General features: G+C 71.0%; 53 protein-coding genes (1 of these 53 cut by a window edge). 19 read left to right on the top strand and 34 right to left on the bottom strand.

Translation table 11 applies throughout. The annotated features are described in order from the left end of the window. Positions 1-107: 107 nt before the first annotated feature. The gene (locus ACFWBD_RS32900) at positions 108-671 is read left to right on the top strand and encodes a GNAT family N-acetyltransferase (protein ID WP_385674953.1); all 564 of its coding nucleotides are present in this window, start codon (positions 108-110) and stop codon (positions 669-671) included. Here the strand turns inward: ACFWBD_RS32900 and ACFWBD_RS32905 are convergent. From ACFWBD_RS32905 to ACFWBD_RS32945, 9 genes are all read right to left on the bottom strand, one after another. Beyond that, positions 660-2,240, bottom strand: a complete 1,581-nt coding sequence (locus ACFWBD_RS32905) for a type IV secretory system conjugative DNA transfer family protein (protein WP_385674956.1) — start codon at positions 2,238-2,240, stop codon at positions 660-662. The genes ACFWBD_RS32900 and ACFWBD_RS32905 overlap by 12 nt on opposite strands. A gap of 19 nt (positions 2,241-2,259) precedes the next feature. Then, positions 2,260-3,690, bottom strand: a complete 1,431-nt coding sequence (locus tag ACFWBD_RS32910) for an ATP-binding protein (RefSeq protein ID WP_351766832.1) — start codon at positions 3,688-3,690, stop codon at positions 2,260-2,262. A gap of 14 nt (positions 3,691-3,704) precedes the next feature. Further along, positions 3,705-5,264: an SCO6880 family protein gene (locus tag ACFWBD_RS32915; RefSeq protein WP_385674959.1), complete on the bottom strand. Its 1,560-nt coding sequence runs from the start codon at positions 5,262-5,264 to the stop codon at positions 3,705-3,707. Further along, positions 5,261-6,595: a hypothetical protein gene (locus tag ACFWBD_RS32920; protein ID WP_385674962.1), complete on the bottom strand. Its 1,335-nt coding sequence runs from the start codon at positions 6,593-6,595 to the stop codon at positions 5,261-5,263. The genes ACFWBD_RS32915 and ACFWBD_RS32920 overlap by 4 nt, the downstream gene beginning before the upstream one ends. Further along, positions 6,585-7,439, bottom strand: coding sequence for a hypothetical protein (locus tag ACFWBD_RS32925; RefSeq protein ID WP_385674965.1), 855 nt, complete (start codon positions 7,437-7,439; stop codon positions 6,585-6,587). The genes ACFWBD_RS32920 and ACFWBD_RS32925 overlap by 11 nt, the downstream gene beginning before the upstream one ends. A 201-nt stretch (positions 7,440-7,640) precedes the next feature. After that, positions 7,641-7,949, bottom strand: a complete 309-nt coding sequence (locus ACFWBD_RS32930; RefSeq protein ID WP_003991275.1) for a hypothetical protein — start codon at positions 7,947-7,949, stop codon at positions 7,641-7,643. A gap of 429 nt (positions 7,950-8,378) precedes the next feature. Further along, positions 8,379-9,719 carry a peptidase S8 gene (locus tag ACFWBD_RS32935; protein ID WP_385674968.1) on the bottom strand — a complete coding sequence of 447 codons (1,341 nt, stop codon included), beginning with the start codon at positions 9,717-9,719 and terminating at the stop codon, positions 8,379-8,381. Between the two features lie 484 nt (positions 9,720-10,203). Next, on the bottom strand, positions 10,204-11,481 hold the full coding sequence (locus tag ACFWBD_RS32940) for a SpoIIE family protein phosphatase (protein WP_385675099.1): 1,278 nt from the start codon (positions 11,479-11,481) through the stop codon (positions 10,204-10,206). Further along, positions 11,481-12,305: an alpha/beta fold hydrolase gene (locus tag ACFWBD_RS32945; protein ID WP_385674971.1), complete on the bottom strand. Its 825-nt coding sequence runs from the start codon at positions 12,303-12,305 to the stop codon at positions 11,481-11,483. Before ACFWBD_RS32945 ends, ACFWBD_RS32940 begins: the two co-directional genes overlap by 1 nt. A gap of 224 nt (positions 12,306-12,529) precedes the next feature. Here ACFWBD_RS32945 and ACFWBD_RS32950 point away from each other — a divergent pair, with 224 nt between their 5' ends. Further along, complete coding sequence (locus ACFWBD_RS32950; protein WP_385674974.1) at positions 12,530-13,753, top strand: phosphatidylserine/phosphatidylglycerophosphate/cardiolipin synthase family protein; 1,224 nt, start codon at positions 12,530-12,532, stop codon at positions 13,751-13,753. Between the two features lie 119 nt (positions 13,754-13,872). Then, on the top strand, positions 13,873-14,043 hold the full coding sequence (locus tag ACFWBD_RS32955; RefSeq protein ID WP_028807375.1) for a hypothetical protein: 171 nt from the start codon (positions 13,873-13,875) through the stop codon (positions 14,041-14,043). Between the two features lie 65 nt (positions 14,044-14,108). On the opposite strand, the gene ACFWBD_RS32960 is transcribed toward ACFWBD_RS32955, so the two are convergent. Next, complete coding sequence (locus ACFWBD_RS32960; RefSeq protein ID WP_385674977.1) at positions 14,109-14,363, bottom strand: DUF397 domain-containing protein; 255 nt, start codon at positions 14,361-14,363, stop codon at positions 14,109-14,111. Positions 14,364-14,479: 116 nt separating this feature from the next. Here ACFWBD_RS32960 and ACFWBD_RS32965 point away from each other — a divergent pair, with 116 nt between their 5' ends. Then, the gene (locus ACFWBD_RS32965) at positions 14,480-15,226 is read left to right on the top strand and encodes a trypsin-like peptidase domain-containing protein (protein ID WP_385674981.1); all 747 of its coding nucleotides are present in this window, start codon (positions 14,480-14,482) and stop codon (positions 15,224-15,226) included. Positions 15,227-15,230: 4 nt separating this feature from the next. On the opposite strand, the gene ACFWBD_RS32970 is transcribed toward ACFWBD_RS32965, so the two are convergent. Further along, complete coding sequence (locus ACFWBD_RS32970; protein WP_385675102.1) at positions 15,231-15,926, bottom strand: carbonic anhydrase; 696 nt, start codon at positions 15,924-15,926, stop codon at positions 15,231-15,233. 306 nt (positions 15,927-16,232) lie between these two features. Here ACFWBD_RS32970 and ACFWBD_RS32975 point away from each other — a divergent pair, with 306 nt between their 5' ends. Together ACFWBD_RS32975 and ACFWBD_RS32980 are read left to right on the top strand one after the other, a co-directional pair. Continuing rightward, the gene (locus tag ACFWBD_RS32975; protein WP_385674984.1) at positions 16,233-17,240 is read left to right on the top strand and encodes an NlpC/P60 family protein; all 1,008 of its coding nucleotides are present in this window, start codon (positions 16,233-16,235) and stop codon (positions 17,238-17,240) included. Between the two features lie 168 nt (positions 17,241-17,408). Next, a complete protein-coding gene (locus ACFWBD_RS32980) occupies positions 17,409-18,119 on the top strand; it encodes a phosphatase PAP2 family protein (protein ID WP_385674987.1) in 711 nt (236 codons plus the stop codon). An 83-nt stretch (positions 18,120-18,202) separates the two neighbouring features. On the opposite strand, the gene ACFWBD_RS32985 is transcribed toward ACFWBD_RS32980, so the two are convergent. Together ACFWBD_RS32985 and ACFWBD_RS32990 are read right to left on the bottom strand one after the other, a co-directional pair. Beyond that, complete coding sequence (locus ACFWBD_RS32985; protein ID WP_385674990.1) at positions 18,203-19,759, bottom strand: FAD-binding oxidoreductase; 1,557 nt, start codon at positions 19,757-19,759, stop codon at positions 18,203-18,205. Between the two features lie 169 nt (positions 19,760-19,928). Further along, entirely contained in the window at positions 19,929-20,099 is a 171-nt protein-coding gene (locus tag ACFWBD_RS32990; protein ID WP_385674993.1) for a hypothetical protein, read from the bottom strand. Positions 20,100-20,241: 142 nt separating this feature from the next. On the opposite strand from ACFWBD_RS32990, the gene ACFWBD_RS32995 reads away from it, so the two are divergent. Further along, positions 20,242-21,078, top strand: coding sequence for a hypothetical protein (locus tag ACFWBD_RS32995; RefSeq protein ID WP_385674996.1), 837 nt, complete (start codon positions 20,242-20,244; stop codon positions 21,076-21,078). Between the two features lie 130 nt (positions 21,079-21,208). After that, entirely contained in the window at positions 21,209-21,409 is a 201-nt protein-coding gene (locus tag ACFWBD_RS33000; RefSeq protein ID WP_385674998.1) for a hypothetical protein, read from the top strand. On the opposite strand, the gene ACFWBD_RS33005 is transcribed toward ACFWBD_RS33000, so the two are convergent. Beyond that, positions 21,410-21,757, bottom strand: a complete 348-nt coding sequence (locus ACFWBD_RS33005) for a metal-sensitive transcriptional regulator (protein WP_385675001.1) — start codon at positions 21,755-21,757, stop codon at positions 21,410-21,412. Positions 21,758-21,990: 233 nt separating this feature from the next. On the opposite strand from ACFWBD_RS33005, the gene ACFWBD_RS33010 reads away from it, so the two are divergent. Both ACFWBD_RS33010 and ACFWBD_RS33015 read left to right on the top strand, forming a co-directional pair. Beyond that, positions 21,991-22,611 carry a DUF47 domain-containing protein gene (locus tag ACFWBD_RS33010; protein WP_385675004.1) on the top strand — a complete coding sequence of 207 codons (621 nt, stop codon included), beginning with the start codon at positions 21,991-21,993 and terminating at the stop codon, positions 22,609-22,611. 7 nt (positions 22,612-22,618) lie between these two features. Next, the gene (locus ACFWBD_RS33015; RefSeq protein ID WP_351766805.1) at positions 22,619-23,617 is read left to right on the top strand and encodes an inorganic phosphate transporter; all 999 of its coding nucleotides are present in this window, start codon (positions 22,619-22,621) and stop codon (positions 23,615-23,617) included. Positions 23,618-23,879: 262 nt separating this feature from the next. On the opposite strand, the gene pstB is transcribed toward ACFWBD_RS33015, so the two are convergent. The 11 genes from pstB to ACFWBD_RS33070 all read right to left on the bottom strand — a co-directional run bounded on the left by pstB (position 23,880) and on the right by ACFWBD_RS33070 (position 36,005). Then, complete coding sequence (pstB, locus tag ACFWBD_RS33020) at positions 23,880-24,656, bottom strand: phosphate ABC transporter ATP-binding protein PstB (RefSeq protein ID WP_351766803.1); 777 nt, start codon at positions 24,654-24,656, stop codon at positions 23,880-23,882. Between the two features lie 67 nt (positions 24,657-24,723). After that, positions 24,724-25,788, bottom strand: coding sequence for a phosphate ABC transporter permease PstA (pstA, locus tag ACFWBD_RS33025; RefSeq protein WP_385675008.1), 1,065 nt, complete (start codon positions 25,786-25,788; stop codon positions 24,724-24,726). Then, on the bottom strand, positions 25,785-26,804 hold the full coding sequence (gene pstC, locus ACFWBD_RS33030) for a phosphate ABC transporter permease subunit PstC (RefSeq protein WP_385675011.1): 1,020 nt from the start codon (positions 26,802-26,804) through the stop codon (positions 25,785-25,787). Before pstC ends, pstA begins: the two co-directional genes overlap by 4 nt. Positions 26,805-26,946: 142 nt before the next feature. Next, on the bottom strand, positions 26,947-28,074 hold the full coding sequence (gene pstS / locus ACFWBD_RS33035) for a phosphate ABC transporter substrate-binding protein PstS (RefSeq protein ID WP_385675014.1): 1,128 nt from the start codon (positions 28,072-28,074) through the stop codon (positions 26,947-26,949). Positions 28,075-28,329: 255 nt separating this feature from the next. After that, positions 28,330-28,761 (bottom strand): NUDIX hydrolase, encoded by a 432-nt coding sequence (locus ACFWBD_RS33040; RefSeq protein WP_385675017.1) that lies wholly within the window; start codon positions 28,759-28,761, stop codon positions 28,330-28,332. A 22-nt stretch (positions 28,762-28,783) separates the two neighbouring features. Next, a complete protein-coding gene (locus tag ACFWBD_RS33045) occupies positions 28,784-29,887 on the bottom strand; it encodes a CHAD domain-containing protein (RefSeq protein WP_385675020.1) in 1,104 nt (367 codons plus the stop codon). Continuing rightward, positions 29,868-32,225 carry an RNA degradosome polyphosphate kinase gene (locus ACFWBD_RS33050; RefSeq protein ID WP_385675023.1) on the bottom strand — a complete coding sequence of 786 codons (2,358 nt, stop codon included), beginning with the start codon at positions 32,223-32,225 and terminating at the stop codon, positions 29,868-29,870. Before ACFWBD_RS33050 ends, ACFWBD_RS33045 begins: the two co-directional genes overlap by 20 nt. A gap of 234 nt (positions 32,226-32,459) precedes the next feature. Beyond that, positions 32,460-33,482, bottom strand: a complete 1,023-nt coding sequence (locus tag ACFWBD_RS33055) for a hypothetical protein (protein ID WP_385675026.1) — start codon at positions 33,480-33,482, stop codon at positions 32,460-32,462. Further along, complete coding sequence (locus tag ACFWBD_RS33060; protein ID WP_385675029.1) at positions 33,479-34,507, bottom strand: ABC transporter permease; 1,029 nt, start codon at positions 34,505-34,507, stop codon at positions 33,479-33,481. Before ACFWBD_RS33060 ends, ACFWBD_RS33055 begins: the two co-directional genes overlap by 4 nt. Beyond that, positions 34,504-35,469: an ABC transporter ATP-binding protein gene (locus ACFWBD_RS33065; protein ID WP_385675032.1), complete on the bottom strand. Its 966-nt coding sequence runs from the start codon at positions 35,467-35,469 to the stop codon at positions 34,504-34,506. Before ACFWBD_RS33065 ends, ACFWBD_RS33060 begins: the two co-directional genes overlap by 4 nt. Beyond that, entirely contained in the window at positions 35,466-36,005 is a 540-nt protein-coding gene (locus ACFWBD_RS33070) for a GntR family transcriptional regulator (RefSeq protein WP_385675035.1), read from the bottom strand. The genes ACFWBD_RS33065 and ACFWBD_RS33070 overlap by 4 nt, the downstream gene beginning before the upstream one ends. 120 nt (positions 36,006-36,125) lie before the next feature. Between ACFWBD_RS33070 and ACFWBD_RS33075 the strand changes: the two genes are divergently transcribed. The 5 genes from ACFWBD_RS33075 (at position 36,126) to ACFWBD_RS33095 (ending at position 40,896) form a co-directional block, all read left to right on the top strand. Next, positions 36,126-36,677, top strand: a complete 552-nt coding sequence (locus ACFWBD_RS33075) for an RNA polymerase sigma factor (protein ID WP_385675038.1) — start codon at positions 36,126-36,128, stop codon at positions 36,675-36,677. Between the two features lie 67 nt (positions 36,678-36,744). After that, on the top strand, positions 36,745-37,587 hold the full coding sequence (locus ACFWBD_RS33080; RefSeq protein ID WP_385675041.1) for a zf-HC2 domain-containing protein: 843 nt from the start codon (positions 36,745-36,747) through the stop codon (positions 37,585-37,587). A 179-nt stretch (positions 37,588-37,766) separates the two neighbouring features. Further along, a complete protein-coding gene (locus ACFWBD_RS33085; protein WP_385675044.1) occupies positions 37,767-38,645 on the top strand; it encodes an ABC transporter ATP-binding protein in 879 nt (292 codons plus the stop codon). Further along, a complete protein-coding gene (locus ACFWBD_RS33090) occupies positions 38,642-40,195 on the top strand; it encodes an ABC transporter permease (protein WP_385675047.1) in 1,554 nt (517 codons plus the stop codon). Before ACFWBD_RS33085 ends, ACFWBD_RS33090 begins: the two co-directional genes overlap by 4 nt. Next, positions 40,183-40,896 (top strand): ABC transporter, encoded by a 714-nt coding sequence (locus ACFWBD_RS33095; protein WP_385675050.1) that lies wholly within the window; start codon positions 40,183-40,185, stop codon positions 40,894-40,896. Before ACFWBD_RS33090 ends, ACFWBD_RS33095 begins: the two co-directional genes overlap by 13 nt. A 471-nt stretch (positions 40,897-41,367) precedes the next feature. Here the strand turns inward: ACFWBD_RS33095 and mshD are convergent, their stop codons facing one another. Further along, the gene (gene mshD, locus ACFWBD_RS33100) at positions 41,368-42,294 is read right to left on the bottom strand and encodes a mycothiol synthase (RefSeq protein WP_385675053.1); all 927 of its coding nucleotides are present in this window, start codon (positions 42,292-42,294) and stop codon (positions 41,368-41,370) included. Between the two features lie 249 nt (positions 42,295-42,543). Between mshD and ACFWBD_RS33105 the strand changes: the two genes are divergently transcribed. The 4 genes from ACFWBD_RS33105 to ACFWBD_RS33120 all read left to right on the top strand — a co-directional run bounded on the left by ACFWBD_RS33105 (position 42,544) and on the right by ACFWBD_RS33120 (position 46,836). Beyond that, positions 42,544-44,346 carry a bifunctional metallophosphatase/5'-nucleotidase gene (locus tag ACFWBD_RS33105; RefSeq protein ID WP_385675056.1) on the top strand — a complete coding sequence of 601 codons (1,803 nt, stop codon included), beginning with the start codon at positions 42,544-42,546 and terminating at the stop codon, positions 44,344-44,346. Between the two features lie 230 nt (positions 44,347-44,576). Further along, positions 44,577-44,711 (top strand): hypothetical protein, encoded by a 135-nt coding sequence (locus ACFWBD_RS33110; RefSeq protein WP_385675059.1) that lies wholly within the window; start codon positions 44,577-44,579, stop codon positions 44,709-44,711. Between the two features lie 91 nt (positions 44,712-44,802). Beyond that, on the top strand, positions 44,803-44,937 hold the full coding sequence (locus tag ACFWBD_RS33115) for a hypothetical protein (protein ID WP_199920330.1): 135 nt from the start codon (positions 44,803-44,805) through the stop codon (positions 44,935-44,937). A 105-nt stretch (positions 44,938-45,042) separates the two neighbouring features. Next, the gene (locus ACFWBD_RS33120; protein ID WP_385675062.1) at positions 45,043-46,836 is read left to right on the top strand and encodes an ABC transporter ATP-binding protein; all 1,794 of its coding nucleotides are present in this window, start codon (positions 45,043-45,045) and stop codon (positions 46,834-46,836) included. Positions 46,837-46,944: 108 nt separating this feature from the next. Here ACFWBD_RS33120 and ACFWBD_RS33125 read toward each other — a convergent pair whose 3' ends face one another. The 8 genes from ACFWBD_RS33125 to ACFWBD_RS33160 all read right to left on the bottom strand — a co-directional run. Continuing rightward, positions 46,945-47,739 (bottom strand): response regulator transcription factor, encoded by a 795-nt coding sequence (locus tag ACFWBD_RS33125; RefSeq protein ID WP_385675065.1) that lies wholly within the window; start codon positions 47,737-47,739, stop codon positions 46,945-46,947. 47 nt (positions 47,740-47,786) lie between these two features. Further along, complete coding sequence (locus ACFWBD_RS33130) at positions 47,787-49,886, bottom strand: pectinesterase family protein (protein WP_385675069.1); 2,100 nt, start codon at positions 49,884-49,886, stop codon at positions 47,787-47,789. Between the two features lie 112 nt (positions 49,887-49,998). Further along, positions 49,999-51,489 (bottom strand): ATP-binding protein, encoded by a 1,491-nt coding sequence (locus tag ACFWBD_RS33135; RefSeq protein ID WP_385675072.1) that lies wholly within the window; start codon positions 51,487-51,489, stop codon positions 49,999-50,001. Beyond that, complete coding sequence (locus tag ACFWBD_RS33140) at positions 51,486-52,223, bottom strand: response regulator transcription factor (protein ID WP_020130372.1); 738 nt, start codon at positions 52,221-52,223, stop codon at positions 51,486-51,488. Before ACFWBD_RS33140 ends, ACFWBD_RS33135 begins: the two co-directional genes overlap by 4 nt. Positions 52,224-52,341: 118 nt before the next feature. Beyond that, positions 52,342-52,551 (bottom strand): hypothetical protein, encoded by a 210-nt coding sequence (locus ACFWBD_RS33145; protein WP_385675075.1) that lies wholly within the window; start codon positions 52,549-52,551, stop codon positions 52,342-52,344. Positions 52,552-52,580: 29 nt separating this feature from the next. Next, positions 52,581-53,843: a S1C family serine protease gene (locus ACFWBD_RS33150; protein WP_385675078.1), complete on the bottom strand. Its 1,263-nt coding sequence runs from the start codon at positions 53,841-53,843 to the stop codon at positions 52,581-52,583. Positions 53,844-54,041: 198 nt separating this feature from the next. After that, positions 54,042-55,064 (bottom strand): LacI family DNA-binding transcriptional regulator, encoded by a 1,023-nt coding sequence (locus ACFWBD_RS33155; RefSeq protein ID WP_385675081.1) that lies wholly within the window; start codon positions 55,062-55,064, stop codon positions 54,042-54,044. 105 nt (positions 55,065-55,169) lie between these two features. After that, positions 55,170-55,462, bottom strand: partial view of a winged-helix domain-containing protein gene (locus ACFWBD_RS33160; protein ID WP_385675084.1) — the end only. Its footprint extends 496 nt past the window's final position; 293 of the gene's 789 nt are visible here — the last part of the coding sequence; the start codon falls outside the window, past its right edge; the stop codon is at positions 55,170-55,172.

The following is a 55,462-nucleotide window of genomic DNA, read 5'->3' on the forward strand; positions in this document are numbered from 1 at the left end:
GGTACTGCAGGGGGGACCCTGTGGGAGAGTAGGACACCGCCGAACAAATATTACGGGAAACCCCCGCACCTTATGGTGCGGGGGTTTTCTGCGTTACGGTGCTTTGCATGTACACGTATATGGTCCGGGCCGTACGGGCCGAAGAATGGGCCTCGGTGAAGGCTCTGCGGTTGCTCGCGCTCAGGGATCCGGCGGCGCCCATCGCCTTTCTTGAGACGTACGAGGTGGCTGCGGCGCGGCCCGACGCTTTCTGGCAGGAGCGGGCGGCCGGGGCGGCCGAGGGTTCTGCCGGCGTGCGGCAGTTCGTCGCCGAGGCGGAGGACGGGCAGTGGGCGGGGACGGTCACCATGCTCGTGGAGGAGGCGGGGACCGTCGACTGGGCCGGTTGCCCCGTGGAACGGCGGCAGGGGCACGTCGTCGGGGTCTATGTGCGGGACGAATGGCGTGGTGGCGGGATGACTCGCGCGCTCCTCGACACCGCCGTGGACTGGGCCTGGGGGCTGGGGCTCGAGCGGGTGCGGCTCATCGTCCACGAGAAGAATCTGCGGGCGCAGGGGGCGTACCGCAAAGCGGGGTTCCTGCCGAGCAGGCGGACCGTGCCGTCGGGGCAGGGCACCGGGGAGGCCGAGTTCGAGTTCGTCCTCGATCGTGCCGGGGCGTCAGACCGGTAGGTCGTGGTGCGGCCAGCGGGCCTTGGCCTGTTCGCGGGAACGGAGCAGGGCCAGGGTCGGCAGACCGCGGTCGGTGCCGGTGGCCAGGAGGTCCGGGAGCTGGGGGATGGGGGCCACGGCCGCCACATCGTCGAGGACCAGGGACATTGGTGGGTCGAGGCGACCGGAGGATGACCGTTCGGCCATGCGCCGGCCGCGCTCGACCACGCTGGAGACGAGGGCCGTCAGGAGCGGCATCGCGCCGGGACTGGTCCTGGGGTCCTCGATTGATTCACCGAGCACATAGAGACTTCCCCCTTCGTCCACGAAGGAATCCAAGGCGAGGGAGTCAGTTCGGTTGGGAGTGCACGCCTCGCGGATGTTGACCGTGGAGAGGGAGGAGAGGGCACGGGACGTCAGTTCCTGGGCGATGTCCCGGCGTTCGGGGTGGGCGGTGAGGGCGGCCTCGAGTTCGCCTGCCGCCCCCGGGGCGGCCTTGGGGTTGGTCCGGAGGGTGCGGACGGCTTCCTGGATTCCGGTGCCCTGGGACCAGCGGTGGACGTGGCGGATGGTGCGGCCGTCGATGGCCGCGGCGTGCAGGTAGCTGCGCAGGAGGGTTTCTGCGGTGTCGCTGACCGCCTGGTCGAGCCGTGAGGCGGGCCGGACGGGGGCGAGGAGCGCCGCCGCCCGAGAGGCGGCGGTCTGTCTGTCCTCGCAGCCCGTGGATGGGGACCAGTGGAGGCGGGCCGGGGTGTCGCAGAGGTGGCCGGGGTCGTAGAGGTGGACCGGGCCCAGTTTGGCTCGGGCGTCCTTGGTCTCCTGCCAGAGGGTGGGGCTGGAGGTGAGGATGAGGGCGGGGCCCTCGGCGTCGCGGATGGCCTGGGCCGCGGTCGCGTAGCGGGTTTCCGGCGGGACGTAGTGCGCCGCACCCTCGAAGCGGATGGCTTCCCAGCCGGCCGCCCGTTCACCTGGAGCGGCCGGAGACAGGACAGCGGGTACCGAGGGCTGCTGCGGCTGCTGCGACTGAGGGGACGGCGAGAGCGAGGCGTGTTGCGCGGCCGGCGTCGGCTGAAGGGTCTGCGTCGGCGCCGCAGCCGGCGATTCGACGTCCGTCCTGGGCCCGGTCTCGATCCGCTGGGTCGGCACCTCGTGGTGCGTCGGCGGCGTCACGGTCTCCTGAGCGGGCGTCGGTGACAGGCCCGCGCGTTTTCTCGCCCGTACCGCCCTCCAGCGGGCGAGTGTCCCCATCACGAACACCGTGAGGACGAGGAGGATCATCACCTGGCCGATGAACAGGCCCCAGAACAGTCCGTAGCCCGAGAAGTCCGCGGCCTCCGCTTCCGGCCAGGCGCCGGGGATGTCGTGGGGCTTCGCGATGAGGTGCCGCATGGCCAGCGGGGTGCGGGTGAAGGTGACGGCCGAGGGCCAGGCGCCGTGGGAGAAGAAGGCTGCCAGGCCGGTCGCCGTCCAGACCAGCAGGGTCATGCCGAGCAGGAACGCGAGTATGCCGACCAGCAGGCCGTCGGGGATGCCTCCCTGGCCGTGGCCGTGGCCGTGGCTGTCGCGGCGCTGCTCGTCTCCCGGTCTCATGGCGACCCCTTCTCCCGCGCTACGCCACCGTCGACTCGGACGAGCCGTCCAGGTCGGCCAGGTGCTGTTCCATGAAGGCCGCCGCTCGTCGTTCCTGTTCCAGTTCGGCGGCGAGCAGTGCGTCGTCGTCGGACATGGTGCGGTCGGTGGAGGACTCCGTCATCGCCCGGTCGGTGAAGACCAGTGGCCGTTCCGTCTCGGTGATCAGGTGTTTCACCACCTGCACATTGCCGTTGACGTCCCAGACCGCGATGCCCGGAGTGAGGGTGGGGATGATCTCCACCGCCCACCGTGGCAGGCCGATGACCCGGCCCGTCGCCCTCGCCTCGTCCGCCTTCTGGGCGTAGATCGTCCGTGTCGACGCCATCTTCAGGATGGCCGCGGCTTCCTTCGCCGCCGCTCCGTCCACGACGTCGGACAGGTGGTGGACGACCGCCACGAACGACAGGCCGAGGCGACGGCCGAACTTCAGCAGTCGCTGGAACAGCTGCGCCACGAAGGGGCTGTTGATGATGTGCCAGGCCTCCTCGACCAGGAAGATGCGCTTCTTCCGGTCGGGGCGGATCCAGGTGTGTTCCAGCCAGACCCCGACGATCGCCATCAGGATCGGCATGGCGATCGAGTTGCGGTCGATGTGGGACAGATCGAACACGATCAGCGGAGCGTCCAGGTCGATGCCCACTGTCGTGGGGCCGTCGAACATGCCCCTGAGGTCACCGTCGACCAGGCGGTCCAGGACCAGTGCCACGTCCAGGCCCCAGGCCCGTACGTCGTCTATGGCGACGTTCATCGCCTCCGCCGACTCCGGCTCGGGGTGGCGCAGCTGTTCGACGATGTCGGTCAGCACCGGCTGGCGTTCCACGATCGTCTCGTTGACGTAGGCGTGGGCGACCTTGAGCGCGAAACCGGAGCGCTCGTCCAGGCCGTGGCCCATCGCCACCTCGATGATGGTGCGCAGCAGCGCGAGCTGGCCGGTCGTGGTGATCGACGGGTCCAGCGGGTTGAGGCGGATGCCGTGGTCCAGGGCGGCCGTCGGGTCCAGGCGGATAGGAGTTATTCCCAGCGCCTGCGCGATGAGGTTCCATTCGCCGACGCCGTCCTCGCCCTGTGCGTCCAGGACGACGACCTGGCGGTCGCGGAAGCGCAGCTGCCGCAGGACGTAGGTCTTCTCCAGCGCCGACTTGCCGTTTCCGGACTCGCCCAGGACCAGCCAGTGCGGGGCGGGGAGCTGCTGGCCGTACAGCTGGAAGGGGTCGTAGATGTAGCCCTTTCCGGAGTAGACCTCGCGGCCGATGATGACGCCGGAGTCGCCGAGACCGGGAGCGGCCGTGGGCAGGTACACCGCCTGGGCCTGGCCCGTGGAGGTGCGTACCGGCAGCCGGGTCGTCTCGACCTTGCCGAAGAGGAAGGAGGTGAAGGCGTCCGTGAGGATGGACAGCGGATCCCGCATCAGCTCATCAGCCCCTACCTTCGGATTCCGGTGGCGAACGGGAGGGTGTTCACGAACGCCCGGTGATGCTCTCGGTCGCACCATTCGAGCTTGAGGTACGACTTGCCGGCCGACGCCCTGATCGTGCGTTTGTCGCGGGCGAGGGCCTCGGGATTGCGGGAGGAGACGGTGATGTAGCCGACCAGGTTCACGCCGGCCGCGCCGGACGCCAGGTCCTCGCCGCGCTGGTCGAGGCGGGAGTGGGCCGCCACGTCGCGTGGGTCGACGGTGCGGTTCATCTTGGCGGCGCGGCTAGCCTCGGCGTCGTCGTTCGTCTTCTCCGTCAGCATGCGTTCGATGGCGACCTCGGTGGGTTCGAGGTCCATGGTCACGGCGACGGTGCGGATGACGTCCGGGGTGTGGACGAGGAGCGGTGCCAGGAAGTTGACGCCCACCGGGGTCATCGGCCACTCCTTCACCCAGGCCGTGGCATGGCACCAGGGGGCACGGGTGGACGACTCGCGGGTCTTGGCCTGGAGGTACGTGGGCTCCATGGCGTCCAGTTCGGCCGGCCAGGCGTTGCGCTTCGTCATCGCCTGGATGTGGTCGATGGGGTGGTCCGGGTCGTACATGGAGTGGACGAGGGAGGACAGCCGGCCCTGGCCCAGGGGCTGGCGGACACGGATGTCCGCCTCCTGGAGGCGGGAGCAGATGTCCGTCAGCTCGCGGGCCATGACCACCGCGAGGCCCGCGTCCCGGTCCAGCTTGCGGCCCGACCGGGGGCGGGCGGCGCGGGCCATGGCGTGGGCCTCGGCGGCCAGTTCGCGGGTGTAGTGCATACAGGCGACGAGGTAGGCGCGGTGCTGCTCGCTGCTCGTGGACACCATGGACTGGAGCTGGTCGTAGGAGCGGGCCAGCCAGTCGGGGGACCTCTCGTCCCCGCGGACGGCGACGTCCTTGGCGTGCGCGTCGGGGTCGGCGGGGAGGGTGCGGGCGAGCATCTGAAGCCGGGTGACGAAGCCGTCGCCGTTGGCCACGTGCTTGAGGAGGGTGCCGAAGCGGTCGACCAGGGCCTCCTGGTCCTCGCTGTCGCGCAGGCCGACGCCCGGGCCCTCGATCTCGATGGCGGCCGTCACGGTACGGCGGTCGGCGTGCAGGAGAACGGCGATCTCGTCGGGGCCGAAGGGGGCGGCCAGCCAGCTGATGCGGCCGATCCCCGGGGGCGGGCCGATCTCGATCTCCTGGCCGTCGAGGCGGGTGCCCGCCTCCATGACCGTCGAGCGGTAGGCCGTGCCCCGGCGGAGGGTGCGCTTGTAACTGCGGTTGATCTCGAACCACTTGTAGAACGTGCGGCGCTTGTACGGCACGTAGACGGCGGCCAGCGCGATCATCGGGAAGCCGCTCAGCAGCACGATCCGCAGGGCGAGGACGGGGACGAGGAGGCCGCACATCATGCCGAGGAACGCGCCGACGACGATGAGCGCGATCTCGCCGGTCTCGCGGTTGCGGCCGACGATCGCGTTCGGCCGGGCGCGGCCGATCAGATATGTCCGGCGGGGCGTGATCGCGTGGGACACGTGGGAATCAGCCGTCAACGCCCTTCACCTCCCGTGCGGTTGTTGCTGCTGTTGCGGGTGTTGCTCGCGTGCGGGGTGTTGACCGGGCTGCTCGCGCGGGGGGCGGGTGCGGCGGAGGGAACAGATCCGCCGCCCCCGTTCGAGGTGCGCGAACTGTGCGCGGCGACTCCGCCGGAGGCGGGGTTGGAGGGGCGGGCGCCGGAGGATCCGGACTGGCCGCCGCCGTTGTTGTCCGCACGGGTGCTGTGCGTCTTGATGCCCTGGGCGACGAGGGTCGCCGGGGAGCTGATGACGGCCGCCGCCTTGCCCTCGGCGCCCTGCATGATGCGGTTGTTGCGGGAGCCCGCGATCTCGTCGCCGAAGCCGGGGACGAAGCGGTAGATCATCGCGCTGGCGAAGATGGCGAGCAGGATGATGGAGAGGCCGGAGACGACGGCGGAGAAGGCGTTCGGGCCGTCGGCGGAGGACAGCGCGCCGGCCAGGCCGAGCACTATCACGATGACCGGTTTGACCAGGATGACGGCGATCATGATGCCGGCCCAGCGGCGGACGTGACTCCACAGGTTCTTGTCGACCAGGCCCGCGTAGACGACCGTGCCGAGCAGGGCGCCCACGTAGAGGAGGGCGGCCCGGATGACGAGCTCCAGCCACAGCACTCCGGCCGCGAGGATCGACACCAGGGACACCACGATCAGCATGATCGGGCCGCCGCCGATGTCCTCGCCCTTGGAGAGGGCCGCGGAGAAGGTGCCGAAGAACGTGTCGGTCTGGTTGCCGGTGGTCTTCGCGAGGACGTCGGTGATGCCGTCCGTGGCGGAGACGACGGTGTAGAGGATGAGAGGGGTGAAGGCGGAGGCCAGGACGGTCAGCCAGAGGAAGCCGACGGCTTCGCCGATGGCGGTGGTGAGGGGAACTCCGCGCACCGCCCTCTTGGCGACGGCCAGCAGCCACAGCAGGAGGGTCAGGACGGTCGAGGCGGCGAAGACGACGGCGTACTGCTTGAGGAACCGCTCGTTGGTGAAGTCGACGTTCGCGGTGTCCTTGACGGCCTCGCTGAGCTTGTCGACGGTCCAGGACGCGGCGTCGGCACAGCCCTTGGCGAGGGAGGAGAGGGGGTCGAGGGTGTCGGAGACGCCGGGGTTGGTGGTGGAGGAGGGGTTCTCGCCCTTTTCGCAGTAGTCCCTGGCGGGGCCCCGGATGAGTTCGCTGCACGCACTTTCACTCGACGAGGCGGAGGGGGACGGGCTGGGCGTCGGCGCGGCGAAAGCACGGGTGGCCGTCAGCACCGCGGTCGTCTGAACGGCGGCCAGGGCGGCCGTCACCTTGAGGGAGAGGTGCTTAGCGCGCATAGGTGAACCCTCCGAACTCCTCAACGGCCTTCGTCATGTCGTCGGCGGTGGAGGCCTGCTGATCGCGCCCGACCGGGACGGGCCCGTCCTTCTGCTGGAAGTCGGTGACCTTCCAGTCGTTGTTGGTCCATCGGAGCTGGTAGGTGGTGGTGAACCAGCTCTCGGAGACGGGGTTGGTCGAGGCTTCGCCCGACAGGCCGAAGAGCGAGGTGTACCAGACCTCGACGGTGGCGTTGCTCGCGCTGGATGCCGTGACCTTGGTGCCGACGGGGATGACCCGGGACACGAAGGCCTGGCCGTCCGGGGCGGTGCCGTCCTTGTCGAGCCCGATGTTGCCGAGGAACGTCGCACTCGAGTACGCGGTGTCCAGCGCGGCCTGTTTGGAGACTGCGATGTCGGGCGCATACACGGTGTCGACGATCTGGTGCCGCAGGTCCGTGAGGAACATGTCCGCCGAGCCCAGGGCCACGGCGTAGTTGGCCGCAGAGCTCTGAGCACCTTGCGCATCGTGCGCGTACCCCGTCGGGATGCCGCCCGTCTTCGTGTTCACCGGCTTGGTTCCGGTGGCTGCCGTGCTCGTCGCGTCCGGCTTGTCGGCGGTCGGGCCGTCGGCCGGGGTCGACGAGGGATCGTCTCCTCCGCGGTTCGCGAAGGCGATCGCCGCGATGAGGAGGACGACGACGCCGACCACCGTGACCAGGCTCCGGGAGGACGAGCGGCCGCCGCCTCTGCGGGCACCGCCGTAGGGGTCGTTCTCGGGCAGCCGGAGGCGGGTCCGGCCGTACCCGTGCCCGTCGTCGGAGCGCGCGGATTCGCCGTAGTCGTGTTCGTCGCCGGGAGTCATGCCGCGTAGGCCCCCTCGCTGCCGTACCGGGACACGTACAAGTACGACGGTAGCCGTGCTGGTTCCCGCGCGGGCGCGGTGTGGTGACTCGACATCAGGGACATCAGGGAAACGCAACCTCAGCCGGTGGGCACGACAGGTGGGTGGGGGTGGTGGGCCGGGCGTGCCCGGACGGGACTGGGGGTGGTGCGGAGGCCGCGGCTACACGGCCATGCCGTACACGATGGTGAACAGCGTCCCGAGGGAGCCGATGATGAAGACCCCCGTCAGCCCGGCGATGATGAGGCCCTTGCCCTGTTCCGCACTGAAGGTGTCCCGCAGGGCGGTCGCGCCGATGCGCTGCTTGGCCGCGCCCCAGATGGCGATGCCGAGGCAGAGGAGGATGGCGACCGCCATCACGACCTCGATCATCACCTTGGCCTCGTTGCCCAGGCTGCCGAAGGGCCCCCAGTCCGGAGCGATCCCGCCGATGATGGTGTTGATGTCGCCCTTGTCGGCCGCAAACAGCATGTAAGTCACCGCCCCTGGTGGGTAGTTCCGCGGAGCCTCCGCGGGTGTGCAGAGGTCACGCCTCATTCTCGCCGACAAAGTCGCCGTCGTATGTCGACTTGGCGCCATTGACGGACCGGATTCGTACGAATAGCTCGTATGGTCACTCTGTGTATCACGGCAGGTCACGCCGGGCAATGAGGCCGGAGCGGAACCTGTGGTGTGGTTCCGTCGTTAGCCCACTTCACGGCCCGCGCCGTTTCTGACGGCTGGTCGGGTGAGCGTACGTTTCGATGTTCTCACGACGTGGCGCACACCGGGCATGGCGAACGGGCCGCGGCTGGATGCCGAGGCCCGTTCGCCCTTTCACCACGTGTGGCCCCCACGGCCCACGGTGGCTGTTCTGTTGTGGCCGGCGTGGTTGTTCGTGGCCGTTCCGCTGACGACGGGTCAGCCGGTGAAGGCGTCCGTGCCCTCCGGGGTGCCGAGGCCGGTGGGGCCGTCGTAGCCGGACTTGGCGGTGCAGAGGTAGGCGGTGCTGCTGGAGCAGGTGCCGTTGCTGCCGCTGGTGACGTCGTTCAGGGCGGAGGTGCCGGCGGCCGCGTAGGGGTAGGAGGCCGGGTAGTCGCTGCTGCCGGGGGTGCCGGCGAGGGCGTAGACCGCGGCGATGACGGGCGCGGAGGCGCTGGTGCCGCCGAAGGTGTACCAGCCGGCGGTGACGCCGTAGGAGTCGTAGACCGAGACGCCGGTCGCGGGGTCGGCCACGGCCGAGACGTCGGAGACGGTGCGCTTGGCGCACCCGGTGTCGGTCTGCCAGGTCGGCTTGGCGTCGTAGGCGGAGCAGCCGGAGCCGGTGCCCTCGGTGGAACTGGTGTTCCAGACCTTCTCGGTCCAGCCGCGGGTCGTGGAGGACGTGGACAGGGCGGTGCCGCCGACGGACGTCACGTACTTGGAGGCGGCCGGGTATTCGGCGCCGTAGCCCTCGTCGCCCGCGCTGACGGTGATGGCGACGCCCGCGTGCTTGAAGTACGAGGTGTCGTACGACGTGTCCGAGGAGGACTCCGAGCCGCCGTAGCTGTTGGAGACGAACTTCGCGCCCAGGGTGACGGCCTCGTTCACGGCCTTGCCGAGGTTGGCCATGGACGAGGAGGTGGCCTCGACGAGCAGGATGCTGCAGTTCGGGCAGACCGCGCTGACCATGTCGAGGTCGAGGGACTCCTCCTCGGCCCAGCCGCTGTCGGCGCCGGGGAGGGAGGTGGTGGAGCCGCTCTGGCTCACCTTCTTGAAGCAGCCGTTGGCGACCGTGCAGGCGGGCAGGCCGTAGTACGTGCGGTACTTGGCGAGGTCGGCGGCGGCGTTCGGGTCGTCGTAGGCGTCGACGACGGCGATGGTCTCGCCGGAGCCGTTGTCCGAGGCGGCGTCGGTCAGGCCGTAGGCGTCCTGGAGGTCGGAGGGGCCGTAGCCGGTGGGGCTCGCGGCGGCATCCTTCGGGGTGACCTTGGCGGTCTTGCCGGTCTCGGCGGCGCGTTCCTTCTGGAAGGCCGTGGTGCCGCCGGTCACGCGGAAGGAGTGGCAGGCCAGGTCGCCTTTGTGCCGGGGGGTGGCGCAGGGGGTGGCCGCCCAAGTGACCTTGGGGGGCGAGGCCTTGGGGGTGATCGTGGGTGCCGCGCTCGCGTGGGCCGCGGTGCCGAATCCGGCGAGCACGAGGGCGGCGGCGCCGAGGGCCGAGGCGCCGATGCGGCGCCATCTGCCGGATATGGCGGCGGAGTCGGGGGAAGTCGTCGTACGCAACGGACAGCTCCTGAAGACGGGGTGACAGGGGCGGTGCGGGTGGGGGGTGGTGCGTGCCACCGGTACGTGGTCCCCGGTGGCGGGCGGCGGCCCGCCGACGACTGTTCCCTTGTTGAGTACGCGACAACAAGACGGGTGGCGGAATCCTGACTTCCGCCTTACTGAAGGGGGTTCGGGGATTGCTGATCAATGGCGGGCGGATGGTCCGGCGATGGACGGCGCTTGACCTCGGGCCCGCCGGGTCGCCCTCTTCCGCGCGGACGCCCTCCGGAGCCGGGGCACGGCACGGGCGAGACTGACGCTGTCACGGCCGGGGCGTGGGGACGCGGGGGACGGGTGCGGATTTCGGCGTGGTCGCCTCAGGGACGTGACACGGGGCGTGGCATGGGGCGTGGCGGGGGACGTGACACGGGGCGCGGGGCGGTGCGGGTCCGGGCGGCTTCGGCTGCCTGCGCGGTGGCCCGGGTGTGGGTGGTGAGCCGACTTACCGCTGCTCTTCGCCGGCAGGCGGGGGCACGCTGATGGCGAGGACGGCGGTGTCGTCGTCGACGCCGGCGCCGAAGGTGTCGAGCAGGTCGCGGATCGCGGCGACGGCGCCGGTCGCGGTGGTGGGCGCGAGAGCCTGGGCGAAGTCGAGGAGCGCTTCGTCCCCGTAGCGGTCGTCGTCGCTGTTCGCGGCTGTGTGGGCTTCGGTGAGGCCGTCGGTGTGCAGCAGCAGGGTGTCGCCCGCCTCGAGGTGGACGGTCCTGGTGGCGATGTGGGCGTCGGGCAGAACCCCGATGAGCTGTCCGCCGGGGGTGTCCAGGGGGTCGGCGCTTCCGTCCGCCCGCAGGAGCAGGGCCGGGGGGTGGCCGCCGCCGGCCAGGGTGACGCGGAAGCCGCCGTGGTCGGTGTCGGGGGTGAGCAGCCCGAAGATGACGGTGCAGAACCGGGGGTCGTCGCCGTTGTACTCGTGGTTGAGGACGGTGTTGAGGTTGCTCAGGACGGCGGCCGGGTCAGGGTCGTAGACGGCGGCGGCACGCAGGGTGTAGCGGGCCAGGGAGGTGACGGCCGCCGCCGCGGCGCCCTTGCCGCACACGTCGCCGAGGAACAGCCCCCACGTCCCCGCGGCGAGCGGGAAGAGGTCGTAGAAGTCGCCGCCGACCTTGTCGGGCGAGGCGATGTGGTAGTACGCGTCCACGTCCAGTCCTGGCACACTCACCAGCGCCGGAGGCAGCAGGGTCTGCTGCAGGGTGGCGTTGAGGCGCTTGAGCTCCTCGCGTTCGCGTTCCGCCTCCTGCCGGGCGCGCAGCAGTTCGGTCTCGTAGGCGCGCCGGTCGAGGGCGTCGAAGACGGTGGTGCGGATCAGCATGGGCTGCCCGTCACTGCCGGACTTGACCGTGGACGTGACCAGCACGGGCAGCCGGCTGCCGTCCGCCGCCTTGAGCTCCAGGGCGATCCCGCTGATCTCGCCCTGCATGCGCAGCAGCGGGCCGAAGTGGGTCTCGTGGTAGAGACGGCCCCCTACGGTGAGCAGGTCGGAGAAGGTCCTGCGGCCCACCAGATCGCCGCGGGCGTAGCCGAGCCAGTCCAGCAGGGTCGTGTTGATCTTTGCGATCGTGCCGTCCAGCAGGGTGGAGAGGAAGCCGCACGGCGCGTGCTCGTACAGGTCCTCGGCACTGTCCTCGAGCAGCGGGGAGGACACCGTCCGGCCGTCGCGCGGCTGCTTCTCGGGGCGCGGCTGTCCGCCGCTCTCGCCGTCTCCGTCGCCGGCCCCGGACATCATCGCAGGGCTCTGACGAAGTCGATGATCGCGGCAGCCGTTTCCTCCGGTGCGGCGAGCTGGGGGCAGTGGCCGGTCGCGTCCAGGGTGACCAGCCGGCTTCCGGGGATGCGGGACTGCACGAAGACTCCCACCTCCGGGGGCGCTATCGCATCGCTGGAGCACTGCGCGACCAGTGTGGGAACAGTGACCTCGGCGAGGTCGTCGCGGTTGTCGGACAGGAACGTCACCCGGGCGAAGACGCGGGCGATCTCCGGGTCGGTGCGGCAGAAGCTGTTGGTCAGTTCCGCACCCAGTTCCGGGCGCTCGGGATTGCCCATGATGGCCGGGGCCATGGTGCCTGACCAGCCCAGATAGTTCGCGTCCAGCGATCCCAGGAGTTCATCGATGTCCTCGGCGCTGAACCCGCCGCGGTAGCCGGTGGCCGGATCGTCGATGAAACACGGCGACGGGGCGAGCAGCACCAGACCGGCGAACGCCTCCGGCTCCCGGGCCGCGGCCAGCACGCCCATCATCGCGCTCACCGAGTGCCCCACGAACGTCACGGGGCCGAGCGCCAGCTCATGGGAGATCTCCAGCACGTCCTCGGCGTAGCCCCCCACCGTGGCGTAGCGCTCCTCGCTCCACGCCGACAGATCGGAGCGCCCGGCTCCCACATGGTCGAAGGCCACCACGGTGAAGTCGCGTTCCAGGAGCGGCACCACCAGACGCCACATGTTCTGGTCGCAGCCGAATCCGTGCGCCAGCATCACGACCGGGCCTCCGGCGTGGCCGGACACCGTCACGTGGTTCCTGCTCCGCACGGTCGTACGACGCACAGTCATACGTCACATTCTCGCAGAGCGCTCCTTTCGCGGCCGGTAACGGCAAACGCCCTCGTCTCACGCCGGGCGTGCGGATCGTCACCGAGGGTGAGGGGGGTCGGTGGGCGGGTGGACGCCGCGCCCGGGCGGGCTGTGGTGCCGGAGTAAAGTCTGCTCGCCGCGTCCCGTGCCGGACCGGGCAGCGCGGCTCCTTTGTCTTCTGTGGGCGCCGGCCAGGTGACGTCATGACCAGTACGCAGGACCGGCCCGAGCTGACCGCCTCCGCCGCCGACGCGTCGGCACCGGAGCGGGTCCAGGAGCGCGCCGCACGGATACGGCGCCGCCTGGAGCGGCTGATCGGCAATCCGGCGACCGAGGGCAACGCACTCACCGCCCTGCGCAACGGGGACGAGATCTTTCCGGCGATGCTGGAGGCCATCCGGTCCGCCGAGCACACCGTGGACATGATGACGTTCGTGTACTGGAGGGGAGACATCGCCCGCGAGTTCGCGCGGGCGCTGGCCGACCGGTCCCGGGACGGCGTGCGGGTGCGGCTGCTGCTGGACGGGTTCGGCAGCCGGCTGATCGAGAAGGAACTGCTGGCGGAGATGGAGCGGGCCGGGGTGCAGGTGGCCTGGTTCCGCAGACCGCTGACCCTGTCGCCCTTCAAGCAGAACCACCGCTGCCACCGCAAGGTCCTCGTCGTGGACGAGCAGACGGCGTTCACCGGCGGGGTCGGCATCGCCGAGGAGTGGTGCGGCAACGCCCGCAACGAGCGGGAGTGGCGCGACACCCATGTGGAGGTCCGTGGGCCGGCCGTGGACGGCGTGGCCGCCGCCTTCGCGCAGAACTGGGCCGAATGCCACGACGAGCTCTTCGACGACTGCGACCGGTTCGTCCCGCACCGTCCGCAGGGCGACGCGGTGGTGCAGGTGGTGCGCGGGTCGGCCAGCTTCGGCTGGCAGGACATGCAGACCCTGATCCGGGTGATGCTGGAGTCGGCCGAGGACCGCTTCCGGCTGGCCACCGCCTACTTCTCACCGGACGTCTTCTTCATCGAACTGCTGTGCGCCACCGCCCGGCGGGGCGTGGAGGTGGAGATCCTGCTGCCCGGCCCGCACACCGACAAGCGGGTCTGCCAGCTGGCCGGCCAGCACTACTACGAGGACCTCACCGCCTGTGGCGTGAAGATCTACCAGTACCAGCCGACGATGATGCACGCCAAGGTCATCACCGTCGACGGCGTCGCCGCGCTGGTGGGTTCGACCAACTTCAACCGCAGGTCCCTGGACCACGACGAGGAGATCATGCTCGCCGTGCTGGACCAGGAGTTCACGGCCACGCTCGACGGCCACTTCGACGAGGACCTGAAGTCCGCCGCGCTGATCCGGGAGGGGCGCTGGAAGCGGCGTTCCGCGCTGCAGCGGGCACGAGAGGTCGCCGTCCTGCCCATCCGCCGCTTTCTGTGACTCCGGCCAGCCGTATTTCGGGCGATCCGTATTCCCGGGAATCTCGCGCATATGCATTCAAGATTTGAGGGCGTGAAGGGGATTTCGGGGGGCACATGATTCATCGGAGGTTGATAATCATGGTTCCCCTGCTTGTTGTTCTGCTTCTCGCCCTGATCCTTTTCGGTGCCGGGTTCGCCCTCAAGGCCCTGTGGTGGATAGCCGTCATCGTTCTGGCGGTCTGGCTGGTGGGCTTCGTGGTCCGACCCGCCGGACACGGCGGCCGCAAGGGCCGCTGGTACCGCTGGTAGGCGGAAAACCGGCACGAAGGGCCCCGTCGGCCATTGCCCGCGGGGCCCTTCGGTATGCCGACGCGCTATTCGTTCCCGTCGTTTTCCAGTACGCCCTCGACGAAGTGGTCGAATTCGCCCGCCTGGACGCCCAGTACGAACGCGTCCCACTTTCTTCGGTTCGTCGTGACGACGTTCCCCGGGTCGCTGGTCACGCGGAGATGGACGGGAGCCTCGCCGTCGTCTCCCTCGCCGAAGGCGATCTCGATCCAGGGGCCGGGTCCGGTCGCGTCCGGCGGGGCGGCGCGGGTCCAGATGAGGTCGGAGGGGATGTCAGCCACCTGCCCACGGTAGACCCCGCCACGGAGGAAAGGTGCCGGGGGCGGAGTGCGGGTAGCGTCGTGGGGGAATCATGCGTCTGACGTTTCTCTCACCTTCGTGGGACACAGTGAACCCGATGAAGCGAAACGCCCTGCTCGGTGCGGTCGTGCTGCTGGCCGTCACCTCCGCCTCCGAGGCGGCCGCCGACGGTGGGCCCGGGCCCCTGGGGGTGACGGCCGTCGCGGCGTCCACGGCGCAGTCCGCGCGGGTCGGCGCGCTGTTCACCGCCGCCGACGCCGCGGCCGGGAAACTCGCCGGTGAACACTTCTGCACCGCCTCCGTCGTGCACAGTCCGCACCACGACCTCGTCGTCACCGCCGCGCACTGCCTCGGCGAGGGGGGCGAGCTGGCCTTCGCCCCCGGTTACCGGGACGGCGAGGCCCCCCACGGGTTCTGGCGGGTCGAGCGGGTCTTCCTGCCCGACGGGTGGGCGCAGGGGCAGGACGAGGACAGCGATGTGGCGTTCGCCGTCCTCGAAGGGCGGGGCGGTGAGGACGTCGAGGACCTGGTCGGCGGCAACCGGCTCGCCACGCGTACGACCACCGGGGCGACCGCCGTGACCGTCACCGGCTATCCCGACTCCGTCGAGGTGCCGGTCCGCTGCGCGAACCGGCCCACCGCCCACAACTCCACCCAGCAGCGCATCGACTGCCCCGACCTCACCGGCGGGACCAGCGGCAGCCCCTGGGTGAACGGCGACGGGGAGGTGGTCGGCGTCCTCGGCGGGCACGAACAGGGCGGGGCGACGGCCGACATCTCGTACAGCGTGGTCCTGGGGCCGGAGGCCGCGGAGCTCTACCGGGACGCGGCCTCCGACCCCTGAGGCGTCACGCGATGCGGTGGACGAGCTGGGTGGTCAGTTCGTAGCGCGCGCCGACGACGGCCAGTTCGCCGGCGGAGATCTTCGCGGCGAGGTCGGGTTCGGCGGCGAGGCGGGAGCGGACGGCTCGTATGTTGGCGTCGATGGTCGAGTCGACGCGGGCGTCGCCCTCCTTCGAGCGGTCGATGTACGGGGTGATCCGGTCGGCCAGGTACTGGATGTGGTCGGGGAGCCGCGTGCCGGTGAGGTCCGCCTGGACGGCCGCCTTCACGGCGCCGCACGACTGGTGGCCGAGGACCACGACCAGGGGTATGTCCAGTTCGAGCACGCCGTACGCGACGCTGCCGAGCACGGCCTCGTCGAGGACCTCGCCCGCGCTCCTGACGGTCATCAGATCGCCCAGGCCCTGGTCGAAGACCAGCTCGGGCGGCACCCGGGAGTCGATGCAGCCGAGGACGAGGGCGAACGGCTGCTGACCTGCCGTCAGGCCGGCCCGGACGGACGGTGTTTCGTCCGGGTGCCGCTCGCGGAAGGTGCGCCAGCGGCGGTTGCCGGCCGCCAGTTCCCGCAAGGCCTCCTCGGCCGTGCCGGGGCGGGGCGTGGTGCGGGGGCCGGCGCCGGGCGTGGGGGTAGGGGTGGGGGTGGCGGCGGACGCGTGGGCGGTGCCGAGGGCCGCGCCGCCCAGGGCCACGGCCCCGGCCATGCCACCGCGCAGCAGGGCGCGGCGGGCGGTGGTGGGGGAGGTGTCTTCGGTGATCACGGGAGGGAACGTATGTCCGAGCCCCGACCCCGGTGCCCGCGTTGCCCGATCATGGCGACGGATGGGGAATCCGAGGCCGGCCGATGGCGGGTGCTTGGGCTGTCCCATGCCCGCCCTTTGCACGACCCGTTGGGCGCGCCCCGGCGGTGACTCGCGCAGAAGTCGGGCCCGACGCTGTTCGCGATCACCCCGTGGCGCGGGAGCCGCCTCTACACTGTCGGGGGCGGACTCCCGGGCGGCGAGGGGCGGTTGACGGTGCGTAAGGCGTGGATCGTGGCGACCGCTGCCGTCAGTGCCGGCGCCGCCTTCATGATGGCGCTCGTCATCGGGGTGTACCTCGTCGGCGGGAGCGCCACGAACGGGGTGGGCGGTGCGGGCAGGGCACTGGCCAAGGGCGCCGTGCCCGCCGCCTACCAGACGCTCGTGCAGAAGTGGGGCAACCTGTGCTCCGCCATCAGCCCCGCGCTGCTCGCCGCCCAGCTCTACCAGGAGAGCGGGTTCAACCCGAGGGCGCAGAGCGCCGCCGCCGCGCAGGGGATAGCGCAGTTCATCCCGGGCACCTGGGCCACGCACGGCATCGACGGCGACGGTGACGGCGACCGCGACGTCTGGGACCCGAATGACGCGATCCCGTCGGCCGCGTCGTACGACTGCCAGCTCGCCTCGTACGTCAAGGACGTCCCCGGGGACGCCACGAACAACATGCTGGCCTCGTACAACGCAGGGGCCTACGCGGTCATCAGGTACGGGGGTGTGCCGCCGTACAAGGAGACCCAGAACTACGTGAAGACGATCACGACTCTGGCGGAGTCCTTCGCCGCACCGGTCAGCCGGGTGGATCCGTCGGAGCAGGCCGCGGGGGCCATCTACTACGCCCAGAAGAAGCTCGGCACGCCCTATCTCTGGGGCGGCAACGGCACGGCTGACCAGGGCGGACGGTTCGACTGCTCCGGGCTGTCCAAGGCCGCGTACGAGAGCGTCGGGATCACGCTGCCGCGGGTCGCCAACGACCAGTACAACGCGGGGCCGCATCCGCAGCGCAGCGAGCTGCTGCCGGGGGACCTGGTGTTCTTCTCCACCGATCCGAACAACTCGCGGGCCATCCACCACGTGGGGATCTACGTGGGGGGCGGGTACATGATCAACGCGCCCTACACCGGGGCCGTCATCCGGTTCGACCCCATCGACACGGCCGAGTACTTCGGGGCCACGCGCGTCACCGAAGATGGCGCGAAAGCGCTCCCCACGAGCGTCTGAAGGATCTCCGTACCTGGCCCCTGAGCTGCGGCGATCTATCTCTCTTCGATAACGTCTGAGTGATCATTCAGTGGAGAGTGGAACGTATCAACCGGGGCCGTGCGTTCCTGTTGGAGCGGGCGCATGTGAGGTGCGCCGAGCAGAACACGACGAAGGGGCCGCAGCACCATGGCTGGACTCGCCGAATCCGGGTCGAACCCCGACGTCGACCTGCTCTATGACATCAACGGGCTCGCCAAGGACGCTCCGCACTGGCTCGACCGGACCGTCGAGTTCGTGGGCGAGTACGGACTGCTCCTCGCCATGCTGCTGCTGATCGTGTGGTGCTGGTGGGGGGTCAGACGGCGGCCCGGCGGGGCCGAGGAGGCCGCGTCCTCCGTCGCCGCCCTGATCTGGGCGCCGCTCGCCGCCGGCGTCGCCGTGCTGGTGAACGTGCCCATACGGGGATTCGTGGAGCGGCCCCGGCCCTTTCTCGATCATCAGGGGCTGGAGGTGCTCGTCTCCGGCAAGACCGACTTCTCCTTCGTGAGCGACCACGCCACCCTCACGATGGCCATGGCCGTCGGGCTGTTCGTCGCCCACCGCAGGTTCGGGCTCGCCGGGATAGGGATCGCCCTGCTCGAGGGGTTCTGCCGGATCTTCATGGGGGTGCACTATCCGACGGACGTCGTCGGCGGGTTCGCGCTCGGCACCGCGGTGGCTCTGCTGCTGTCGCCCGTCGCCTCCATGCTGCTCACCCCCGTGCTGAAGGCCGTCGACCGGTCGCCCCGGGCCGGCTGGGTCGTGCGCAGCCGGGCCGCCCGGACCGGGCAGCGGGACGGGCTCGTCCCCGGGGCGCGGACCGAGGTCGCCGCCGAGGAGCGGGACCTCGCGGCCTAGAGCGGTACGCCGGAGGCCTGGGGACAGCTGAAGAAGCCGCGGTACGCCGGAGGCCTGGGGACAGCTGAAGAAGCCGCGGTACGTCAGAGGGCTTGGGGATAGCTGAAGAAGCCGTTCGGGTCGTACTGCCTCTTCAGCTGGGTCAGGCGCGCGAGCGCGTCGCCGTAGTACGCCTTGCGCCAGTTCGTCAGGGTCGGGTCCGCGTAGTTCTGGTAGGCCGCGCCCGAGGCGTACGGGGCCATCGCCTTGTGGGCCGTGTTCAGCCAGGACTGGGCCGCCGTCCCCGCCGTGCCGGCCCGCCAGGCCCCGATGTACTGCGCCAGCATGCGCGAGCGGCGGTGGACGAACGCCGTGGCCGTGGGCGAGACCCGGTTCACCGCGCCGCCCAGCGCGGTGAGGGCGATGCTGCCCGAGCCGCCCTGGACCGACGCCATCTGCTTGAGGAGGGTCTGGATGCCCGCCGCCGAGAGCGAGACGTCGAAGAAGTCCGAGCGGGCCGCGTACGTCTCCCGGCCCAGCGCGCCCTGCGGGGAGCGGCCCGGCGTCGAGCCCGGCAGATGGCACTGGGCGTCGGAGGAGAACGACGAGCAGCCGGCGTAGATCTCCATCGCCGCCTCGTAGGTACGGCGGCGGAGGGAGACGTTCGTCGCGGGGGCGCCGACCCGGTCCGCGAGGCGGGCGACCGCGTTCTGGAGCTGGCCGTAGGTGCCGATGCAGAACGCGGCGACGGAGATGGTGGGGGTGCCGCCGGTGGCGTTCGCCAGGTGGAGGGAGGACCAGATCTCGTCGGGCTGGGACGGGCCCCACTCCTGCCAGGCCTTCACCACCGCGGCCGCCTTCGACCAGGGCCAGGTGAGGTAGCCCGTCACCGCCTGGGGCGCGGGGTGGGTCCTGAACTCCAACTCCGTGACGATGCCGAAGTTGCCGTTGCCGGCTCCGCGCAGGGCCCAGAACAGGTCCTTGTTCGTCGTCGCGTCGGCGGTGAGCTGCTTGCCGTCCGCGGTGATGATCGTGGCCCGGGTGAGGCTGTCGCAGGTCAGGCCGTAGGCGCGGGAGACGACGCCGTGGCCGCCGCCCAGCACCAGGCCGGAGACGCCGACCGTCGGGCAGGAGCCCGCCGGGATCGTCACGCCCTTCGCGGCGAGTGCCCGGTAGACGTCGATCAGCTTCGAACCCGCGCCGACCACGGCCGAAGTGCCGCTCGCCCGGACCCGGTTCAGCCTGGAGACGTCGACGATCAGCCGGCCGTCGCCCGAGGACCAGCCGCCGTAGGAGTGGCCGCCGTTGCGGATCGCGGCCTTGATCTTGTGGGCGCGGGCGTACGCCAGGACCGTGCGGATGTCGTCGGCGTGGGCGACGTACGCCACCGCCGCCGGCTTGAGGCTGTCGAAGCGGGTGTTGTAGAGCTGGCGGGCCGCGGCCCAGGAGGCCTCGCCGGGGCGGACCAGGGTGCCGTCGAGGTCGCGGGCGAGCGCGGCCCAGTTGGCGGGGGCGGCGACGCTGGTCGTGGTCAGGGGGGCCGTCTTGCTGTCCCCGGTGGCGGAGGCGGAGGCGCCCGCGCTGCCGCCGTTCGCCTTGCACGCGGTCGCTGCCGTCGCGACCCCGACCGTGCCGCCCGCGATGAACGTACGCCGTTCCATGTCCTTGCGCCTTCCCTCGGCCGCCCGTCGGCTGCATGCCGCCTCGTGGAGCGAGACGGGGTCATGGGATCACAGGTTCCAGCAGGGTCCGGCGGTGACGGAACGGTGACGTCAGCCGGTCGGACGGCCGGTGTCGGCGGGTCCGTGTCGGGCGGTCGGTGTCGGGCGGTCAGTCGCCCGTGTGCAGTTCCCCGTCCGCTCTCGCCGTGCTTCTCGCCCTGCGGGCCGGGCCGCGCCAGCCGCAGGTGCAGCGGGCCAGGCAGAACCTGCCCTGTTCGACGGTCGTGGTGCTGTGTTCCCCGTCGGTGCGGGGGCGGGCCGAGCCGTCCTGCTGCGTCACAAGGACAACGTTACCCAGGATCGGCGATAAACCCGTACGGCGGTCGCAAGCCTTCGGACCGGCGTGACGGGGGCACTTACCCGTCGTTAACCGGAACGACAGCAAGCCTGTGACGGACGTACCGGTTGGGGGTGCACAGGCCATGGCGGAGCGGCGGCGCAGGCGGATGGGTGCGAGGGTCCTTTCGGGACTCGTGGCTGGGGTCTGCGCGGGCGCCGCCGGGTGTTCCGCCGGCGGTGCCGCCGCGGAGGACGGCCGGGCGGCCGATCCCGTCGAGACGTTGCACCGGGCCGCCGACGCCCTCGTCGAGGCGGGCACGTCGAAGGCCCGTACGTCGATGGAGATGGCCACCGGCGGGACCCGGGTGACCATCCGGGGCCAGGGCGTGTACGACTACCGCACGCAGCGCGGCGAGCTGAAGGTGCTGCTGCCGCAGGATCCGGCCGGAACCAGTGAGCACCGTCCCATCACCGAACTCCTCGCACCCGGAGCCCTGTTCATGAAGAACCGGGGGGCCGGGGTGCCGGACGACAAGTGGGTGCGGGTGGAGACGGCCACCCTGTCCGACGGGAACCTCGTGACCGGCGGGGCCACCGATCCGTTCGCCGCCGCCGAGGTGCTGCGGGGGACGCGTACGGCGACGTACGTGGGGCGGACCGAGGTGGCGGGGACGGCGGTGCGGCACTACCGCGGGACCGCCGATCTGGCGGCCGCCGCCGCCGACGCGTCGGCGGGCGGACGGGACGCGCTGCGGGCGGCGGCGAAAGGGTTCGCCACGGTGCGGGTGCCGTTCGACGTCTACCTCGACGACGAAGGGCGCATCCGCAAGGTCCGGCACCGGTTCAGCTTTGTGAACGGGCAGCGGAAGGAGGCCGTCGCGGTGGCGTCCACGACCCTGTTGTACGACTTCGGGGCGCCCGTCGAGGTGCGGCTGCCGGACGCCGACGACATCTACGCGGGGCGGATCGCGGAGGAATGAGCCGGCGCCGGGCGGGCCGGGACAGGCATTTTCGGCCACCGGGTGGACACAAGGACTAGCCCGTCCGTGCCATGCGCCCGGTGTACAGCGCTCCCTACTCTAGGAAGTCGGTGACGGCAGGGACGAGGTGATGCGCGTGGCTCCGGGCGGCGGTACGGCAGTTCAGGACCACGAGGCCCTCGCCGAGATCGAGCTGTGCGGGGAGCTGATCATCGCCGCCTCGGCGGCCGGGGAGGAACGGCTCAGCCTCGAGAGCATCGACCGGGTGCTGCGGGTGGGGGAGGAACGGGCGGCCGGTGACTGCGGGGCGGGGGCCGGTGCGGGGCGCTGATCAGGTGCGCAGCAGGCGGCCGATGGCCTTGGTCGCCTCTTCCACCTTCGCGTCGATCTCGTCGCCGCCCCTGAGGGCCGCGTCGGCGACGCAGTGGCGCAGGTGTTCCTCCAGGAGCTGGAGCGCGAACGACTGCAGGGCCTTGGTGGAGGCGGACACCTGGGTGAGTATGTCGATGCAGTAGGTGTCCTCGTCGACCATGCGCTGGAGGCCGCGGATCTGGCCCTCGATGCGGCGCAGGCGTTTGAGGTGTTCGTCCTTCTGCTTGTGGTAGCCGTGGACCGTCCCGGGCGCGTGGTCCGGTCCGACGCCGGGTGCGGTGGGGCCGCCGGCCTCCGTGGTCGTCATCGTGTCCTCCAGCGTTCCGGCTCCGCACACATATACCCCTACCGGGTATATCGTACCGAACTTCGGTGGGTATACGCCCCGAGCAGGGTCTTTCGCCGGTCGCCCACCTGTCGGTCGCCCCCCTGCCGGTGGCTCTGACCGATGGGCGACACTGGTGTACGGCCCATTAGCCGTGGCCGGATGATGCGCCTAGCATCAGCCTGACCGAAACCGATGCATCCTGAGGACCCCACGTGCGCTTTCGTCTGACCCCCAGGGAGACGAGCTTCTACGACATGTTCGCCGCATCCGCGGACAACATCGTCACGGGCTCGAAACTCCTGATGGAACTGCTCGGGGCGGACCCCGCCGGCCGGGCCGAGATCGCAGAGCGTATGCGGGCCGCTGAACACGCAGGTGACGACGCCACGCATGCGATCTTCCACCAGCTGAACTCCTCGTTCATCACGCCGTTCGACCGTGAGGACATCTACAACCTGGCGTCCTGCCTCGACGACATCATGGACTTCATGGAGGAGGCCGTCGACCTGGTCGTCCTCTACAACGTCGAGGAACTGCCCAAGGGCGTCGAGCAGCAGATCGAGGTGCTGGCGCGGGCGGCCGAGCTGACGGCCGAGGCCATGCCGAACCTGCGGACCATGCAGAACCTCACCGAGTACTGGATCGAGGTCAACCGGCTCGAGAACCAGGCCGACCAGATCCACCGCAAGCTGCTCGCGCATCTCTTCAACGGCAAGTACGAGGCCATCGAGGTGCTCAAGCTGAAGCAGATCGTGGATGTGCTGGAGGAGGCCGCCGACGCCTTCGAGCACGTGGCCAACACGGTGGAGACCATCGCGGTCAAGGAGTCCTGAGCACTTAATGGACACCTTTGCTCTGATTGTGACCATTGGCGTCGCGCTCGGATTCACTTACACGAACGGCTTTCACGACTCCGCGAACGCTATTGCCACGTCCGTTTCGACTCGGGCGCTGACGCCTCGGGCGGCGCTGGCCATGGCCGCGGTGATGAACCTCGCCGGCGCGTTCCTCGGGAGCGGGGTCGCGCACACCGTCAGCAAGGGGCTCATCGAGACGCCCGAGGGGTCGAAGGGGATGGGGATCCTCTTCGCCGCGCTGATCGGGGCGATCGTCTGGAACCTTGTCACCTGGTACTTCGGGCTGCCTTCGTCCTCCTCGCACGCGTTGTTCGGCGGCATGGTGGGCGCGGCGCTCGCCGGCGGCACGGAGGTCATCTGGTCCGGCGTCCTCGACAAGGTCGTCATCCCGATGTTCGTCTCGCCGGTCGTGGGGCTCATCGTCGGCTATCTGGTGATGACGGCCATTCTGTGGATGTTCCGCCGGTCCAACCCGCACAAGGCCAAGCGGGGCTTCCGGATCGCTCAGACGGTCTCGGCCGCGGGCATGGCGCTGGGGCATGGTCTCCAGGACGCGCAGAAGACGATGGGCATCGTGGTGATGGCGCTCGTCATCGGCGATGTGCAGGGGGCCGACGATCCGATTCCGGTGTGGGTGAAGATCGCTTGTGCGGTGATGCTCTCGCTGGGGACGTACGCCGGTGGGTGGCGCATCATGCGGACGCTCGGACGGAAGATCATCGAGCTCGATCCGCCGCAGGGGTTCGCCGCGGAGACGACCGGGGCGTCGATCATGTTCACTACGGCGTTCCTGTTCAAGGCGCCTATCTCGACGACGCATGTGATCACTTCGGCGATCATGGGTGTCGGGGCGACCAAGCGGATCAACGCCGTGCGGTGGGGTGTCGCCAAGAACATCGTCCTGGGGTGGTTCATCACGATGCCCGCGGCGGGGTTTGTCGCCGCGTGCGCGTTCTGGGTCGTGAACGTGGCGTTCCTCTGAGGGGTCTTGCCCACCAGCCCGCCCGACTCGGTGGGCGGAGGGTCCCCGCCACGGGGCTCCGCCCCGGACCCCTGCGGGGACTTCGTCCCCTGCGCCCCTGCCGGGGAGGGGCTTCGGTCTGTTGATGCTTTGTGGGGTTCGCCCCAGAGCCGGTCCGGTGCCGGACGTGAATGTGGGCCCGCCCTCCTGTTCGGAGGGCGGGCCCTTTTGCGTCCTCGCGGTGGCACCGCCATGCAGCACCGCGAGGGGTCGGGGGGCTCGGTCAGCCGAAGCGGCCCGAGATGTAGTCCTCCGTCGCCTGGACCGACGGGTTGGAGAAGATGCGCTCCGTGTCGTCGATCTCGATCAGCTTGCCGGGCTGGCCGACGGCGGACAGGTTGAAGAAGGCCGTGCGGTCCGAGACGCGCGCCGCCTGCTGCATGTTGTGCGTCACGATGACGATCGTGAAGCGTTCCTTGAGTTCGCCGATCAGGTCTTCGATCGCCAGGGTGGAGATCGGGTCCAGGGCCGAGCACGGCTCGTCCATGAGCAGGACCTTCGGCTCCACGGCGATGGCGCGCGCGATGCACAGCCGCTGCTGCTGGCCGCCGGACAGGCCCGAGCCGGGCTTGTTCAGACGGTCCTTGACCTCGTTCCAGAGGTTGGCGCCCTTGAGGGACTTCTCGACGACGTCCGCCAGTTCGCTCTTCTTGTACGAGCCGTTCAGCCGCAGGCCCGCCGCCACGTTGTCGAAGATCGACATGGTGGGGAACGGGTTCGGGCGCTGGAAGACCATGCCGACCTCGCGGCGGACCGAGACGGGGTCCACGCCCGCGGCGTACAGGTCCTCGTCGTCCAGGAGCACCTTGCCCTCGACCCGGCCGCCCGACGTCACCTCGTGCATACGGTTCAGCGTGCGCAGGAACGTCGACTTGCCGCAGCCGGAGGGGCCGATGAAGGCCGTCACCGAGCGCGGTTCGACCGTCATCGAGATGTCCTCGATCGCCTTGTGGGATCCGTAGTAGGCGGTCAGTCCGCTTACGTCGATTCGCTTCGCCATCTTCTCTACTTCACTTCCAGTCGGTCGCTGAGGGGGTCCCGTGCGGCTTCAGCCGCGGATCGCTGGTTCAGCGACCGGTCTTCGGGGCCTTCCAGCGGGCGATGCCGCGGGCCACCAGGTTGAGGATCATCACGAAGGCGATCAGTGTGAGCGACGCCGCCCAGGCGCGGTCGTAGGCCGCCGTCGAACCCGCGCTCTGCGAGTACTGCTGGTAGATGTACAGCGGCAGCGAGGCCTGCGCACCCTCGAAGGGGTTCGCGTTGATGAACGGGTTTCCGAAGACGAGGAGGAGCACCGGCGCCGTTTCGCCCGCGATACGGGCGATCGCCAGCATCACGCCCGTGATGATGCCGCCGATCGAGGTCGGGACTACCACCTTCAGGATCGTGCGCCACTTCGGGACGCCCAGGGCGAGGGACGCCTCGCGCAGCTCGTTCGGGACCAGCTTCAGCATTTCCTCTGTAGAGCGTACGACGACCGGCATCATCAGGATCGCCAGGGCGAGGGAGCCCGCGAAGCCGAAGGGCTGCATGTCGAGCATCAGCATCAGGCTGAGGATGAACAGGCCCGCGACGATCGACGGGATGCCGGTCATGACGTCCACGAAGAACGTGACCGACTTCGCCAGGGCGCCCCGGCCGTACTCGACCAGGTAGATCGCCGTCAGGATGCCGATCGGGGCGCCGATCGCGGTCGCCAGGCCCACCTGCTCCAGGCTGCCGAGGATGGCGTGGTAGATGCCGCCGCCCGGCTCGCTGTCCGCCACCACGCCCATGGAGTGGGTGAGGAAGAAGACGTCAAGGACCTTCACGCCGCGCTGGATCGTCGTCCAGAGGAGGGAGACCAGCGGGACCACGGCCAGGATGAACGCCACCCAGACCAGGCTGGTCGCGATCCGGTCCTTCGCCTGGCGGCGGCCTTCCACCTTCGCGGCGATGCCGAAGGTGCCGAAGATGAAGAGGAGTCCGGCGATCAGGCCCCACTGGACCTTGCTGTCCAGGCCGCCGGCGAGGCCGATGACGATCGCGAGGGCGAGCGAACCGGCTGCGATGGCCCAGGGGGACCACCGCGGGAGGCTGGCGCCTTGGAGCGTGCTCGGGGACTTGTCGGCTACTGCTGCTGCGTGGCTCATGCGTTGGCCCCCGAGTACTCACTGCGGCGGGCGATGATCATGCGTGCCGCGCCGTTGACCAGCAGGGTGATGACGAACAGGACCAGACCGGAGGCGATGAGCGCGTCACGGCCGAACTCCGTCGCCTCGTTGAACTTGCTGGCGATGTTCTGGGCGAAGGTGCCGCCACCGGGGTTGAGGAGGCTGGCGTGGATGTCGAAGTCGGGGGAGAGGACGGTGGCCACCGCCATCGTCTCGCCCAGCGCGCGGCCGAGGCCGAGCATCGAGGCCGAGATGACTCCGGAGCGGCCGAAGGGGATCACCGAGATGCGGATGACCTCCCAGCGGGTGGCGCCCAGCGCCAGGGCCGCCTCCTCGTGCATCTGCGGGACCTGGCGGAAGACCTCGCGGCTGACGTTGGTGATGACCGGGAGGATCATCACGGCCAGCAGGATGCCCACCGTGAGCATCGAGCGCGGGGCGCCGTCGTCCCAGGAGAAGACGCCGGTCCAGCCCAGGTAGTGGTTCAGCCAGCCGAACAGGCCGTCCATGTGCGGTACGAGGACCAGGGCGCCCCAGAGGCCGTACACGATGGACGGCACGGCGGCGAGCAGGTCGATCACGTACGAGACGGGGCTGCTCATGCGGCGCGGGGCGTAGTGCGTGATGAAGAGGGCGATCGAGACGGCGATCGGGACCGCGATGACCATCGCGATGATCGACGAGACCACCGTGCCGAAGGCCAGGACCGCGATGCCGAACTTCGGCGGGACGAGGCCGGTGTTCCACTCGAAGGTGGTCAGGAAGTTGGCGTCGTCCTTGCTGATGGCGAGGTAGGCCCGGTAGGTGAGGAAGACCGCGATCGCGGCCATGATCACCAACAGGAAGATGCCCGAGCCGCGGGAGAGAGCGAGGAAGATCCGGTCACCGGGCCGGGTGGCACCGCGCGCCGCGCGCTTCTGCTCGGCGTTCACGGCCGGCGGGGCGGTGGGCGGAGGGGCGTCGTCCGTGTCTGTGTTCTGTGTCGATATGTCCATGGAGGTCTCCGGTCTGCGGAGCCGCCTGCGGGTGTGGGGGCGGCTCGGGTGGGGCCGGGTTGCGGGCGGCCCCTGGCGGCGGTGCACCGGACGGGTGCGGTCCGGACCGGGTTTCCCCCGGCGCCGGACCGCACCACTGGGATCAGCTCAGGCCCTCGATGGTGGTGCGGACCTTGGCGATGATGGCGTCGGGGATCGGCGCGTAGTCGATGCCCGAGAGGATGCCCTGGCCGTCCTCGCTGGCGATGTAGCGCAGGAACGCCTTGGTGGCCGGCAGGGTGGCGGCCTTGTTGCCCTTGTCACAGGCGATCTCGTACGTGACCAGGGTGAGCGGGTAGGCGCCCTCGGCCTTGGTGTTGTAGTCCAGCTTCAGCGACAGGTCGCTGCCGGTGCCGACGACCTGCGCGGCGGCGACGGCCTTGGTGGCGCCGTCGGAGGAGGCCTTGACCGGGGCCGAGGCGCCCGTGTCGACGGCGACGGTGCCCAGACCGTCCTTGGCGTACGACAGCTCCATGTAGCCGATGGCGCCGTTGGTCTGCTTGACGCCCTGGGCGACACCGGAGGAGCCGGCCGCGGCCTGGCCGCCCTTGGCCTGCCAGGCCTTGCCGCCCTCGTACTTCCAGTTGTCCGGGGTGGCGGCGATCAGGTACTTGGTGAAGTTGTCCGTGGTGCCGGACTCGTCCGAGCGGTGGTACGGCTGGATCTTCAGGTCGGGCAGCGTCGCGTCGGGGTTGAGCTTGGCGATCGCGGCGTCGTTCCAGTTGGTGATCTTGCCGTCGAAGATCTTGGCGATCGTCGCGGCGTCCAGCGTGAGGTTGTCCACGCCCGAGACGTTGAAGGCGACGGCGATCGGCCCGGCCACCATCGGCAGGTCGATGCCCTGGCCACCGGAGCAGACCGCCTTGGAGGCGGTGACGTCCTCGGGCTTGAGCGCGGAGTCAGAGCCGGCGAAGGCGACCTGCCCCTGCGTGAACGCGGTGACACCGGCGCCGGAGCCGGAGCCCTTGTAGTTCACCTGGACGCCCGAGCAGGCCTGCGTGAAGTTCTTGACCCACGCGTCGATCGCGTTCTTCTGCGCGGAGGAGCCGTCGGCGAGGAGCTGGCCCTTGGCGTCGTCACACTTGATGGATCCGGCGGCCGCGGTGGCGGAGGAGCTGCTGCCGGTGCTGGAGCCGGTGTCGTCGGAGCCGCACGCCGTGAGGGCCAGGGCGCCGGAGACGGCGAGAGCACCGAGGGAGAGAGCCCGCCGGTTCATGCGCTGAAGCTTCACTTGGGGAAGATCCTTCCAGGAGCCGCCGTCCTGAATCCGGCGGCGTGCGGAGTATGCAGAAGTCTGCTCGGCACGGACACGACCACCCGGGTCGCGCACCGCACCGCGTAAGGCCGAAATTAGGCAGATCAGGTGAAGGCGCCTACGGGCGCGAGTGAACGGGGGGTGAACCCCTGGAGGCGGTGCGGTTAGGTCACGGAACGCTTACGTCGAGGACACGAGGCGATTCCGGCGACCGGCCCGCTGTGCCACCCGTTATGCCAGGTGCAGGACGTGCAGCAGGGCGTCCACGAGCGTGCGGTCCCTCGGCTGGGTGAGCCGGTCGCGGGCGGCCGGCGGAGGGAGCCAGAGGAGCCGGTCCACCTCGTCGTTCGGGGCGAACGCGCCGGACACGGCCTCGGCCGCCCAGTAGCGGACCTGCTTGGGGCGGCCGTTCGCCTCGTAGTCCATGGTCGGCAGCCGGGTACCGGGCGCGGCCCGGTAGCCCGTCTCCTCCTGGACCTCCCGCAGGGCCGCCGCGAGCGGGTCCTCGTCACGTTTCAGCTTGCCCTTGGGGTGCGACCAGTCGTCGTACTTGGGGCGGTGGACGAGACAGAGCTCCAGCCCGCCGTCCGCCGGGGAGCGGCGCCACAGCACACAGCCCGCCGCCTGGACGGGGCTGTCGTCGGGGTTGTCCGCAGTGCTCACCTGGTCCTCACCACCTGTCCGGTCAGGGTGCGCCGATGGTCTGCTTCTGCCACGACCGCTGGAACGCGTACCGCGCGGCCTCCACCTCATGCCGCTGGTCGGCGTGCAGCACGCCGAGCGCGTACGCCGTCGCGGGCGCGATACGGGGGGTGCGGGCCGCCTGGGCCGCGGCGGAGGAGGCCTCGGAGGCGTCCCGGTGGCGGTCCAGGGCTTCGCCCGCCGCGAGCAGGCGGACGTCCAGCGGGGTGCTCCGGCCGTGTACGACCTCGCAGGCGTAGCGGTGCAGCCGCAGCAGCAGGCGGACCTGGTGCCAGGGCGCGTCCTGCGGGTGCGGGGCCGGGTCCGGGGAGAGGCCGTGGATCAGGGCCTCCGCGTTGTACGGGCTGCCCGCGGTGACGAGCGGCAGCGCGGTGACCGCGGCGGCGAGGCGTTCCTCGGCCGCCCTGGCCATCGGGCGCAGGTCGGTGGCGGGGGCGGCGGGGGTGAGGAGGACCTCGCTGGCGAGGACGGCGACCTTGTCGGCGACGGCGTGGAAACGGGAGGAGCCGAGGGCCTGGAGGGCGGTGGAATGGGCCCGGGTGCGGGCGAGGGTGAGCTGGCGGTCCAGCAGGGCGCCCGCCTTCGCCGCGCCCACGGTGAGGCTGCCGCGGTCCGGGGCCGCCGGGTGGGCGCCGGCCCGGTCGTCCGCGTGCGGGCCCGCCGGGCCGGCCGGCTGGCTGGGCACCGGCGCCGAGCCCGACAGCCGGTTCAGCGCCAGCAGCAGCCGCTCCAGACGGGCCCCGTACGCCTGCTCCAGGGCCAGCGTGCCGGACAGCCACGCCAGTTCGGGGCGGATCCCCTCCGACCACTCGGACTCGAGGAGCGGGCGGAAGGTGTGCAGGCTGCCGCTGATCCGACGGGCCGAGCGGCGCAGGGCGCGCACCGCGTCGACACGTACCTCCGCGCTCGCCGCACCGCCCGCCGAGGCGCTCGACGAGCCGTTCGACCCGGCGCCGCCCGTCTCCCGGTGCAGGCGCAGCGCGCGGAGGAACTCCGTGGCCTGGCCCCGGAGATAGCCCGCGAGGGCGTCCCCGGTGGTCGCGGGCCCGGCCACGGGGTCCGTCAGGTCATGGTGTCGCTGTGCCACGCCGGCGCCTCCGGGCGTCTATGAGCATCTCCTGGACATTGCGCAGGGGCGCGCCGTCCGCGTCGTGCGAGTGCCGGATCCACTCGCCGTCCGGGCCGAGGTGCCAGGAGGCGGTGGAGTCGGACATACCTGTTTCCAGGAAGCGGTTCAGGGTCGCCCGGTGGGCCGGGTCGGTGACCCTGACCAGGGCCTCGATACGGCGGTCGAGGTTGCGGTGCATCATGTCGGCGCTGCCGATCCACACCTCGGGCTCTCCGCCGTTGCCGAACCCGAAGACCCGGGAGTGCTCCAGGAAACGGCCGAGGATGGAGCGGACCCGGATGTTGTCCGACAGGCCCGGCACGCCCGGGCGCACCGCGCAGATGCCGCGCACCCACACATCGACCCGTACGCCCGCCTGGGACGCGCGGTAGAGGGAGTCGATGAGGGCCTCGTCGACGATCGAGTTGACCTTGATGCGGACGTGCGCGGGCCGTCCGGCGCGGTGGTGCTGGATCTCCTTGTCGATGCGGGCGATCAGACCGTCACGCAGCGACTTGGGGGCGACGAGGAGACGGCGGTAGGTCTCGCGGCGGGAGTAGCCGGAGAGCCGGTTGAAGAGGTCGGAGAGGTCCGCGCCGACCTGCGGGTCGGCGGTGAGCAGGCCGAGGTCCTCGTAGAGCCGGGCCGTCTTCGGGTGGTAGTTGCCGGTGCCGACGTGGCAGTAGCGCCTCAGCGTGTCGCCTTCCTGACGGACCACCAGCGACAGCTTGCAGTGCGTCTTCAGGCCGACGAGGCCGTAGACGACGTGGCAGCCGGCTTCCTCCAGCTTGCGCGCCCACTTGATGTTGGCGTGCTCGTCGAAGCGGGCCTTGATCTCGACCAGGACGAGGACCTGCTTGCCGGACTCGGCGGCCTCGATGAGCGCGTCGACTATCGGGGAGTCGCCCGAGGTCCGGTACAGGGTCTGCTTGATGGCGAGGACGTCCGGGTCCAGCGCCGCCTGCTCCAGGAACGCCTGCACGGACGTCGAGAAGGAGTCGTACGGGTGGTGCAGCAGGACGTCCCGGCTGCGCAGGGCCGCGAAGATGTCCGGCGGGGACGCCGACTCGACCTCGGCGAGGTCGCGGTGGGTGCCGGCGATGAACTTCTTGTACTTCAGCTCGGGCCGGTCGAGGCCGGAGATGCGGAAGAGACCGGTGAGGTCGAGCGGGCCCGGCAGCGGGTAGACCTCGGCCTCGCTGATCTTCAGCTCGCGCACCAGCAGGTCGAGCACCTCGCGGTCGATGGACTCCTCGACCTCCAGGCGCACCGGCGGCCCGAAGCGGCGCCGCATGAGCTCCTTCTCCAGGGCCTGGAGGAGGTTCTCGGCGTCGTCCTCCTCGACCTCCAGGTCCTCGTTGCGGGTGAGCCGGAAGGCGTGGTGCTCCAGGACCTCCATGCCCGGGAAGAGCTCCTCCAGGTGGGCGCCGATGACGTCCTCGATGGGGACGTACCGGCCGGGGGAGCTCTCCAGGAAGCGGGACAGCAGCGGCGGCACCTTGACGCGCGCGAAGTGCTTGTGGCCGCTGACCGGGTTGCGCACGACGACCGCGAGGTTGAGCGACAGGCCCGAGATGTACGGGAAGGGGTGCGCGGGGTCGACGGCGAGCGGGGTCAGCACCGGGAAGATCTGGTGCCGGAAGAGCGTGAACAGGCGTGCCTGCTCCTTCTCCGTCAGCTCGCCCCAGCGGACCAGGTGGATGCCCTCCTCCGCGAGGGCGGGGGCGATGTCCTCGTGGTAGGTCGCGGCGTGCCGGGCCATGAGCTCGCGCGAGCGGGCCCAGATCATCTCCAGCACCTCGCGCGGCTGGAGGCCGGAGGCCGAACGGGTGGCGACCCCGGTGGCGATGCGGCGCTTCAGACCGGCCACCCGGACCATGAAGAACTCGTCCAGGTTGCTGGCGAAGATGGCGAGGAAGTTGGCCCGCTCGAGGAGGGGTGTGTTCGGGTCCTCGGCGAGTTCCAGGACGCGCTCGTTGAACGCGAGCCAGCTGCGTTCCCGGTCGAGGAAGCGGCCCTGCGGCAGCTGTGGGCCGTCGTACGGCGCTTCCTCGTACGTGTCGAGGTCGGCGTCGATGTCGGGCTCGAGATCGGAGACCACGGCGGAGACCGTGTGCGGGCGGTGCGCGGCTATGGAGCCCACGGAGGGCTGCGCGTGCTGGATCTCGGCATGGGCGTCTGACTGGCTCATGGACCCATTCTTCCGCGCCAGGAGCGTGACAGGCGCGTCGGAACGTGCGGGCGGGATCGCGTGGGGGCCTCCGGGGGGCTGATTTCCCCCGGGAGGCGGCGAAGGCTCGGGCACGGCGGGCTTCATTCGCCGAGCGTCGCAAGGTCGTCTGAACCGATGGTTACGGCGACATGGCGTGCGGGATATCGGGGAGCGGCTCGCGGGGGTCGATGTCGTGGAGCGACGGTGCACGGGCCGGGCCGCGCGGGGTGCGGCGGGCCGGGCCGGGGACGGTCCGGGGGTGATCCCGGGAGTGATCCCGGGGTGTGCGGGTCCCTCCCCCCGTGGAGGCACCCGCACACCCCGGGACCGGTGGCGGGATCAGGCCGTGCGGGCGTGGGCCGTGCGGCGGCGCAGGAGCAAGAACGCGGCGGCGGTGGCGAGGGCGGCGACGGCCAGGACGACGCCGGTCTCCACGAGCTGGAGCGGCCAGTAGTGAGACTCGGGGTGGTAGGTCGTGTAGGAGCCGGTGATGCCCAGGTCGTCGAGGCAGCGCCGCGCTTCTGCGGCTGTGCCGTCGCAGGTCCAGTAGCTGATGTCCGGGGTGCGCCGTCCGTGGATCAGCACACCGTTCTCCAGGTCCCAGGTGTTCTCCGGAAGGTCGACCTCGTCCGTCGTGGAGGTGCGGGTGACGGCGGGCCAGAAGGAGTCGCGGTACTGCGCCACGACGAAGGCGAGCAGCCCGGTCGTGGTGACGGAGACGGCCAGTGCGGGCAGTGCGCGGCGCAGCAGGAGCGCGGTGAGCACGCCGAAGGCGAGCGCGCAGAGGACGTACGCGAGGCCGGCCGGTCCTCGTGAGAGGTAGGCGTCGTCGCCCATCCACCCGCCGTACGTCAGGACCTGGTTGGCGCCCCAGGCCCAGCGATACACCAGGACCAGCACGGTGACGCCGGCGGTCAGGGCGAGCGCGGGGACGGCGAGCTTGGCGGTGAGCCAGCGGGCGGGGGTGATGCCCTGGGCCCAGGCGAGGCGCGCGGTGCCGTTCTCCAGCTCGCGGCCGATCAGCGGGCCGCCCGCGAAGGCGGCGACGCCGAGGAAGCAGTAGGAGATCAGCAGGCCGACCCAGCCGAGCGACTCGCTGTAACCGGCCCCGCCGATCGTCGTGTCGCACAGGTCCTGACCCGCGCGCTCACAGGCTTTCCAGGCCGCGAGCTGCTCCTTGGCGGCGAACTCGGTGAGCCACACCAGCCAGCCGCTCAGGGCCAGTATGGCGCTCGCCCAGACGAGGAGGGCGGTGCGGTGCAGGCGCAGCACGGTGCGGACGGTGCCCCAGGCGGTACGGCCGTCCCCGCCGCTGCGGCGGGCCGGTCCGGCGGGCGCCTCCCCGATGGCGACGGCGGTCATACGGCGGCCTCCGATCCGACGCGCGTGGAGGTCGCGGTCGAACGCCTGAGCAGGACGAACGCGGCCACGGCGAGGGCGGCGGCCACGGCCGCCACGAGGGCGGTCGTGGTCAGCTGGAGCGGCCAGAAGTGGGACTTCGGGTGGTAGGTCGTGTAGAAGCCGGTGGCGTCGAGGTCGGAGTAGACCTTCGCGCAGCCGCGGAGGACGGAGGTCGGCCCGCAGCCGGGGTCGGCGATGTGCGCGCCGGTGGAGGTGACCAGGCCCGAGTCGACTCCGAGGCCCGAGCTCCGGTAGCCGTCGGCCAGGCTGCTGACCTGGGTGACGGCCGGCCACAGGTGCGGCATGGCCAGGTCGGCCAGGATCCGCACGGCGCCGACGACGCCGAGAGCGAGCGCCAGTGCGGGCAGCGTACGGCGCAGCAGCAGGCCCGCGAGGGCGCCGCCGGCCAGGCCGGTGAGGGCGAAGGCGACGGTGGTGGGGCCGTTGGTGTGCAGGGTGAGGTTGGCGTACCAGGAGTCGGCGGTGTCGATACGGCCGTCGCCCGCCGTCCACATCACGCGGTGCAGCGCGACCAGCAGGCCGGTGCCCGCGGTGACCAGGACCGCGGGCACGATCAGCTTGGTGGCCAGCCAGCGGGTCGGGGACAGGCTCTGCGTCCAGGCGAGCTGCGCGGTGCCGTGTTCCAGCTCGCGGCCGAACAGCGCGGCGCCCGCCCAGGCGGCGACGACGAAGGGGAGAGCGGTCAGCGCGCCGGTCGTGTACGCGTACACGTCTTTGTAGCGGACGATCGAATCCTGGTCGTAGCGGCAGGAACCGCCGTCGTTGCAGGCCTTGTTGTACTCCCGCCAGGCCGCGGCCGACGTGTCGGTCAGCGGACCCCCCAGCCACAGAAGGCCGACGGCGAGGACGGCGACGGCACCGATCCAGATGTACAGGGCGGGCCGGTGCAGACGGAGCAGCCAGCCCGGACCGGGGGCGGTCGTGGTGGTCACCGAGCGGGTGGGCGACGGGGCGAGGTCGGTCATACGGCGGCCTCCTCGGGCTCGGCGGGGGTGAGCGGGGCGGCCTGCGGGTTGCGCAGGTAGGCGAGGACGAGTTCCTCCAGGGAGGGCGTCGAGGTGCGCCAGCCGTCGGCGAGCGGGCCCGCGGGGCGCACCAGGGCGGTGAGCTGGCGGCCGGTGACCCGGGACTCGACGACCGTGTGGGGTGCCAGGTCCGGGGAGACGTCCGAAGTGCCGCCCGAAGTGCTGCCCGAAGAGCCGTTCGGGGAGCCGTTCGCCGGGATGGGCCGGGCGGAGTCCGCGGTGGTGCTCACGCGCGCGTGGGCGGCGAGCAGGTCGTCGATCTCACCGGCGAGACGCACCCGGCCGCCGCCGACCAGCAGCAGGTGGTCGCAGGAGTCCTCCAGCTCGGCGACCACGTGCGAGGACATCACGATCGTCGTGCCGTACTGCGCCGCCCGTGCCATCAGGGTGCCCATCAGCTCGTGCCGGGCCAGCGGGTCGAGGTCGGCCATCGGTTCGTCGAGGAGGAGCAGCTCGGGCCGCTTGCCGAGGGCCAGGGCGAGCGCGACCCGGGTGCGCTGGCCGCCGGAGAGGGAGCGGATCTTCTTCCCGGGGTCGAGGTCGCCTGCGGAAACGATCAGCCCGGCGGTCTCGGCGTCCCAGCGCCCCGGGTTGAGGTCGGCGCCGACGAGCAGCGTCTCGGCGACGGAGAGCTGCGGGTAGAGAGGCTTGTCCTGGGCGACGTAAGCGACACGCGCGCGTGCGGACGCGGGGTCCGTGCCGAGGACGGTGACCCTGCCCTCGGTGGGGGCCAGCAGGCCCGCGGCGAGGGCGAGGAGCGTGGACTTGCCCGCGCCGTTGGGGCCTACCACGGCACAGACGCGCCCGGCGGGGAGGCGGAACGTGCAGTCGCGCAGCGCCCAGCCCCCGCGTCGGCCGAAGCGCTTGCCGAGCGCGGTTGCCGCCATGGCGGTGTCGGTCATGAGGGGTCTCCAGGGTTCAGGTCGTGCCGGTCGTGCGGGTAGTGCGGGTCGTTCCGGTCGGTTGGGCCGGTTGGGCCGGTTGGGCCGGTTGGGCTGGTTGGGCTGGTTGGGCCGGTTGGGCCGGTTGGGCCGGTTGGGCCGGTTCGGCCGTTCGGGTCCGGTGCGGCGAAGTGCTCGTCGAGTACGGCGGTGAAGAGTGCGGCCACGTCGTCGCGGTCCAGTGCGGCCTCCCGGGCCCGGACGGCCCAGGCGCCCAGTTCCGCGCGCAGGGGTGAGTCGGCGGGGGTGGTGTTCAGCCCGCGCCGCACGAAGGTGCCGAGGCCGCGCCGGGCCTCCACCAGCCCGTCGCGCTCCAGTTCGCGGTACGCCTTCAGCACGGTGTTCGGGTTGATGGCGGTCGCCTCGACGACCTCGCGGGCGGTGGGCAGCTTGTCGCCGGCCTGAAGCACGCCCAGGCGCAGGGCCTGCTTCGTCTGCTGGACGATCTGGACGTAGGTGGCCACGCCGCTGTGCCGGTCGATGCGGTATTCGACCACTGGACAACCACCCTTTCACTAATTGAGTAGTGAAAGGGTGGTGGAAGGTGGTGCGTGAAGTCAAGAAAAATCGTGCGGCGAACCGTGAACCGATCGGCGGGGCACGTCCGATGAGGGGATGTGAGCGAAACGAGAAGCGACGGGGAGCTGCTGCGGGCCATCGCGGCGGACCGGGACCGTCACGCCTTCGAGGAGCTGTACCGGCGGTACGCACCCTGGCTGACCGCCCGCCTGCGCGGCCGCTGCGCGGACGCCGGGACAGTCGACGACGTCGTGCAGGAGACGTTCCTCGCGGTGTGGCGCGGAACCGCCCGCCACCGCCAGGAGGGCTTCTCCGACGACGCCGCCGGCTGGCTGTGGCGCATCGGCTCGCGGCGTCTGATCGACGCCGTGCGCGGGGACGGGGCGCGCGGCCGGCTGCGCCAGGCGCTGTACCGGCTGCGCCACCGCGACGAGGCCTCGGCGGAGGAACGCGTGCTCGCGGGGGTGGAGCACGGGGACCTCGCCGGGGCCCTCACCCGCCTCTCGCCGGAGCTGCGGGCGGTCCTCCAGGCGACCGTCATCGACGGGCTCACCACCCGGGAGGCGGCCGTTCTGCTCGGCATTCCGCCCGGCACCGTCAAGACGCGGGCCCAGCGTGCCCGCAAGCAACTGCGGGAGGCGCTGGCATGAGGCGGTACGTGTGCGGAGTGGACTCGCGCGGGCGCGCGGGCGACGGACAGTCGAGGGAGGTCGTGGCATGACGTGGCACATTGCTGAAGAGGACCTGCGGGCCTACGCGCAGGGCGAGTTGGCGCCGCCGCTGCTCTGGTCCGCCGACACCCACCTCACCGGGTGCGCACCGTGCAGGGCCCGGCTCGCGGCAACCACCGACCCCGTCGCGCTCGACGCCGGCTGGGAGCGGCTGGACGCCGAGCTGGACGCGCCGCGACAGGGCCTGCTCGAGCGGCTGCTGGTGCGGCTCGGTGTGGCCGACCACACCGCGCGGCTGCTGACGGCGACCCCGGTACTGCGCCGCTCCTGGCTCCTGTCGGTGCTGTTCCTGCTGGTCATGACGGTGCTGGCGGTGCGGGTGGCGGACCAGCCCGCACTGTTCCTCGCGCTCGCCCCGCTGCTCCCGCTCGCCGGGGTCGCCCTGTCGTACGGCCCGTCCCTGGACCCGACGTACGAGATGGCCGTCGTCGCCCCGCTGCACGGCTTCCGGCTGCTGATGATCCGCACGGTCGCGGTGCTCACCGCGGGCCTGGTGTTCAACGGCCTGGCGACGCTGGCGCTGCCGGGGTACGGACTGCTGGCCCTGGCCTGGCTGCTGCCCGCCCTCGCCCTCATCGCGACGGGACTCGCGCTGACCGCCCGGCTGGGTCCGGTCGTCGCGCCCGCGCTGGTCGGCGGCGCGTGGGTGACGCTGCTGGTGGTGGCGAAGAGCCAGGAGCACGCGCACGACACGCTCGCCCCGTTCACGGTGGTCGGTCAGTCGGCCGCGGCGGCGGTGGCGGCCCTCGCCGCCCTCCTGCTCTACCAGGCCCGTGACCGCTTCGACGCGCGCCCGCTGGGCGGCTTCCCGGGCGGCGGTCCCGGGTGAGGCGGCCTCCCGCCCATGCGGCCCTCGCCCCGGCCCGGTCTCCAGCCTCGTCCGCCAACCGGCGTGCCCCGCGCGCCCGCTGGGCGGCTTCCCGGGCGGCGGTCCCGGGTGAGGCGGCCTCCCGCCCATGCGGCCCTCGCCCCGGCCCCGCCCGCCCATCGAACTTCCAGGAGCTCCACATGACCACCGCTTCCACCGGCCCCGCCGGTCTGACGGCCACCGACCTCTCCCTGCGGTTCGGCGGGACCCGTGCCCTCGACGGCGTCTCGCTGCGGCTGACCCATGGCGTCACCGGCCTGCTCGGCCCCAACGGCGCCGGCAAGACGACCCTGTTGCGGGTGCTGGCCACGGCCGTGCCGCCCGACGGGGGGGCGTTCACGGCTCTCGGGCACGACCCCGGCACCGCGGCCGGCCGCCTCGCCCTGCGCCGCACGCTCGGCTATCTGCCCCAGACCCCCGGCTTCCACCCGGAGTTCACGGCCTTCGAGTTCGTCGACTACGTGGCCATCCTGAAGGAGCTGACCGACCGCGGCGCCCGGCTGCGCGAGGTGCGGCGCGTGCTCGAGGCCGTCGACCTCTCGGAGGTGCGCGGTACGCGCATCAAGCGGCTGTCCGGTGGCATGCGGCAGCGTGTCGCCCTGGCCGCCGCGCTCGTCGGCGACCCCGGCTTCCTGGTGCTGGACGAGCCGACCGTCGGCCTCGACCCCGAACAGCGCATGCGTTTCCGTGAGTTGATCGCCCAGGCCGGCGAGGGCCGCACGGTACTGCTGTCCACCCACCAGACGGAGGACGTGGCGATGCTCTGCCACCGCGTCGTGGTGCTGGCCCAGGGCCGCGTCCGCTTCGAGGGCACCCCGGCCGACCTGACCGCCCGCGCGGCCGGCCGGGTCTGGAGCAGCACGGAACGCGACCCGAACGCCCTGGCGGGCTGGCGCACCGGCACCGGCAGCTTCCGCAACATCGGCGATCCGCCGACCGGCGCCGAACTCCTCGAGCCCACCCTCGAGGACGGCTACCTGCTCGCCCTCGACGGCGAGAGCGCGGAGGTGACGGCGTGAGCACCACGACCCCGACGAGCACGGAACCCGCCCCCACGCTCACCGAGCCGCCGCGCGAGGGCCGCCGCACCGGAGCCGTCCTCGCCCTCGCCCGCTTCGAGACCCGCGAACTGCTCCTGCAGATCCCGATGCTGTTCTTCTTCGCCCTGTACGTCGTCCTCATCGCCCTGCGGCTGATGAGCAAGGACGGCATGGACGCCTTCCCCGTCCTCAACACGATCGACCGCCGCACCCAGGCGGCGCCTCTGCTGTTCGCCCTCGCCCTGTTCATCTGCGCCAACGCGGCCGCGCTGCGTTCGCGCAAGCACGGCACGGTGCAGCAGTTCGGGGTTCTGGCCATGGAACCCTGGCGGCGCACCCTCGCCCATGTGCTGTCCGTGATCCCCTACGCGGGGCTCACCGCGCTCGCCGTCGCGGCCGAGTACACCCGGGAGGCGCTGAAGCCCGGCGCGATCGGCCACGGCTCCTTCGGGGAGCTGGCGGTCGGACCCCTGAGCGTCCTGCTGGCAGGCATCACGGGCGTGCTGCTGGCCCGTCTGCTGCCCTCCTCCTTCGTGCCCATACTGTTCGTCATCGCCGTGTACGTGCTCGGCATCCTGGTCTCCGGGCTCATCGACGTCGACCAGGAGTGGGTGGACTGGCTCGACCCGATCCAGTTCTTCTCGTCCAGCGGCGGCGACCCGGTCCCCAGCGACCTGCTGGGCCGCCCGGCCGGCTGGCACGCCCTGTACGTGACGGGCCTGTGCGCCGTGCTGACCTGTGTGGCCCTGCTGGTCGCCGGCGGCCGTACCCGGGCCGTCAAGGCGGCGACCGCGCTCGCCCTCGCGGCCACCGCGGCCGGTGTGATCGGCCAGATCCCGGGTGACACGGCGTCCCTGGACGCGGCGCGCAGGACGGCGTCCGACTCCCCGGAGAAGGTCCAGTCGTGCACGACGCACGACGGCTCGTCGTACTGCTCGTTCCCCGAGTGGAGCGGTGTGCGGGAGGACTGGGCCGAGGTCGTCGACCGCGTCAGGTCCGGGGCCGGTGGCACGGCGGCGGAGGCCCCGCTGACGATCCGCCAGCGCATCTACACGGACGGCGGAGTGGAGACGGACGGCGCCCTGGACCCCTCCACCACTCCCGGCGAGGTGACGGTCGGTACGCGCTGGGGCGGCAACCGCGTCCCCGAGTTCGCGGTCGGTGTCGCCTCGGTCCTGGTGGGGGGCTCGGAGGACGTGACGACCGAGCCGATGTGCGATGCCCGCGCGGTGACCATCATGTGGCTGGTCCTGGGCAACGACCCCACCCCGACGGCCACCTTCCAGAACGTACGGCTGGACGACAGCACCACCGGCTCGGGCGTGGTCCTGTCCCCGACGAACGGACTGAGCCTGTCGGGCGCGCAGACGACGGTCATCACGGAACTGCTGGACCAGCCGCGTGCCGAGATGACGGCCCGGGTCAAGGCCCACTGGACGGAACTGACGTCCGCGAAGACGACGACCGCTCAAGCCGCGAAGCTGCTGGGCGTCGAGGTGCCGAAGGAGGCGGATCCGTGCGGGGAGTAGCGCGAGCGGAATCGACAGGGGTTCCGCCGGACCTGTTGCGGTCCCTGGTGCCGCCGGTGTGGCGCGGTCTTCCCTGGCGGGCGCTGACCATGGCCGGCGGGCTGGGCCTGTTGCTCGCCGGTGCCACCCGGCTGCCGGACCATGCTCCGGACGCCGAACTGGGGCGGCTGGTCCTGCGCCTCACCGCTCTCACCGGGGCGCTGGGTCTGGCCTTCCTGCTGGACGACCCGGCCCGCAACACCACGGCGACGACACCGGTGGGCCGCCCGCGGCGCACCGTGCTGCGGCTGGCCGTCGTCGCTCCCCTGTCGGCCCTGTGGTGGGCGGCGGTCCTGCTCCTGACCCCTGCCCCGACCCGCCCCGCACTCGGCCCGGCCACGCTCGAGGCCGCGGGGATGGCCGGCGCCGCCCTCGCCCTCGCGACGATCGCCGTCCGCTGCACACAGACGGCGGAGGTGGGCAGGGGCGCGGCTATCTGGCTGGGGACAGCGGCCGCGGTGGCGGTGCTGGTCCCGAACCGGTGGGGGCTGCTGGGCACGTCGCAGGATCCCTACTGGGCGGCGACGCAGATCAGATGGGCGCTGGTGCTGGGGGCGACGGTCGCGTTGAGCGTGCTGTGGACACCGGAGCCGCTGCGGGGCCGACCCCGCAGACACGGGTCGGACCGGCTCAGCCCGTCCGGGGGCAGCCTCGCCGGATGAGCCCGAGGCCGCGGGTGCCCTGAGAGTCCGAGGTCCCGCCGCCGCCCGCCGCCGCCGACTGCCGCTGCCCGCTACCTGCTGCCGCCGGCTGCCGCTGCCCGCTACCTGCTGCCGCCGGCTGCCGCTGCCCGCTGCCGACTGCCGTCGCCGGCTACCTGCTGCCGCCGGCTGCCGCTGCCGCTACCCGCTGCCGCCGGCTGCCGCTGCCGCTACCGCTACCCGCTGCCGCCGGCTGCCGCTGCCCGCTGCCGACTGCCGTCGCCGGCTACCTGCTGCCGCCGGCTGCCGCTGCCGCTACCTGCTGCCGCCAGCTGCCGCTGCCCGCTGCCGCTGCCGCTACCCGCTGCCGCCGGCTGCCGCTGCCCGCTACCGACTGCCGTCGCCGGCTACCTGCTGCCGCCGCCCGCTACCCGCCGCCGGCTGCCGCTGACGCTGCCGCCTCTCCGTCGGTCCCGGCTCTCCTTGCCCGGCTCAGGTCTCCGTCCGGTACATCAGGTCTGTCTCGTGGGTGATGAACCCCAGCCGCTCGTACACCGACACCGCGGCCTTGTTGTCGGCGTCGACGTACAGCATCGCGGTGGGCAGGCCCTGCGCCGCGAGGTGCCGCAGGCCGATCGTGGTGAGGGACTTGCCGAGGCCGCCTCCCTGGGCGCCGGGGGCGACACCGAGGACGTACACCTCGCCGAGCTGCTCCTCGGCGTGCACCTTCGTCCAGTGGAAGCCGACGAGCCGCTCGCCGCGGAAGGCGAGGAAGAAGCCGGCGGGGTCGAACCAGGGCTCGGACCTGCGGGCGTCGAGGTCGCGCTGGGTGAGGGAGCCCTGTTCGGGATGGTGGGCGAAGGAGGCGGCGTTGACGGCGAGCCAGGCGGAGTCGTCCTTCCCGGGGACGAAGGCACGGACGGTCACACCCTCGGGCAGCACCGGCTCGGGCAGTTCGAGGTCGGTCAACGACCGCCGCATCTGCCGCAGTTCGCGGAACAGGGAGAGCCCCAGGACCTGGGCGAGGTGCCGGGCGGCGGAGTGTCCGCCGTGGGCCCACACCCGCAGCCGCTTGCCGGAGGCGGCGAGCAGGGCGGAGCCGAGCGCGCGGCCGTGTCCGTGGCCGCGGTACGAGGGGTGGACGACCAGTTCGGCGGCGGGTGCCTCGACCGGATCGGTGTCCTCCAGCTGGGCGTAGCCGACGAGTTCGTCGCCGAGGTTGAGGACCAGGTGGGAGATGCCTTCGCGGGCGCCTCCGCGCAGCTGTAGGCGGCCCTGTTCGGACACCGCCTGCTGGCCGTCCGTCCGGGCGGCCTCCGCGAGCAGTTCGAGGACGGCCCCGGTCTGTTCGGGGGAGAGCTCGGAGTGGGTCTCGATGGATCGGGAGCCGGGGATCCGTGCGATGTCGTCGCTGGTCATGCGTACGAGGGTAAGGGGCGGGCCGCACAAAGTGGCGGCAAGGGGAAAGGCGGAAGGCCGCGGTCCCGAAGGGCAAAGCACAGGGTAAGCGGAGGACGAAGGGAAACCAGGATGTAACCAAGAACCCCCTGTCGCGCTACGCGCGTTGACCCTAGGCTGCGCCGGACGGGGCCACTTCCTCATACGTCTCTCAGGGCCGGTCGGGCCCGGGGGACGCAGACGCCACAGGCAGACACCTCAGGGGGGCGCATGCCAGCCACTTCCCAGCCGCATCCGAACGGCAGACGTCGTACATACCGTCTTCTCGCGGCCGCCGCGGGTCTGGCCACCGCAGGTGCGATGGCCGCCGCGCTCCCGGCGGACGCCCATGACACCAAGCACTCCAAGCCGCTGCCGAGCCGCTACCAGGATGTGCAGCTGCTGTCCTTCAACGACCTGCACGGCAACCTCGAGCCCCCGTCCGGCTCCTCCGGCCGGGTCACGGAACTCCAGGCGGACGGCACGACGAAGACGATCGACGCGGGCGGTGTGGAGTACCTCGCCACGCACCTGCGCGAGGCCCGCAAGAGCAACGCGTACTCGGTCACCGCGGCCGGCGGCGACATGGTCGGCGCCTCCCCGCTGATCTCGGGTCTGTTCCACGACGAGCCCACCATCGAGGCGCTGAACAAGCTCGACCTGGACGTCACGTCGGTCGGCAACCACGAGTTCGACGAGGGCGCCAAGGAGCTGGCCCGGCTCCAGAACGGCGGCTGCCACCCGACGGCCGGCTGCTACACGGACAAGAGGTTCAAGGGGGCCGACTTCCCGTACCTGGCGGCCAACGTCCTGTCCGAGAAGACCGGCAAGCCGATCCTCAAGCCGTACTTCGTCTGGAAGAAGAAGGACGTCAAGATCGGCTTCATCGGCGTGACGCTGGAGGACACCCCCGGTGTGGTGTCCGCCGAGGGCGTCAAGGGCCTGAAGTTCAAGGACGAGGTCGAGACGATCAACAAGTACGCCAAGGTGCTGCAGAAGCAGGGCGTGAAGTCGATCGTGGCGCTCATCCACGAGGGCGGTCTGCCGGCCTCGGGCTCCTACAACTACAACTGTGACTCCGCGGGCGCGGGCGCCGGCATCTCCGGCCCGATCGTCGACATCGCGAAGAACATCACGCCGTCGGTGGACGCGCTGGTGACGGGCCACACGCACGCCGCGTACGCGTGCACGATCCCGGACCCGTCGGGCAAGCCGCGCACGGTCACCTCGGCCGCGTCGTTCGGCCGGCTGTACACGGACACCACGCTGACGTATGACCGCTTCACCGGTGACATCGCGCGTACGGCGGTCAAGTCGGCGAACCACGTGGTCACCCGGACCGTCGCCAAGGCGCCGGACATGACCGAGCTGATCACCAAGTGGAACACCCTGGCGGCCCCCGTCGGCAACCGGGCGATCGGCCACATCTCCGCGGACGTGCCCAGCACGGGCACCGAGTCCCCGATGGGCGACCTGATCGCGGACGCCCAGCTCTGGTACGGCAAGGAGCTCGACCCGGAGACGGACCTCGCGCTGATGAACCCGGGCGGCGTCCGGGCCGGTCTCACCTACGCGGCCAAGGGCAGCGAGGGCGACGGCGTGGTGACCTACGCCGAGGGCTTCACCGTCCAGCCGTTCTCCAACACCGTGAACCTCCAGGACTTCACCGGCGCCCAGCTGATCCAGGTCCTCAAGGAGCAGGTGAGCGGGACGAACGCGAGCGCGCCGAAGATCCTTCAGCCGTCCGCCAACCTGACGTACACGCTGGACCTGACGAAGAGCGGCGCCGACCGCGTCGTCACGGACTCCATCAAGCTGAACGGCGCGGCGATCGACCCGGCCGCCACCTACCGCGTCTCGACGAACAGCTTCCTCGCGGGCGGCGGCGACGGCTTCACCACGCTGGGCCAGGGCACGAACGACCTCGTCGGCGCCGACGACCTGACGGCCCTGGAGCAGTACCTGCTCGCCAACTCCTCGGTCACGGGCCCGATCGCCCCGCCGACGGCGAACCGGATCGCGATCGTGCAGTAACCCTCTCGGCAGGACAAGCGAAGAGGCGGCTCCGTCACCGACGGGGCCGCCTCTTCGTATTAAAACCTGTGTGAGTTCTCGATTGGTTCCCGCTGTCGCCTGAAAACTCATCTCAGCCGCAATTCATCGAGGTCTAAGCGGAATTGGCTTTTTCCGGCTCCGGTGTCCCGTAGTGTTTTCCATGTCGACAGCGAACGACGCGAAAGCGAACAGAGCGAACGGAGAACGTCATGAGCTTCCACAAGGTCACCCCCGTCAAGAAGGCCCGCAAGACCGCCGCCGCCCCGGCGCCGAAGCCCGTGGCCAAGAAGAAGGCCGCGAAGAAGGTGGCCCCGAAGCGCCGCCCGGTCTCCCACAAGGGCTGATGCCGAAGTCGGCACTGTTGCAAACCCGCGACAAATAAGCCACGCGTAAAACCAACATAATCAGCACCTGATAAATGGAGAGGTAATTCCCATGAGCTTCCACAAGATCACCCCCGTCAAGAAGGCCCGCAAGACCGCCGCCGCCCCGGCGCCGAAGCCCGTGGCCAAGAAGAAGGCCGCCAAGAAGGTCACCCCGAAGCGCCGCCCGGTCGCGCACAAGGGCTGACGGCACGCCACGAGGCGGGGTCACCGGTGAGAGCCGGTGACCCCGCCTCGGCCATGCCTCCATACACGCAGGGACATACACGCAGGGAGTCGAGGAGTTGCTGACATGAGGGAAGCCCGTGAGGCCTTCCGCCGCTTCTGGCCGCTGACCCGCGGCGACCGCAGGTGGATGCTGGTGATCGTGGGGTGCGTGGTGGTGTCCGCGCTCGCCGAGACGGCCTCCATCCTGCTGTTCGCCGAACTCACCGACAACGCCCTCGAGGCCGGCTCGCTCTCCGCCTTCTGGGGTCCGGCCGCAGCCTGGCTGGCTGTCGCCGTGCTGGGCGCGCTCGTCGGCTATCTGGGCAACTCGCTCGCGACCTGGACGGCGGAACGTTTCGTCCTCCGGCTGCGCGCGAACGTCTTCGGTCACGTCCAGGACCTCCCACCCCACTTCTTCCAGCGGCACCGCCGGGGCGATCTGGTGGAACGCCTGACGGGAGATGTGGAGGCCATCGAGCAACTGGTCGTGTCGGGTGTGGTCGGCACGATCTCCGCGGCCTTCTCGGCGGTCTTCTACGCGGCGGCGGCCCTGTGGCTCCGCTGGGACCTGGCCCTCGCCACCTTCGTCCTCGCCCCGCTCTTCCTCCTCGCCGCCCGCCGCTTCGCCGGCCGGATCAAGCAGGCCTCACAGGACGAACGCGTCGCCGACGGCGCGATCACCTCGGTGGTGGAGGAGTCGCTGGGCAACGTCGTGCTGACCCAGGCGTACAACCGCCGCCGCGACGAGGAGCGGCGCCTCGACAAGGAGGCCCGCGCGTGGATGCGGGCCAGTGTGCGCGGGGCGCGGCTGAGCGAGATGTACGAGCAGTTCGTCGAGGTGGTCGAGACCCTGTGCGTCCTGTCGGTGATCGGCCTGGGCGTCTGGGAGATCTCGGCCGGCCGGATGACCCTGGGCGCCCTGCTCGCCTTCGCCGCGTTCATCGGCTACCTCTACCCGCCGGTCCGCAGCCTCGGCCAGCTCGGCCTGACGGTCACCGCGGCCACGGCGGGCGCGGAACGCATCGCGGAACTCCTGGACGCGCAACCGTCGGTGAGGGACCCGGACGTCCCCGTCCCCGCCTGGCCGGTCCGGGGCTGGGTCAGCCTGCACGGCGTCTCGTTCCGCTACCCCGACGCGGCCCGCGAGTCACTGCGGGACGTGACCTTCACCGCGGGCCCCGGCGAACTGGTCCTGGTCACGGGCGCGAGCGGAGCCGGCAAGTCCACCCTGTCCAAACTCCTCACCCGCTTCTACGACCCCGACGCGGGCGTCGTCTGCCTGGACGGAGTCCCGCTCACGGACATCCCGCTGGAGTTCGTCCGCGAGAACACGGCGCTGCTCCCCCAGCAGACCCTCGTCCTCAACGGCACGATCCGGGAGAACATCGCATGCGGCCGCCCGGGCGCCACCGACCGGGAGATCGAGCGGGCGGCCAGGTCGGCCGCCGCCCACGAGTTCATCGCCGCCCTCCCCGACGGCTACGACACCCACATCGCGCCCGGCACCGCGGCCCTCTCGGGCGGCCAGCTCCAGCGGGTCGCCATCGCCCGCGCGATGCTCCGCGCGGCCCCGGTCCTCGTCCTCGACGAACCCACCGCCGGCCTCGACTCGGTGGCCGCCCGGCAGATCGTCCAACCCCTGCGCCGCCTCATGTCCGGCCGCACCACCCTCATGATCACCCACGATCTGAGCTTCGCCCCCGACGCCGACCGCATCCTGGTCGTGGACGAGGGGCGGCTGCTGGACGCGGGCACGCACGACGAGCTGATGGCCCGCTGCGAGGCCTACACCAGGCTGGTCGAACCGTGGTCGGAGACGGCGCGGCAGACCACGGCAGACAAGCGGCTCGCCGACGACACGCTGGTGCTCCGCCTCTGAAGCAGCCCCGCAGCGCCGCAGCCCCGCAGCCCCGCAGCGCCGCAGCCCCGCAGCGCCGCAGCCCCGCAGCCCCGCAGCGCCGCAGCCCCGCAGCGCCGCAGCCCCGCGTCACACCGCCCGCAGCAGGTACCCGAGCCCCCGCGCCGTCTGGATCAGCCGGGGTTCGCCGTACTGCTCCAGCTTGCGCCGCAGGTACATGACGTACACGTCGAGCGTGTTGGACGCCGGTTCGAAGTCGAAGCCCCAGACGTCCTTGTGGATCTGGGCACGGCTGAGGACCTTCGTCGGATGGCGGAGGAAGTACTCCAGGAGGGAGTACTCGGTGGGGGTGAGGTCGAGCCGGCGGGCGGCGCGGGTGACCGTGCGCGAGGACAGGTCCATGGCGATGTCGTGGAAGGCCAGCCGCGGGGAAGCCGTCCTGGCGGGCGGGGAGGTCCGTCGGCTGCCCCGGCGCAGCAGGGCCCGCACCCGCGCCAGCAGCTCCTCCGCGGCGAACGGCTTCATCAGGTAGTCGTCCGCGCCGTTGTCGAGGGCGACGATACGGTCGCCCACCGCGTCCCGGCCGGTGATCATCAGGATCGGGACGGTGGAGCCGGAGGCCCGGATCCGCCGGGTCGCGGCCAGACCGTCCAGGCCGGGCATGGTGACGTCCATCAGGACCAGGTCGGGGGCGTTGCCGGGGGCTCCGACGAGGTCGAGGTCGAGGGCGAGAGCGAGGGCGAGCCGTCCGTCTCCGGCGAGGACGGTCTCGTAGCCCTCGAAGCGGAGCAGCCGGCCGAGTCCCTCGCGGATGTCCGCGTCGTCGTCGGCCAGCAGTATCCTCCCCGCCGTACTCGCGCCCCCAGCCGCTGCCCCGCTCGCTGCCGCCCCCGCCGTCGTCCCCTCCACCGTGCGCATCACCATTCCCTCACGGTGTGGCGAGGGGCTGTGGCGGAGCTGGCAGGGGGATGTCAGGAGGCCGTGGGGGTCCAGTCGCCCAGCCAGTCCGCGACCTCCTGGGCGGCGGCCTGGGCGTCGGTCAGGAGGGGGCGGTCGGTGCTTGCGGCGCCCGCGCCCGCGCCGGTGTTCTTGTACTCCGCGAACCGGTCGTCCTTCCAGGAGAAGCCGCTCATGTCGGACCAGGGCGTGGTCTTGATCGCGGCGCTGAGGGAGGTGTTGCGGACGGTGGTCTGCGGGTCGAGGGTCGCGTCGCCGCCCGCGTGCCAGTTGCGGCCGAGGAAGAAGCTCCGGTCGGACACGTCACCGTTGACCGTGGAGTTGGCGATCAGGATGCCCTTGCGGTCGGCGGCCGTGCTGGGGGCCGTGACATAGCCGGCCGAGGTGCCGTTCCAGCGCTTCTTCAGGGTGATGACGGACTTGTCGATCACCGCGGTGGCTCGGCCGAAGATGAAGTCGGTGTTGCCGACGACGTAGGAGTTGGTGATGTAGACGCGGCCCAGCTTCTCCTTGGCCGCGGTGTCCACCAGCAGGGTGTCCTGGTCGCCGCTGACGATGATGCCGTCGAGGAACACCTTGTCGGCGGAGGTGCGCAGGGCGACCGCCTGGTTGGCGATGTCCTGGTGGGCGGCCTCGTCGAAGTCGTTGGAGATGGTCAGGTTGCGGGCCTGGAAGTCGTCCGCGTCGACGGCGACGGTCGCGCTGCCGCCGGTGCCGTACGTGCCGGAGCCGTCGGGCTTCGGCGTACCGGACGCGTTGTCGTAGACGATCGTGGTGTCCTTGCGGCTGCCGCCGGTGCCCTGGATGGTGACGTGCGGCTTGTTGGACGGGACCTTGACCAGCTCGCGGTACGTGCCCGGCTTGACGGCGATCACGACGCGCGCGGGGTTGTTCGCCGGTACGGCGTTCACGGCGGCCTGCACGGTCGTGTACTGCCCGCTGCCGTCCTTGGCGACGGTGAGCGTGGTGGCGGCGGCCGCCTTCGTGGTGGCGGTCGTCGTGGTCGCCGTCGTGCCGATGGAACTGCGCGGGCCCGCACCCGACTTGAGGAGCGCGGGGACGTCGGCCGCCTTGTCGAGGGTGTACGCGTAGTACGTCTTCGGGTCCCAGGCCGCGCCCGTGCCGCCGCTCTCGTTCTTGCCGGTCGTGCCGGAGAACACGTTGCCGCGCTGGACGAGGGTGGCGGTGGCGTCCCGGACGACGGGGTTGGTCAGGCCCTGGAAGTAGGAGTTCTCCAGGACCATGTTCGTCCCGCCGCGCGAGTAGTTGCCGTACGAGGACTTGATGTCCGTCCCCGCCACGTCCTCCAGGAAGTTGTTGTACAGGTGGGCGTGGGCGACGTTGTCCGTGGACGGGTTGCGCTGCTCGGTCTCGCGGATCCAGTTGTGGTGGATCGTGATGTCGGCGGTGACGTTGGCGGTCCAGCCGATGCCGAACGCCTTGTTCTCCTGGCTCAGCTTGTTCCAGGAGACCGTCAGATACGTCGTGTCCTTGCGGCTGTCGATGAGCCCGTCGGCCATGTGCCGGATGTCGTTGTGGTCGATCCAGACGTGGTGGGCGCCGTCCATCTGGATGCCGTCGTAGTCGTGTTCCTTGTCGTTCCAGACGCCCTGGTAGGCGTCCCGGATCGTCAGGTTCCGGATGATCACGTTGTGGACGCCCTGGCCGAGGAAGAAGCCGCCGCCGACGATGTGCCCGGCGGTCCCGGACCCCACGATCGTCTTGTCCGACTGGACCTTGATCTCTTTCCCGACCGGGTCCATCGTGATCGTCGCGGCGACGACGATCACGTACGGCTCGGCGGCCGTCGCGTACTTCTCCAGGTCGGCGAGCGTCTTCACGGTGACGGTCTTGCCGTCCCGGCCGCCGTAAGTGCCGTTCTGACCGAGGGCGTCGACGGAGGCGAAGCCGTCGGCGGTGGCGGTCGCCCAGGCGGGCGTGGCCGCGGTCGCGGCCGACGCCCTCGCCTGCGCGTCCGCTCCGAAGAGCCCGAGGTCCGTGCCGTAGGCGAGGGTGCCGGCGGCGGTGAGGGCGAGGGGGACGCCGATCGCGAGCGCGGTGCTGCGCCTGCGGTGACGGGGCTTGCCGGTGCCTCTGCTTCGGTGCGCGCTCATACGACATTCCGTTCCGTGCGGGGCGGGGGGAGTTGATGCGCTCCTGGGTCGCCGCCCGGACCGGAAAGGTTGCCGACTCACGGAAATACGTGAGGAGTACGTCGTCCGCCGCCTACGAGGCGATGGCGGGATCCTCCGGCGGAGGGGTCGGAGCCCCCGGCAGCCGGACCGTCGCCACCGTGCCGCCGCCGTCCGCGCGGGCCAGGCCGACCTGGCCGCCCGCCTGTTCCACGGTACGGGCGACGATCGACAGACCGAGGCCCGAGCCCGGGAGGGCCCGCGCGCTGGGGGAGCGCCAGAAGCGGTCGAAGACGTGCGGGAGTTCCTCGGTGGGGATGCCGGGGCCGTGGTCGCGGACGGTCAGCGTCCCGTGGCTCAGCCGGACGTCGATCGTGCCGCCCTCGGGGCTGAACTTCACCGCGTTGTCGAGGATGTTGACCACCGCCCGCTCCAGCGCGGCCGGCTCCGCCCGGGTGTACCAGGGCTCCAGCGAGGCCGTGATGGTCAGCTCCGGGCCGCGCAGCCGGGCCCGGCGCAGCGCCGACTCCACCGCGTCCTCCAGCGAGACCACCTGCACGCGTTCGCCGCGCTGGCCCTCGGAACGGGACAGTTCCTGGAGATCGCCGATGAGTGACGCCAGCTCGGTCATCTGCGCCGTCACGGAGGTGAGGAGTGCCTTGCGGTCCGCCGGGGGGATCGGGCGGCCCGTCTCCTCGCTGCGGGAGAGGAGCTCGATGTTGGTGCGGAGGGAGGTGAGGGGGGTGCGCAGCTCGTGCCCGGCGTCCGCGATCAACTGCTGCTGGAGCTCACGGGAGTTGGCGAGCGAGGCGGTCATCGAGTTGAAGGAACGGGAGAGACGCGCGATCTCGTCGTCGGTCTCGTCCTCGACGGGGATCCGGATGCTCAAGTCCTCCGTCCGGGCCACGTGTTCGACGGCCTCGGTGAGCTTGTCGACCGGCCGCAGCCCCGCACGCGCCACCGCCAGACCGGCCGCCCCCGCACCGACGACTCCGATGCCGGAGACGAGAAGCAGGATCAGGGCGAGGTCGTTGAGGGTGGACTCGGTGCTTTTGAGGGGGGCCGCGATGAGGAGTGCCGTGTCGGGGTAGAGCTGAGGCGGACTGCCCATGCCCTGGCTGACGATCAGCGGCGCGGTGAGTACCCGTACGGCATTGCCGTTTGAGTCGGTGCCATTGCGGATGATCCCTTCACCACTGCTGCTCGCCTCCTTGATCACCTTCTTGTCGGCGTCGGTGACCTTGACGGTGCCCGCCGAGGTCGCAGAGACACAGGCCGTCCCGTCCGCCTTGACCAGCTGGATGTAGGTGTTCCGGGCCCGGAGGTCGCTGATGTCGGGCTCGTTGTTCTGATCGGACTGAGCGGTCTGGGGGCAGCTGGCGAGGAGATCCTCGACCTGGTTGTACCGCTGCGGCTGTGACATCTTCCTGAGGTCGTTGTCGACCTGGTCGTACAACTTCCCCTGCACGATGAACCAGCAGGTCACCGAGACCGCCGCCACCGCGAAAGCCACGGCGGCAGCGACGAGCATCGACAGCCGGGCCCGGATGGGAAGGGTCCGGAACCGCCGCACGACCTTGTTCACTCCGCCCCGCCCTGTCGCAACACGTACCCGACGCCCCGCACGGTGTGCACGAGGCGCGGCTCTCCGCCCGCCTCCGTCTTGCGGCGCAGGTACATCACGTACACGTCCAGAGAGTTGGACGACGGCTCGAAGTCGAAGCCCCAGACCGCCTTCAGGATCTGCTCACGGGTGAGCACCTGGCGCGGGTGGGCCATGAACATCTCCAGGAGGGTGAACTCCGTGCGGGTCAGTTCCACGGGGCGTCCGGCGCGGGTGACCTCACGGGTCGCGAGGTCCATGCGCAGGTCGGCGAAGGTGAGCGCCTCGTCCTCCTCCACGGCGCCCGCTCCGGCCGCCGCAGCGTAGGAGCTGCGCCGCAGCAGGGCCCGTACGCGGGCGAACAGCTCGTCCAGTTCGAAGGGCTTGACCAGGTAGTCGTCCGCCCCGGCGTCCAGTCCCGTGACCCGGTCGCCGACCGTGTCGCGGGCCGTCAGCATCAGGATGGGCGTGGTGTCGCCGGCCCCGCGGATGCGGCGTGCGGCGGTGAGGCCGTCCATGCGCGGCATCTGGATGTCCAGCACCACCAGGTCGGGCTGGTAGGCCGTCGCCTTCTCCAGCGCGTCCGCGCCGTCCACGGCGACCTGCGTGTCGTAGCCCTCGAAGGCGAGGCTGCGCTGGAGTGCTTCGCGCACCGCCGGCTCGTCGTCGACGATCAGGATGCGCTGGGTGTCACGGTCGCCTTCGGCGGGGCTCATGGGCGTGGATTCCTCGGGTGCGGTGGGACGACGGGAGGCTGGACCTGCTGAACGTGCTGAGTGTCCTCAGCCTCGCACGGTTCCCGGTGTGCGCGTAAAGAGTGGGTTGGGGGTGGGATCAGCCGCGCATGGCCGCGAGCCGGTTCAGCGGCACCTTGCGCTGGTGCGGGCGGGCCGCCGTGGTGCGCAGGCCCATCAGCTGCGGGGCCGCCACCTCCGGCGCGCGGGTCGGCGCGACCGGCGGGTGCAGCTCGTACGCCACGTCGAGGGCCAGGCCGAGGTCGGCCGCACCGAGACCGGTCACCGTGTGCGAAACCTGCTTGATCATGACGTACTCCCTGACTCGGTGGTGGGTTGTCAGCTGTCGGAGCCGCCGGCCCGCAGCGTGGCGAGGTCGGCCTTGACGGTGTTGATCGGGATGGCGAAGCCGAGGCCGACGCTGCCGGCGTCGGAGGAGGAGGAAGAAGAGTCCGTCGCGGCGGAGTACATCGCGGAGTTGATGCCGATGATGTTGCCGCTGGCGTCGATGAGCGCGCCGCCGGAGTTGCCGGGGTTCAGGGAGGCGTCCGTCTGGAGCGCCTTGTACGTCGTCGTGGACGTACCGGTGTCGCCGTTGAACTGCTGGCCGCCGAACTGGAACGGCCAGCTGCCGTCGCCGCCCTGACTTCCCTGGCCCTGGCTCTGACTCTGGCTCTCGTCGGTCGAGACGGTCACGTCCCGGCTGAGCGCGGAGACGATGCCGCTGGTGACGGTGCCGGTCAGGCCCTCGGGGGAGCCGATCGCCACGACCGTGTCGCCGACCTTGACGCCGTCGGAGTTGCCGAGGGTCGCCGCCTTCAGACCGGACGCGTTCTCCAGTTCGATGAGCGCGAGGTCCTTCTTGCTGTCCGTGCCGACGACCTTGGCGGTGTACGACTTCCCGTCGCTCGTCGACACCTTGATCGAGGTGGCGCCGGAGATGACGTGGTTGTTGGTGATGATCTCGCCGCCGCTGGTGATGATCACACCGGAGCCGGTGGACGTTCCGTTGCTGAGCGTGGCGCTGACCTCGACGACGCTCGGGCTGACCGCGGCCGCGATGGTGGCCACGTCGCCCGTCTTGCTGGAGGGCACCACGCTGGTGGTGGTGGACGTGGAGACCACCTGGTCCTTGCCGGTCAGCTCCTGGATGCCGTAGGCCGTGCCGCCGCCTATGGCCGCCGCGACGATCGCCACGGCGGCGAGCAGCGCGAACGGGCCGCGGGCGCGCTTCTTCCTGGCGGGCGCGGGCGCGGGCTCGGAGGCCAGGGGGGTGAGGAGAGCGGTTCCGCCGTTGCCGCCGTAGCCGCCGTTGTCGGCGCCGCCGGCCGCTGCCTGGGTCTGCCACACCGCGGTGGGCTCGACGGCCGGCTGCTGCTGGTGCGCGGACTGCAGCACCGGCTGCACGGGCTGCTGCTGCACCGACTGCTGCTGCTGCACGGGCTGCGCGACCGGCTCGTACGCCGGCGGCGGCGGCCACTCCGGGTTCACCGGGGAGGAGTCCACGGGGGAGGAGGCGTGCTGCTGGGCGCCCTCGTACGGGGCCTGGTACGGGTTCTCGAAGTTCTCGTACTCGCCGCTGCGGCGGATGCTCTCGGTCATGGAACGAAGCTTCTCGCCCGACCATGAGAGCTCCCTGAGTGCTCCCTGAGAAGCCCGCCAGAACCTCGTATGCCCGATATAAAGAGCGATCCCGAAGTCGGGGGGATGCCTCTCAGAGACGTCTCATACCCGGCTCATACAGGCCGGTGAACGGCTCAGAACGGCCCGTGAACGGTTCGCGTACAGGCCCCTGAACGGCTAAGCGCAGCCGCAGGACCGCCGCACCATCAGCTGTGACGGGAACACCTTCAGCCGCTCGCGCCGCGACCCCGCGACCCGCAGACCGTCGTCCAGGACGAGGTCGACCGCCGCCCGGGCCATCGCCGAGCGGTCCGATGCGATCGTTGTCATGGGCGGGTCGGCGAGGGCCGCTTCCTTGATGTCGTCGAAGCCGATGACCGCCAGCTCGCCGGGCACGTCGATGCGCAGCTCGCGCGCCGCGCGCAGCAGACCGATCGCCTGGTCGTCGGTGGAGCAGAAGACGGCCGGCGGCCGGTCCGGGCCGGCCAGCAGCTCCAGGGAGACGCGGTAGGCGTCGTAGCGGTTGTACGGCGCCTCGAAGAGCCGGCCCTCGGTGCTGACGCCGGCCTCGTCCATCGCGCGCCGCCAGCCCTCGACGTGGTCGGAGACCGGGTCGCCGACGGAGGGGGTGTCCGCGGTGCCGCCGACACAGGCCACGTACTCGTAGCCGTGCTCCAGGAGGTGGCGTACGGCGAGCTGGGCGCCGCCCAGGTCGTCGGTGACGACGGCGACGTCGTCGATGGCCTCGGGGCGTTCGTGCAGCAGGACCACCCGGGCGTCCCAGGCGTCGATCTCCGCGGCCGCCAGGTCGTTCAGCGCGTGGCTGACGAGGATGAGGCCCGAGACGCGCATCCCGAGGAACGCCCGCAGATAGTGGACCTCGCGCTCGGCGACGTAGTCGGTGTTGCCGACCAGCACCATCTTTCCGCGCTCGGAGGCGGCCTGCTCGACCGCGTGCGCCATCTCGCCGAAGAAGGGCTGACGGGCGTCCGGGATGATCAGGCCTATGAGGTCGGTGCGCCGTGACGCCATCGCCTGGGCGACCCGGTCGGGCCGGTACCCCAGTTCCTTGATGGCGGCGAGGACACGCTCGCGCGTGGCCGGGGCGACCGGCCGGGGTCCGTTGTTGATGACATAGCTGACGACGGCGGTAGAAGTACCCGCCAGTCGCGCCACATCATCCCGAGTCACCTTGGCCACGCGCGGAGTCTACGCGGATGGACCCGCTCTGGGCAGGGCGTACAGGAGCTTCCCTGTGCGCGGGCGGCGCCCTTCCCGAGCGGGTGCCGGGCTTACCGGCGGGTACTACGCCTCCGCCGTGACCTCTGTGGCGTCCAGGGCGGCCACGTTGTCCGCATCCTCCGTGTTTGCCCGCTCGGAGCGGTCCGCCTTGGCCTTCGCCTCGTCGCTCGCGCGCTCCCCCTTCTCAGGGGTAACGAATCGATAACCGACGTTGCGGACGGTTCCGATCAGCGACTCGTGCTCGGGGCCGAGCTTGGCGCGCAGGCGTCGTACGTGGACGTCGACGGTACGGGTGCCGCCGAAGTAGTCGTAGCCCCAGACCTCCTGGAGCAGCTGTGCGCGGGTGAACACCCGGC

The sequence above is a fragment of the Streptomyces sp. NPDC060002 genome, assembly GCF_042737245.1.
Taxonomy (GTDB): Bacteria; Actinomycetota; Actinomycetes; order Streptomycetales; family Streptomycetaceae; genus Streptomyces.

What these genes read in the sequence shown, in the direction of transcription:
- ACFWBD_RS32900 (WP_385674953.1), top strand. Translation starts at nt 108, where the DNA reads ATGTACACGTATATGGTCCGGGCCGTACGGGCCGAAGAATGGGCCTCG.
- ACFWBD_RS32905 (WP_385674956.1), bottom strand. Translation starts at nt 2,240, where the DNA reads ATGAGACCGGGAGACGAGCAGCGCCGCGACAGCCACGGCCACGGCCAC.
- ACFWBD_RS32910 (WP_351766832.1), bottom strand. Translation starts at nt 3,690, where the DNA reads ATGCGGGATCCGCTGTCCATCCTCACGGACGCCTTCACCTCCTTCCTC.
- ACFWBD_RS32920 (WP_385674962.1), bottom strand. Translation starts at nt 6,595, where the DNA reads ATGCGCGCTAAGCACCTCTCCCTCAAGGTGACGGCCGCCCTGGCCGCC.
- ACFWBD_RS32925 (WP_385674965.1), bottom strand. Translation starts at nt 7,439, where the DNA reads ATGACTCCCGGCGACGAACACGACTACGGCGAATCCGCGCGCTCCGAC.
- ACFWBD_RS32930 (WP_003991275.1), bottom strand. Translation starts at nt 7,949, where the DNA reads ATGCTGTTTGCGGCCGACAAGGGCGACATCAACACCATCATCGGCGGG.
- ACFWBD_RS32940 (WP_385675099.1), bottom strand. Translation starts at nt 11,481, where the DNA reads ATGTCCGGGGCCGGCGACGGAGACGGCGAGAGCGGCGGACAGCCGCGC.
- ACFWBD_RS32945 (WP_385674971.1), bottom strand. Translation starts at nt 12,305, where the DNA reads ATGACTGTGCGTCGTACGACCGTGCGGAGCAGGAACCACGTGACGGTG.
- ACFWBD_RS32950 (WP_385674974.1), top strand. Translation starts at nt 12,530, where the DNA reads ATGACCAGTACGCAGGACCGGCCCGAGCTGACCGCCTCCGCCGCCGAC.
- ACFWBD_RS32955 (WP_028807375.1), top strand. Translation starts at nt 13,873, where the DNA reads ATGGTTCCCCTGCTTGTTGTTCTGCTTCTCGCCCTGATCCTTTTCGGT.
- ACFWBD_RS32965 (WP_385674981.1), top strand. Translation starts at nt 14,480, where the DNA reads ATGAAGCGAAACGCCCTGCTCGGTGCGGTCGTGCTGCTGGCCGTCACC.
- ACFWBD_RS32970 (WP_385675102.1), bottom strand. Translation starts at nt 15,926, where the DNA reads ATGGCCGGGGCCGTGGCCCTGGGCGGCGCGGCCCTCGGCACCGCCCAC.
- ACFWBD_RS32980 (WP_385674987.1), top strand. Translation starts at nt 17,409, where the DNA reads ATGGCTGGACTCGCCGAATCCGGGTCGAACCCCGACGTCGACCTGCTC.
- ACFWBD_RS32985 (WP_385674990.1), bottom strand. Translation starts at nt 19,759, where the DNA reads ATGGAACGGCGTACGTTCATCGCGGGCGGCACGGTCGGGGTCGCGACG.
- ACFWBD_RS32995 (WP_385674996.1), top strand. Translation starts at nt 20,242, where the DNA reads ATGGCGGAGCGGCGGCGCAGGCGGATGGGTGCGAGGGTCCTTTCGGGA.
- ACFWBD_RS33000 (WP_385674998.1), top strand. Translation starts at nt 21,209, where the DNA reads ATGCGCGTGGCTCCGGGCGGCGGTACGGCAGTTCAGGACCACGAGGCC.
- ACFWBD_RS33005 (WP_385675001.1), bottom strand. Translation starts at nt 21,757, where the DNA reads ATGACGACCACGGAGGCCGGCGGCCCCACCGCACCCGGCGTCGGACCG.
- ACFWBD_RS33015 (WP_351766805.1), top strand. Translation starts at nt 22,619, where the DNA reads ATGGACACCTTTGCTCTGATTGTGACCATTGGCGTCGCGCTCGGATTC.
- pstB (WP_351766803.1), bottom strand. Translation starts at nt 24,656, where the DNA reads ATGGCGAAGCGAATCGACGTAAGCGGACTGACCGCCTACTACGGATCC.
- pstA (WP_385675008.1), bottom strand. Translation starts at nt 25,788, where the DNA reads ATGAGCCACGCAGCAGCAGTAGCCGACAAGTCCCCGAGCACGCTCCAA.
- pstC (WP_385675011.1), bottom strand. Translation starts at nt 26,804, where the DNA reads ATGGACATATCGACACAGAACACAGACACGGACGACGCCCCTCCGCCC.
- ACFWBD_RS33050 (WP_385675023.1), bottom strand. Translation starts at nt 32,225, where the DNA reads ATGAAGCCCGCCGTGCCCGAGCCTTCGCCGCCTCCCGGGGGAAATCAG.
- ACFWBD_RS33055 (WP_385675026.1), bottom strand. Translation starts at nt 33,482, where the DNA reads ATGACCGCCGTCGCCATCGGGGAGGCGCCCGCCGGACCGGCCCGCCGC.
- ACFWBD_RS33060 (WP_385675029.1), bottom strand. Translation starts at nt 34,507, where the DNA reads ATGACCGACCTCGCCCCGTCGCCCACCCGCTCGGTGACCACCACGACC.
- ACFWBD_RS33065 (WP_385675032.1), bottom strand. Translation starts at nt 35,469, where the DNA reads ATGACCGACACCGCCATGGCGGCAACCGCGCTCGGCAAGCGCTTCGGC.
- ACFWBD_RS33080 (WP_385675041.1), top strand. Translation starts at nt 36,745, where the DNA reads ATGACGTGGCACATTGCTGAAGAGGACCTGCGGGCCTACGCGCAGGGC.
- ACFWBD_RS33085 (WP_385675044.1), top strand. Translation starts at nt 37,767, where the DNA reads ATGACCACCGCTTCCACCGGCCCCGCCGGTCTGACGGCCACCGACCTC.
- mshD (WP_385675053.1), bottom strand. Translation starts at nt 42,294, where the DNA reads ATGACCAGCGACGACATCGCACGGATCCCCGGCTCCCGATCCATCGAG.
- ACFWBD_RS33105 (WP_385675056.1), top strand. Translation starts at nt 42,544, where the DNA reads ATGCCAGCCACTTCCCAGCCGCATCCGAACGGCAGACGTCGTACATAC.
- ACFWBD_RS33110 (WP_385675059.1), top strand. Translation starts at nt 44,577, where the DNA reads ATGAGCTTCCACAAGGTCACCCCCGTCAAGAAGGCCCGCAAGACCGCC.
- ACFWBD_RS33115 (WP_199920330.1), top strand. Translation starts at nt 44,803, where the DNA reads ATGAGCTTCCACAAGATCACCCCCGTCAAGAAGGCCCGCAAGACCGCC.
- ACFWBD_RS33120 (WP_385675062.1), top strand. Translation starts at nt 45,043, where the DNA reads ATGAGGGAAGCCCGTGAGGCCTTCCGCCGCTTCTGGCCGCTGACCCGC.
- ACFWBD_RS33125 (WP_385675065.1), bottom strand. Translation starts at nt 47,739, where the DNA reads ATGGTGATGCGCACGGTGGAGGGGACGACGGCGGGGGCGGCAGCGAGC.
- ACFWBD_RS33130 (WP_385675069.1), bottom strand. Translation starts at nt 49,886, where the DNA reads ATGAGCGCGCACCGAAGCAGAGGCACCGGCAAGCCCCGTCACCGCAGG.
- ACFWBD_RS33140 (WP_020130372.1), bottom strand. Translation starts at nt 52,223, where the DNA reads ATGAGCCCCGCCGAAGGCGACCGTGACACCCAGCGCATCCTGATCGTC.
- ACFWBD_RS33145 (WP_385675075.1), bottom strand. Translation starts at nt 52,551, where the DNA reads ATGATCAAGCAGGTTTCGCACACGGTGACCGGTCTCGGTGCGGCCGAC.
- ACFWBD_RS33150 (WP_385675078.1), bottom strand. Translation starts at nt 53,843, where the DNA reads ATGACCGAGAGCATCCGCCGCAGCGGCGAGTACGAGAACTTCGAGAAC.